Raw genomic sequence first — 42,497 nt, forward strand, 5'->3', positions numbered from 1 at the left:
GCATGTTCCTCATAAAACAGAGCATGTTCCTCATAAAACAGAGCATGTTCCTCATAAAACAGGGCATGTTCCTCATAAAACAGGGCATGTTCTTCATAAAACAGGGCATGATGCGCAAACAGTGCTTACTGAAACCATGTAAGCCGTTGTTTATGCAGTACTTAAAGAAAGCGTAGGAAAGTTACAGGGAGAAGGATATTCACCGTAGAGTTTTCACAGGAATTTTTAGGTAAGATTCTTACAACATAGAGTGATGCTTGAGCTTTTTGTTAAACAAACCTCAATACTATAAAATGCAAGTATTTGTCTGATTTTAGATTATTAATGAAAGGTAGAGTCATTTGCAGGAGATTAGATCCCACAGGAAACCAACCCCTGCACGCTTACACGTGGCAAGCAAGCTTCATGGCGCCCCCGTGAGGAACCTCTCACTTGCCACCAAACCTGGCTGGGGGGTGGCCACCTTCGCCTCGGGCGACCCATATAAGAATTTTGAGTGTGAGAATTTGGAATGTGGAATTAAAGAAATGAATGGATATCACTTTTCCTATTCTCTGTTAAAGCCCCCAAAACTAACCCCGGGGACCCAGTAGATTTTACCCGGAGCTCGGAGGTAAACTAATCGATCCTTTTAATTTTTGCCCCAAGAGCGTTAAGACGTGTATCGATCTGCTGATACCCCCGGTCGATCTGTTCGATGTTGTGGATAAGGCTCTTACCATCAGCTGCCATTGCCGCAATAAGCAGTGCCATGCCAGCCCGGATATCGGGAGAAGAAAACGTGGCACCGTAAAGCTGGGTTTTTCCCACAATCACCGCCCGGTGAGGATCGCAAAGCACAATCGATGCGCCCATGCTGATAAGTTTATCCACAAAAAAGAGCCTGGATTCAAACATCTTTTCATGAATCAGGCACGTCCCTTCAGACTGAATCGCGGTAACCAAAAGAATAGACATAAGATCAGAGGGAAAGCCCGGCCAGGGGCTGTCTTCAATATGCGGTATGGCGCCGCCCAGATCTTTTCTAATCGTAAGGTGTTGGTTTTGTGGCACATGAAGAGACTTTTTTTTCCTGTCCATAATTACATTGACCCCGATTCTTTCGAACTGAAACAGAACCATACGCATCACGGAAGGATCGATATCGGTGATAGTAAGACTCGAACCGGTTGCAGCAGCTAAACCGATAAAGGACCCCGCTTCGATATAATCGGCGCCAGTGCGGTGCTTTGATGAGCAAAAGGAGGTAACTCCATGAACCGTAAGGATATTGGAGCCCACTCCCTCGATTTGTACTCCCATACTTTGCAGAAATTTGCACAGTCCCTGAACGTGGGGCTCTGATGCTGCGTTGGCGATAACGGTTGTTCCCTTCGCCCCCGCCGCTGCGATCAGTGCGTTTTCTGTTGCAGTAACCGAAGCTTCATCGAGGTAGATATCTGCACCTTTAAGCCCCCCTTCCGGTGCTTCCAATATAAAAGTGGTCTCCCGGGTGATGTCCGATGAGAGGGTGTGCTGAACTTCAAGGCGCGCCCCAAGTGCTTTAAATACAAGAAAATGCGTGTCCAGGCGCCGTCTACCGATAAGGTCACCGCCAGGTTCGGTTATAACCGCGCGGCCGGTTCGCACCAAAAGGGAAGAGGCAAAAAGAACTGATGCCCGAATAGCGGTTGAAAGATCCACAGGAAGATTGGAATCCTTTAAAGTAGCGGCTTTTATAGTTACTTTGTTGTTTTCAAGCGTACCAACCTGAGCTCCCAGTACCGAGGCGATCTTGAGCATCTTTCTGACATCACCAATCTCAGGAACGTTTTCAAGCTCCACCTCTTCGCTGCAAAGAAGCGCTGCCGCAATGAGCGGTAATGCCTCGTTTTTATTACCAGTTACACTGATACTTCCCGACAGTTTTGCTTTACCCTCAACCAGAAAAGAACTCATTTAAAAAAAACTCCTCTTGAGTATGAATGTTTCGGCGTTAGTGTTTCAAAAATAGCTTATAATTGGGTCAGGACTCAATTATAAAACTTGGGTGAAAAAAAATAACCATCTCAGGTACTTGAATTGCTTTTCTTAAACAGATAGGTAGTAATCACTGGTAAAGATTTTTCAAGGGAGAACAGAAGCATGAAAAGAATACTTTTATCCTTGATCTTTATACTGGCGGTAAGTCTTTCGATCAAGGCTCAGCAACCAACCTACGAAATCGGTGTAATTCTTGGGCAACCAACGGGTTTGAGCGGTAAATACTGGGCAGGGGAACGAACCGCCTTTGATGCGGGGGCATCCTGGTCGTTCTCGGATGCAAGCTTTGAATTGTATGCAGATATCCTCTACCACTACTCCTTTATCGATATGGATGAAGGGGTTATCCCACTCTATGTGGGTGCAGGGGCGGTAACGTTTTTACGGGATGATTTTGCTATAGGGGCACGTTTCCCGTTTGGACTGTCCTATCTCTTTGATGATATTCCAGTTAGCCTGTTTGCTGAAATTGCGCCCATAGTGGAGATTATCCCTGAAACCGGATTCACCTTAAATGGTGGAGTCGGAGCACGGTTTACCTTCTAAGGCGCTGTAAAAACGGAAAATACCAAGACGGTTATCAGCTATGATGATAACCGTCACAACTGACTTAAATTGTTTTTGAGCTGCTGTGCCGATTTTTCGGAAAACCCTTCAACTTTGGCTATTTCAGCTACTTCCGCTTCCTTTATTCTTTTTACAGAGCCAAAGTGCTTGAGAAGCAGGGTCGCCTTTTTCTTACCTATAGCGGGCAGATTTTCCAGTGATGAAGAGAAGAACTGTTTTCCTCTGATTTTTCTGTGATAGGTGATAGCATAGCGATGCACTTCATCTCGTATGCGCTGCACCAGTTTTCTTGCCGGATGGGTGGGTGGTAATCTGATCTCCCCTTCAATGCACGGCGAAAAAAGTATCTCTTCCTGTTTGGCCAAAGATGCTATAAGTGGTGGATTATCAAAGTCTTTCAGGGCTTGCATAGCAGAATGAAGCTGTCCCTTTCCGCCATCGATTAAAAGCAGGTCAGGAAATGCCTTACCCTCCTCCTTTAATCTCTTAAGGCGTCGGCCTACCACTTCCATCATCATGGCAAAATCATTCTGCCCTTCAACAGTTTTAATTTTGTAGCGCCTGTAGCCCGATTTGTTTGGCATTCCATCCTTAAACTGGACCATTCCGGCGACGGTAAACGACTCGCCAAGGTTCGATATATCAAAGGCTTCTATGGTTTCTGGCAAATAGGGCAGAGCAAGAACCTTTTGAAGATCTTTAATGTCTTCCATAGCACTTGGCGGGGTTTTTTGAGCCAGATACAACTTGGCGTTTCTCTCTGCCATTGCAATGAGCTGTTTTTTTACACCTCGTTGCGGGGCAATGACTTCTGTTTTGGTATCACCCTGCTCATCGAACCAGCGTTGGAGAATAGCGGGGCTGAAACTTTCGTCGGGGGGGATCAGGACCTCTTTGGGGATCTGCTGGCCTTCCATGGTATAAAACTGAAGGATGGTGTAGTCATGGTTGGCTTCAGAGAAATCCCACACTGTTTTTTTAAACAGAAAGTGGCGGTTTGCCATAAGCAGTCCACCCCGAAAATTCAGAACAGCAAGGCACATCACCCTGTCACCATGGGCGATACCGAACACATCGCAGTCTGTATCCGAGAGTTTAAGATCGACCTGCTGAAGCCGTGACGCATCCTTTATGAGCTGAATCTGATCACGGAACCCGGCAGCTTTTTCAAACTCAAGGTGTTCAGATGCTTTAGCCATCTTCTCTTCAAGCTCCCTGATCAGATCGCTGCGGCGTCCTTTAAGGAACCGGATCAAATCATTTATAGCTTCCCTGTACTCTACCCGAGAAATTTTTTCTCCACATGGGCCCGAGCATCGTTTCATTGAATAATTTATACATGGGCGTACTGGTTTTTGCAGAGGCAGGGATTTATTACAGTTTCTGATTCTGAAGATTTTTCTGGCATAATCGGCCGTTCTTCTCATAGCGCGCACATCGGTATAGGGGCCAAAATACACTGAGCCATCCCGTACAACTTTCCTTACGATGAGCAGGCGTGGAAAGGGCTCATAGGTGGTCACTTTCAGGTAGGGGAAGTGTTTATCATCCCTTAGATCCACGTTGTAGCGTGGTTTTACCTTTCGTATCAGGTTAGCTTCAAGGATAAGGGCTTCTGTTTCATTGTTTGTGGCTATCCAGTCTATGTGATGAAGCTTTTGAAGCATCACGGGGATATGGGCCCGCTCTTCATGAGCATCAAAAAAGTAGGATCGCACGCGGCTTTTAAGATTTACCGCCTTTCCTATATAAATAGGAGCATCCGATTCATCCTTCATCAGGTAAACGCCCGGATTTTCAGGAAAACGGCTTATCTGCTCTAACAGTGAGTGTAATCTTTTTTCGTTCATAGTCTTAAATTACGGATAAAGTGTTGAAAAACTTCAACTTAAATCACTTTCTACATGCACCTGTACAAAAAAATCAAAACTGAGAAAAGAAAGAAAAATATATAGAAGTACCCTTTGGTGCCCAAAAAGAGATCAGTTTGGAAGGGGTAAATGGTAATCTGTTGGGGATGTTGTTTTCCGGAGAGATGGGTAGAAATCATAGGTGTGCCGCTTAAAAGGAGTCAGCGGTCTTATGCTTGGGTTACATCAGTGATTAAAAAGAGACTGTTCGGTGGCATTAAAACTCAAACCCCACCCCTGTTTCAATCCACCACTGATCACCCAGGCCTTCATCGCGCAGATTCGTCAGGGCAATTGATTGGTTTAAGTTGGTGAGAAACAGTATATTATCGGTGATTAAGAGCTCAGCTATAGCCCCAAACTGAAAATGATTAAGGGCCGGAGTGCGAGGCTCTGACATATAGCCTAAATCCAGTGATATCAAGCTGTAAGGGGTAATATTGAGACGTACCTCAGCAAAACTTAACGGAATCTCCGCACCGGTTTCTATGTAGCCGCCCTGTTCTTCTATAAAGTCATAGAGCGCGATCAGAAACAAGTTTATGGCGGGAATAGGCTGGTGTGCCATTTCCGCAAACAGTTCGGCTGTAGCAGGACCACCGGGAGAGGGCTGTGTGCTTATTTCTACCCCCAGCACAAATTCAATTGGTCGCAGCTCAAATTCATAGAAGGCGAAAAAGTTGAGTTCATTGTACCGCTCCTGTAATCCTTTGCCCCACCATACTCCTGCACCAAAGTCTCGTATGCTCAACTGAAGTTCAGAGGCCAGAAGAGAAGAGCCGGGCAGGTTGTTAACACCTTCTGAAACATAGCGAGAATGCCAGAGGAGCTGACCGGACACTGCAAAGTTTTGGTTTTTGGATGGATTTAGCCTGAAAACTCTTCGGTAACCGGGTTCTTGCCCCTGAGCGGATAGTATTCCTAAAAAAACGACTCCCAACAAGAGATAGCTGTTTATGGTTTTCATGCTGATTAAAAAACGGTTAAGTGTGTACACTATAAACCTTTATACAGGTATATGCCTTATTTTGAACTACACGATATTCCCGTGCATAGGGCATGCCAGCGCGGCAAAACAGAATGGATTGTGGAAAAAACCATTCTACTTGTCTTTCCTACCTATGGTCATCGCCAGTCCTAATGGCAGGGCTTTTCCGGCCTAACTTAAACTGGCTGTTAGAACCATACTTCCGCAATTTTTTGGGTAAGGATATGGTTCAAATTAGATTGTAAATAGCTGAATTATATGTCACACTTGAACTATTTTGGATGTATTATCAATAAATTTAGTCAAAGGAAACCCACGGCTTTTTCTGATCGAAAAATTGTATCGATAATTGGAAAAGCCCTCTCTGTTCAAGGAAAACTACCGTGTCTAAAGAGAAAACAGTTTTGAAAAGAAAACACAAGACCCCCTTTTTCTGGATAGATCTGTCGATGGTTATTATGCTAATTGCAGGGTTATCCTTTTCTGCTTTGATAGGTATAACAGAGGTTAAGCAGTTACGAGAGGATCTGAAGTACCATTCCCAGGTAATTGCCAGGAGTTTAAATGTAGAGCACGTGTCCGCTCTTACAGGTCAAAGAGCGGATAGTTCGGATGCATACTATCCCAGACTAAAAGCCCAGTTTCAGCGATTAAATAAAATGTATCCCCAAGGCAGCACGGTTTTTTTAGTGGGCCGAAATAAAAAAACGGAGCCCCATTTCTTACTGCACTCCAGTTCAGAGCTTGAGGGGTGGATAACAGAAGATAAGCTTTATCCTGATATCAGCGCTCATTTGAGTGAAGCCATTGATGCCGAAAAGAGATTTATCAGTTACTCCGGTATGATCTATACTTTTTCACCGGTAAAAGAGGGTTATGAAAACAATCCGGTTGCGTATTTAGGAATTGGCATAGAAGTAAATGAGTGCAGATTCATGGCTGCAAAAGCAGTCAAGGTACCGTTAATAACCACAGTTATTTTCCTTTTGGTACTGCTGGCGTTTAAAATCCTTCTTAACAGCAGGTTTATCAAAAAGGTAACTATCCGAAAAGAGACCTTTATTACAGGTGTATGTGCGCTAAGTCTAACACTTATGGTTTCCTGGAAAGTTCATATCATAGAACTAAATACCCTAAAGAGTAATCTTTCGATGCTGGCTGATACAGAGAACGCAAATATTATACGGGCATTGGAGAGTTTACGTGATGAAGAGCTTGGGGGGCTGACAAATTTAATAAGGTCCAATCAACACATTCAAAAAGAAGATTTTTCTCTCTATACAAAACACCTTGTTGGTATTGACCACGTTCATGGCTGGGCCTGGATAGAGGCTGTTAAAAAGGCTGAAGAGAGCGGCTTTGAGCAGTTAACCGGCATAGAAATTTGGAAAGAAAACAATGACCCAATAAAGGACACAGAGTTTTATCACTATTACTATCCTGTCGTTCACAGGGAACCTTCTGAAAAAAACGATATACTGTTAGGGTTTGATCATAGTTCGGAAAAAAACAGAAAAAAGGGAATAAAAACAGCCTATACTACTGACCTTGTCTCTGCGAGTGATCCCGTAGTACTCATAACGGGTGAGGATAGTACAAAGGGCATTATTCTCTACAGAGCAGTAAGGGATATAAACAATCCTTTGAAACTCCGGGGCTTTGCTACAGCTGTAATTGAACCGCAAAAACTGCTCAGAAACACAGTAGGATCAGGATTAAGAGGGGATAGTTCTGTAATCGATGTAAGACTATGGCAGGTAGATTCCACAACGCCAGATCTCCTTGCGTATTCGTCGAAGCGCCTGGTAAGCCAGCCGTTTAGCAGTGGCAGTGACATATTCAGGCGAAACTTTTCGGCGGTGCGGCCAGTGTTACTATTTGGAAAGGTGTTCGCGGTGGAAGTCTTGCCCGGGCTTAGTTTCAGTAAAATGTATCCTGCCAGATCCGGGTGGTTAGTTGGGTTATTAATGTCACTGATATCGCTAAGTGTTATTGCCCTGGTAAATACAACAGCAAACAAACGTGATAAACTAAAACGGCAGGTTGATAGAAGAACCGTTGCTCTTAAAAAAAGTGAAGCAAAACTCAATGCAACCTTACTCTCTATTGGAGAGGGGGTAATTACTACAGATATCTTTGGCAAGATAACAATGATAAATAGTGTGGCCGAAACGCTAAGCGGATGGACATTTAAGGAAGCGTATGAAAAACCCATAGAAACTGTTTTAAGTTATGACGGTCTAAACTCTACTGTCTTAAGCAGCAGTCCAGTAAGCATGGTCTTATCAAACGGCAAAGTATACGAACCGAAAAAATGCTTACTGCTCAAGTCAAAGGATGGAAAGGAACGTCTGACAGAGCTGATTGGGGCTCCAATTAAAGAAGAGGAGGGGGTGACAGGAGTAGTGCTTGTGTTTCGTGATGTTACCGAGAAAGAAAAGCTTATCGAAGCAACCCAGTTAAACCAGCGCCTTCAGTCGTTATCTGTTCTCGCGGGAGGAATAGCACATGATTTTAATAATATGCTTACAGGAATATATGGTTATATTGATCTGGCCAGTGAAAGTGAAAAGGAACAGGCAGGCAGCTATTTAAAAACTGCCCTTGATACCATAACCAAAGCGCGCGGACTTAGTAATCAACTTCTTACATTTGCTAAAGGAGGCGCTCCGGTAAAAACCTCTGCCAGGCTTAGCACAGTAATCAGTGAATGCATAAACTTTGTTCTAAGCGGATCGAAGGTGGTTTGCAAGTACACCTATTCTGAAGATCTCTACGCCTGCTTTATGGATAAATCTCAAATCGCGCAGGTTATTGATAATATTCTTATCAATGCACTGCAGGCTATGCCCGAAGGCGGAGAGATTGAAATAACCGCCAAAAACCATATCTTAAACGAAAAGCAACATCCGTATTTGAAGGGTGGCAGATATGTTTTACTCTCCATAAAGGACCATGGTATCGGAATCGAACCGGAGAAACTGAACAGAATCTATGACCCCTTTTTCAGTGATAAACCCAAAGGTCATGGGTTAGGACTTTCTACCTGTTACTCAATTATCAGCAGACATGAAGGGGCGATGGATGTGGAATCAAAACCCAATGAGGGTACTACTTTTCATATCATACTACCCGCATCAGAAAATCAGGAGCACAAAGAGGCAAAAAAAGATTCTGCCAGGCACAAGGGAAAAGGTCTGATACTGATAATGGATGATGAGGAGATTTTACGAAAAAGTATCAGTGCTATGGTTGAGGCCATAGGGTATCGTACTATCTGTGCAAAGGACGGGAAAGAGGCTGTCGAGCTCTTTATGAAAGCAAAAGTTGAAGAAATCCCGTTCACAGCAGCCATTCTCGATTTAACCATACCAGGAGCAATGGGCGGAAAAGAGGCAATAAAAAAGATCCGTGAAGAAGACAAAGAGGTGCCCGCTTTTGTTTTCAGTGGATATGCAGACGATCCCGTGATGGCAGACCCAAATGCTTATGGTTTTACCGCAAGTATTCCCAAGCCATTTAGGATATCGGAACTTTCTGAGGTGTTTAACAGGTATTTGAGAAAATGTTGGAAAGCAGGCTAATCGACGTTGATAGTTAATGTTGTTTTTCTGCCCCAAGTCCAAGGGATCATGCTGCACTTTCCTTGTAAATCTGATCTTTGGAACTCTTTGTTTTAGTCTCCATCTAACAAGGGAGTTTTAGGTCTATCCTCTTATACCAATTTTTTTCCCCTATAATCGCTGCTATCATCTTGCAGTTTCAGGCTCCAAAATCGACGGCAAACATACATTCACTAACAATTTGCTTGTAAGATTTATCTGCTGCTCAGGGGTATCATTTGGGTAACCTCTCATAGATCTATTCATTAATTCAACACTTTTAAGGAATAATCATCAGTTATGTTTTTTAGGAGCTTAGATTAAAGCTTATATTACACTTGTAAGTAAAATTAATGATGGGAGGATACATGGGGTTCGACTCAAGGGCTAAAGTTACGGATAAATTGCTGTTTGTGATTATGGTTTTGTTTCTTAGCGTACACAGTGCACCTCCGCCAACCCTTGAAGGGTGGGAGCTTGTATTTGAGGATACCTTTGAGGGCAATTCACTTGATCTTAGTAAATGGAATCCTACCTATAACTGGGGCAACATGCATAATCACCGCGCCTACTGCGATGCGGAAAACGTGATAGTCGAAGATGGTACACTCAGGATAAAGGGTGAAGCGCGGAGGCATCCTGATGCCCCCGAAACTCACACTCACGGCGGTGAGACCTTTACAATGAATTACACTTCAGGGGCAATCGATACAAGAAATAAGTTTTCCTTTAAGTACGGGTACCTCGAGGGACGTTTTAAAGCCCCGCCCCAAAGAGGTACATGGCCTGCCTTTTGGACCCTTCAGGATGGATGGCCACCAGAGATCGATATACTTGAGATCCCTCATGACAGAAGGGATCATCACTACTATCTCCATTACACCGACCTTGACTACTTTGAGGAGCATAATCGTCACCACTGGGACCATGAACGCTCTTTTGGAGGAGTTCACCGTGGCCCGGATAAATCCGCGGACTTTTACAACTACGGTGTAGAGTGGGATGAACACAACATGAATTTCTATTTTGATGATCAGATGATAGCGTCATTTCACAGACCCCGGGAGATCTCTCAATTGGAAGAACAGTATATACTTATCAACCTTGCCATCGGTGGCTGGGCCGGCAATGAAATCGAAGTTACTGAAGATAACCCGGCCTGGTTTGAAAGTGAATGGATACGAGTATGGCAGAGAAAAGAGGCACTGCCCACGACAATCAGGCTCTACTCTCTGGCAGAGGGTGGCTGTATGGTTCCCGATGATAACAGACTCGTTGTGGGGGACTGCACCGATTCATCAGCATTCATTGAGATGCAATCCCTCGGGGGGAACTCTTATCGTCTTATTTTCGGAGACCAGGTGCTCGACATACCAGGCGAGTCGACAAGCGCAGGTGCAGAGGCCGGGCTCTGGGGATGGAATGGTGGTGAACATCAGAGGGCACTGCTTGAACCCCAGCCAGACTTCACCGGCACGGTTGTGCGTATCAGGATGCAGCACAGTAATCACTACCTGCGAGTTGATGGTGATGGCAGGGTGATTCAGGACTGGAACAGCTCATGGGAGTGGAATCAGAACTGGAGAGTTGTAACAAGTGATGAAGAACTGAGTACTTCAGTAGCACAGAAACCCCTGCAGTCTAAATCTATTGGAACCACACCCGCTATCATTCAGCGCAACAATATTCTCGAAATTGTCCCCGGTAGTGAGTCTGCTGCGGATGATATCTCAGTAAGCATAAATGATTTAAAGGGAAGACAGGTTATGGAATACAAGGTAAGAGGCAGAACCACTCTTGATCTCAGCAGTTTGCCCCGGGGTAGTTATATTGCTAGTTTAAGAACAGCGAGGGGTGTTGAGAGGAGGAGGTTTGTGCTTGAGAGATAGAGGTGGGATAGAAGGGAAGTGGGGAAAACTTGTTGCGTATGTAACTTTTCCGGATGCTAAACACGTGAAAAGGGTTACTACCACAAGCCCTGGCAAAGTGCGGAGTAGAGCATTTTTAGCATTTTGATCTACCACAAGAAGGTTGGTTCCTGAGCTGCAGAAAAAATCTCCTATCAGATCATTTCCAACCTTTTCAGCTATCATCCCTGTTAAAAACATCAGTATCCCGTTTTTCCAAAAAGGATTGTAAAAACGGGTCGATAAAGAGCGTTTTACCATGCAGAGAGAGACATGCTTTAACTAAAGATATAGGAGTTAATGGTTGGCTGATATTTGCCATACTGTTGTGCAACGTATCGGTTCCCTTTATTCCATCATAAAAAGCAGCGCCGGACTGTTTTGCACTCAGCAATTTCATTAAAAAGGGAATTTTTACTTTTGGTTTAAAAACAATCGTTGCCTTTTTCGTCCGTATAAGCTCCTTTGCGTAATCAATGGCATCGTATAACCCACCTAAGTCATCAACTAAATCCATTTCATCTGCATCTTTTCCAAGAAAAACCTGCCCCTCCCCAAGCTCATCAACTCGTTTTATAGACAGGTTTCTGGCCTTAGCTACACGTTCAATAAATTCTTCATAGAGATGTCCGGTTATGTGATCAATGTTGTTATACTCTGTTTCGCTAAGTGGACGAAGAGCAGAAGCAAAGTCGGCCAAATCACCACTCTTTACACTGTCTGCTGTGATACCATGTTTACGAAGCACTTCAGCAAAATTAAAATAGAGTGAAAGAACCCCAATAGAACCGGTAACTGTTGATGGAAGAGCAAAAAGCCGACGTCCTGTTGTGGATATCCAGTACCCGCCACTTCCCGCAACCGGTCCCATAGAGATAACTACAGGTTTTTTATCATTCAGGGCTATAAGTTCCCTAAGGATGTTTTCACTTGCAATTGCAGAACCACCACCACTATTAATTCTGAACACCACAGCCTTAATTTTGCGATTCTTTCCAAGTGCTCTTATTGAACTGATCATCGATTTATCACCAATAGCTTGTCCAAAGAGCGGATGTCGACGGTTTTCACCATCAATAATCATTCCTTCAAACACAAGAACGGCAATTTTTGCACCTGACCCAAACTGCCCTTTGTATTTTTTTATAGCAACCTTCTTGATTTTTTCCTTTTGCCACTCATTGCTAAGATCGTCAACAGTACGTAGCTGATCAACTAACCCCTGCTTTACGGCTTCTGAAGCAGTGAACACTTTTTCCCCGGATAGCATCTCATCGAGCAAACTTTGGGTGTAAGCGGATTCAGAAGATCCGGTTACCGTATCACGCATTATTTCTACAACGCCATCAGCCAAGGTTTGATACTGTTTTCTTGCGTACTGGTCATACTCGTCACATCGTACTGTATCTGCTGCGCTCTTATACTTACCACGTCGTATTACTTCTACATCAATGGAGTGCTTATCAAGCAGTTTTTTGAAAAAGAGAGAAGTAAATCCTATTCCAAAAAAAGAAACCTGGCCGAGAGGATGGATAATGCGTTGGGTAGCGATTGAGCCAAGAACACAGTCTACCATTTCATATTCCGGTGCGTAGTAGAAAAGTTCCTTACCGGCATCTTTAAGTCGTTTGAGCCCTAAATAAATCTCTTCCACTCCACCAAACGCAGGTACCGCAAACCCTTCTCTTCTATGGATAAGAACCTTCTTTATTGAACGATTCTTAATGGTTAACTCAATTAATTCAAAAAATCTGTCTAAACGAAAACGTTTGGTAGCGGAAAGATCGATTCCCTTAACCTGTGGGCCGATCTCTGAGTATTGTCCCTTTAATTCAATTGTAATTGTTTTCATTTTAGAGTACCCATTGTTTGTGTTTGTCTTTAGCAAAGATTGAATTCGAAAGTTAAGTAATAATAAATAACGAGGACAAGCCCTTGAATCAATATAATATAAGCAGCCTGAAGATAAGATCTTTTTATGTACAGGAATGAGTGTGGACCCAAAGGCAGTTTGCGTGCATTAAACGCCAGGGTACTGGTGAGAGTTATGGAGAATCAGGAAAGTGGCAGGATTGTTTTTAGAGTGAATGTGCTGGTGGTATGGGGGAAGATTTTTTTGTGAAGGGAGGGGTTGCCCCGGAGGTGAAAATGACTATCCCGATTCATTTCAGGGGGAGATAGTCAAGGCAACATTTGCTGAAATATACTGTTTTCTGTAGCCCATGTAATTTTTCTATTGGTCCGGTTTGGTTCTATAGGGGTGGGTGAAGGTGGTAACAGAGTTCCCCGGAGGTGACTTTGGGCTACTTTTTTTAGGTAGTGTTTTTAGTTATTGGGGAAAAGAGGTTTCCAGATAGTTCTCCCCGGAGATGATTTTTGGTACCCACATCTAACAAATTCACCTCCGGGGTCAGGAGAATATGAAACGATTAGTTACCTCCCTGATCTGCTTACAGGGTAATTGATTTGGTATTTTTGGGCACAAATCGATTACGAAGAGAGTTGAGTGGTTTTATAGATGAACTTCAAGCTGAAGTTTTTATAGTCTGTAGAAAGAATGAGGTTTGAGATTAAAAAGTTATAGACTTCCGTTTCTAATCAACTATTGTATTCATTAAACTACAAGCAATCCAACATGGTGCCGGTGATGCTCTGTGTTTATGGAAGAAAATGAAGGTTAGAAATCTTTGCTTTCCCGAGCCCCGGAGATGATTTTTGCTCTAAAATTCATCTCCGGGGCAAATAGAACAAAACCATTTTTCTTTATTACAAGGTTAAAACCTCTACACAACATAGTGAAAGAAGGCGAGGTGTTGAAATCACAAAAACAGGCTCGATATAATAAGATTTGCAACCAGGATCAGCACACTTGATGCAACAACGGCGTTTCGCGTTGCCCGACCGATATTTTGGGCCCCACCCTTCACAGAGAAACCGAAAAAACATCCTATAAGGGCATTTATAGTGGTAAAGGTAATTACTTTTACAAAGCCGGTTGAGATAGTCTGCACAGAGAAACCATTCCTCATACCATTATAAAAAGCAATGGGAGCGAGTCCGTAGAGCACAGTTGAGAGTATCTGTGCTGCAATTACGGCTAAAACTGAGCTAAAAACATAAAAGGTCGGTGCCATAATGAAACATGCAATTATCCTGGGCTGAATAACATACCTATAAGGGTCCAGTGAGAGGCATACCATAGCATCAAGTTGCTCTGATACCTTCATTGAACCAAGCTGAGCTGCGATTCTTGCAGCAACTCTGGCAGAAAGAATCAATCCTACAAGAGCCGGGCCTATTTCAATAAAGATGGTAGTCCCTACCATTCTGCCCATAAGAATAGGGGTGGCATGAAATCTGGCGGTTATTTCAGAATAGGTCAGCGTAGCGATAAAGCCCGAAAACACACTTACCAGTAGTATCAAAGGAAACGAGCAGACCCCCAATTCAAACATTTGGTCTCTTATTTTACCAAAATGTGGTCTTCGGCACAAACTTTTAAGCAAAAAAGTGAAAATGCGACCCAAAAAGAGTATAGATTCCCGGAAATTTTTACCGGTTACTTCAGCAAGCCTGTCTAAATATTTTATCAATTCCTCAATCCTTACTCTATCGGTATAGTACTATTTTAAAGAAAAATATCATTTGGCACCCTTACTATTTTATTCTGAATTTTGAGATACTGCAACGAACTTTGGAAACAATCATCTATGTGCATTGTAATTACAGGTAGTATTTTACAGTCAAACCGAAATAAAGAAAGGTAAACGATGTACGAAATAACTACAGAAAGCCATTTTTCTGCAGCTCACAGGCTAAGAGATTATAGCGGACCGTGCGAAAACATCCATGGTCACAATTGGTTGGTCAGGGCTACATATCGTTGCTCTGAGCTGCAAAAAAACGGTATTGGAATCGATTTTAAGATTCTTAAGGGAAAATTGAAGGATATCTTAGAAGAGTTTGATCACAAAGACCTTAATTTAGTTTTAGGTGGTGAAGACGGACTTAATCCCTCCTCTGAAAACCTTGCCCGGTATATTTTTGAAAAACTGGAAAAGGCACTGGTCGATCACAGTGGCTCTGTGGCCAGAGTTGAGGTTCACGAGACACCAGGAAACCTTGCAGCTTACTTCAAATGATTGAAATATCAGAAATATTTAAAAGCATACAGGGGGAGTCTACCTTTGCTGGCAAATTGTGCTCCTTTGTACGTTTGAAGGGTTGTAATCTTTCCTGCACCTGGTGTGACACATCATATACCCAGACTGAAATGGGTCAGAGAAAAAGCGTAGATTCAATTATTAAGGAACTGGGGAAGCATCAAGTATCGCTGGTAGAAATCACAGGCGGTGAACCTCTATTGCAAAACCAAACCCCCGAACTTTGTGAAAAGCTGCTAAACCAAGGATACACAGTACTTCTTGAGACGAACGGGAGTAGGGATATAGGAGTACTTCCTTCAGGAGTAAGAAGGATTGTGGATATAAAATGTCCCGGAAGTGGGATGGCTTCACGTTTTTTGAAAAGCAACATAGACCTTCTGGTGGACTCTGATGAGTGCAAGTTTGTGATATCAGATCTGAATGATGCCCGCTGGGCTTTTGAATTTATCAGAAAATATGATCTGATATCCCGATGCCCTGTTAACATTTCCCCTGTAGGGGCAAAGGGAAACTTAAGGGAACTTGCAGAATTCATAATTGAGAGAAATGAAGATGTAAGACTAAACATTCAGTTGCATAAAATTATTTGGGGTGACAGGAGGGGTGTTTGAAAAAAAAGGCAGTTCTTTTACTCAGTGGAGGTTTAGATAGTGCTACCTGTGCAATTGTTGCTAAAGATCAACACTATGACCTTTTTGCCTTAAGCTTTGCTTACGGGCAGCGCCATAGTGTCGAGTTAGATGCAGCTAAAAAAATTGCGGATTTTGTAGCTGTTGCTCAGCATCACATTGTTACTATAGATCTGGCTTCATTTGGAGGTAGCGCTCTAACGACAGATAAAGAAGTACCAAAAAATCGTTCCAATGATGAAAACATCCCTGCGACTTACGTACCAGCCCGAAACACCATATTTCTCTCATTTGCTCTTGGTTGGGCAGAGGTGCTTAATTGCCGGGATATCTTTATTGGGGTAAATGCGGTTGATTATTCCGGATATCCGGATTGCAGACCAGAATTCATTGATGCGTATCAAAAAATGGCTAATCTGGCAACAAAAGCTGCTATTGAGGGTCAGAAAGTAACGATCCATACCCCACTAATAGACTTAAAAAAATCAGAAATAATAAAAAGAGGTATAAACCTTGGCATGGATTACTCCCTGACACATAGCTGCTATGATCCTGATGAAAATGGTTTAGCCTGTGGTGAGTGTGATAGTTGCAGAATTCGCAGGGATGGTTTTGAGAAAGCTGGTATTGGCGACCCTACTAAGTATAAAAACAGATAGTGGCCCCCGGAGATGACTTATATACACTTGAAATTATCTTTAAAGTCAAACTAATTACACGAAAATACCTCCTGAAACTAGTTAGTTTAAATTTTTAGAAAAAGAGAGCATTTGGAAAGAAGGTGGGAAAGATTAAAAGAGAGAACGACTTCTTTTTTGCATGATATGAAATGCTCCGCAGTATAACACTAGAGCGACTGCCGCCAACATGGCTAATGTATTTAATTAAACAAACGATTGAAGTTTAGACTTCAAATATAAAATTAAGGATAATTAGACCCTTTGCTTTTAAGTAACCCCCGTTAATGCAGAAAAGATTTTGCTAACCCACATCCTCTTGAAACCATTCTGGATACAGCAGAATCAGTTACCTTAAGATATTCGGCCAAATCAGCCAACGAATAATCAAGGTGTGCAACTCCTATAGAAGCAAACAATGTTCGTAAATACGATTTCATGCTTTTATTTCCACGCTTAAAAAGGTCATTCATATTCATGTTAAGAAAGTGGCTAATTTCCTGGTGAAGTACATTTAAAGGGATTGTAAGAATTTTGTTCAAGTTTTTTATTTCACGCCTATGATTATCTTTTAAAATGATAGATGAGGTAAAACAAGCTTCTCCTATAATACCTATCTCTTTGCTTAAGAAATGCTGCCCGATACGATTGGCTTTCCTGAGGCGATCAATAATGTTATTATAATGGATACAATGAGTAAGATCAGCCTTTATATAATTCTGGTACAAAAATATTTGATTACAGTTACCAAAAAGGTTTAAAATGCCTTTTATATCTTGAAATTTATTTAAACACCTTTTTATAACAGCAGAGTGCCCACTCTCTTCACACCTATCTAACTCGCTTATACTGCAAAATCCGTTACGGACCGGATTAAGATGTACATGGCGAATTACTTCTTTTAAAGCTACTTTGTCATCAATTATTGCAGATGAGATTCTTTTTGCAAAAACGCGACCTTTTCTTTTGAGTTTTTTATTTAAGTATTTGGCGTAAACTGAATTGAGGGTTCGCATAAACCCGGAAATAGGTACATCGCTTGTTTTAATAATTAGATGATAGTGGTCATCAGAAAACGACCAACTAAGGCATTTATAACCACATGCTTTCAGCAAACGGGTTAATTCTTTTTGAAAAAACAACTTAGATTCTTTATCGGGGAACAATCTTACCCCACTAATAACATCGGATCGGACCTGATAATGAACTTGCGAGACTATGATTCTTGGTTTAGTACTCACAAATATTTATCCTTTTTTACAAGAAGGTTAGGGAGTGGAGTTTAAGGATGCATAAAGTTTTAGCAAATAGTGTTCCCTCTGTATCCCCGGAGATGAAATTAAGCTGAATTGGTGCTTTTGTAAAAAAGTGAAAGAAACAATAGAATTCAATGTTCTATCAAAGTCGAATACAGTACAGTGTGTTGTTCAAGATTCCGGAGATGAATTTTGGGGCATAAATTATTGTTAATTCATCTCCGGGGAACTAACGAGATCCAGGCGAAGCTATAGTATTTCAGTAAAAAAAAGAGCCTGTAAGAAGTTCCTAGTAAAGGTGTATTTTATCAAAAAACTTAGTGCTTCAACGGTGCGTTACTGATTAGTTTACCACAATTTAGCATTAAAGAAAACCTCACAAATAATTGGAATAGTCTACAGTGAGAAAATCACCTCCGGGTAACAAAGCCCAACTACTCCATCAATGATCCCCAAAACTACTAAAAAACTTACATCCACTTACGATAGTTTCAAGAAAGCTTTAGTTTAAAAATCATCTCTGGGGCCTGAAATGAATTTTGGGGCATAAAATATTGTTAATTCATCTCCGGGGAACTAGCGAGATCCAGAGCGAGGCTATAGTATTTTGTAAAAATCACCTCCGCCCCCCCCCTAATCCTCAACACCAAACTCCTCACGCAACACACGCTGCGCTACACGAGCCCCACTACCACGTCGACCCGACATCGCTTGAAGCGCAGGAATCGCCCGGGGATCACCAAACTCACCAAGCCGCTCTACCGCCTGTACACGGGTACGGTGGCTGGCTGAATGTGTAAGGTCAAGAATGTAAACCGGTACAAGGTCCACCCGCTCTCCGGCGTTCTGAAGTATTCGTACTGCATTCCACCTCACCCAATAGTGATGATCTTCGGTCCACTGATGCATCCGGGGGTGTTGCGATAGGCGAAGGGAATGTGCTGCAAGTTCTATGAGTACTGAAGAAAGTTGCTCTTTCATCAATTTAGAAAAATCTTCCATTAAAAAAGCATGCTCTTCGATTATGGAACTTATCCCAGCCTCGCTTTGTTCAAGCTCGGAGAACACTGCACTGGCTTCCCCATAGTCACCTGCTATAAGAGCAACCCGACCTTTCAGCACCTGTGCCTTGAGGCCGTTGTTTGAACAGTTTTTTACTATAGATAAAACTTTTCGCGCTTCAGATAATCTTCCTGTTGATAGTAGTGCCCTGCTTGTATCTATCAAACAGGCAGGACTTCGCACTTCATAGCCCTTTTCTTCAGCTGCACTGAGAATAGCCCCTCGTTCTTTTGAACTTTTAGCGATAGTAGAAATCCCAAACACTACAAGTAGAAGAATAATAAGACCAGATAGGCAATAGGAAAAGATGGTAAGCTGGTGCTTGTCTGTATCTTTCCAAGAAAAGCCGCATATTCGGTTAGTGAAATCTTTTAGGATAGGGGTACAGTTACTCTTTGCAGTTTTCAAATAGCCAAACAAGTCGGTTTTTAGTTGTTTAAACGATGTTGACTTAAGATAACATTTCACAGTATCTGTTAAAAACCCGGGGTGTAAAAATTTTTTCAGTTCACCAAGCTTATTGCTCCTGGAATTGTTATTATCCCGGCAATCGTTTTTTGTTTCAAGAAGGTGTTTTATTTCAACTGTACTTAGCCGTTTCTTTTTTGCTGAAAAGAGTGTGCCGGTGACTATGTTGTTTAGAAAAGGGGGCACATCTTCTACAATTTCTGATAGTGGTTTATAATTACAGTTTAATGTCGCGTAAAACGTTGCAGGAATAGACTCTCTTATAAAAGGGTGCTCACCTGTAAGCATCTCGTAAAGAACAATACCAAATGAAAAAATATCCGAATAACAGTCTATAGTGGTTCCATCTATCTGCTCAGGAGACATATAGCCCGGTGATCCCACTGTGGAGCCATCCTGCGTGAGAGTAGAGCTGGGGGATTTAATCATCCCAAAATCGGACAACTTTGCGATCCCCGTCTTATCATCGATTAAAATGTTGGCAGGCTTAATATCTCGATGAATGATGTTATGTTTATGTGCATGGATCATTGCACTGACAATGTCCTTTGCTATCTCTGTACACTGTTGGGTCCTAAGTCGCTTTTGGCGCCTGAGCAACTCTTCAAGGCTTTCTCCTTCAACATATTCAAAAGCGATCCAGGGCAACCCCGATTCCTCTCCGGCATCATAAACAGTTACAATAGAAGGATGATTAAGTATGGCACAGGACTGAGCTTCAATCTTAAAACGCTCAAGATACTCCTTATGCATACTTTGGTGAAGGTCATTATTAATTGCAATTACTTTTATCGCAAGACGGCGTTTGAGAATCGGGTCTTCAGAGAGATACACCCGCCCCATTGCACCTTCCCCAAGGAGTTTAAGGACTTTGTAGCGTCCAAACTGTTTGGGAGGAATATCTTTTGCTCTTTCTGAATTATTCTTTTCCATGATTTAAAAATAGATAAGAGCATAATTTTTTTGCTACATTACCGAGCACAGAATTCGATTTTTATAAAACCGCTGATTAATTCTATCGTTTAAAACAGCTTAATACATTTAATTTAAATACGTTAGTTGAGTTTAGAAATGACCTGAGCAAACGGTAGTAAGCAATGTATATTGTGGGGTAAGGTGGATAATGAATACTCATACGGATATCGGGTGCATATACTTCAGTTCTGATTGTATATTTGCCTTGTTGTGTTAACCATTTATTTAACCGGTGTTATGAACAAAACAATTAAAACTCTCTTTACCCTGATATTTTGCGGGATCTTGATCTCTGTAACGTATGCTCAACAGTGCCAGCTTACTGTTGCACGGCTTAAATACGGGGGTGGGGGCGACTGGTACACCGGTCCCTCAATGATTCCAAATCTGATCAATGCAGCTAAAAGCCGCACTGATATGCCCATATGTGACACCGGGGCGGTTGCGGAGATCAATGACCCGGAGTTTTTCAATTTCCCCTTCATTTTCATGACAGGGCATGGGGAAGTTCGTTTTACCCCGGAAGAGAAAATCAGACTTCGCAAATACCTGCTTGGTGGGGGATTTTTGTGGGCAGATGATAATTATGGTATGGATAAGTCATTCAGACGTGAGATTGCCGCTCTTTTTCCTGAAAACCCGTTGGTCAAAATACCCAATGACCACCCAATATACACAAGCTTTTATGAACTGGATGGGTTACCTAAAATTCATGAACACGATGGAGAACCGGCTCAGGGCTATGGGGTGTTTTTTGAAGGTAGAATGATCCTTTTTTACACATATAGCACTGACATTGGAAATGGTATGGAGGATCTGCATGTGCACAATGTAGGTGAAAAACGCCATGAGCTGGCCTTGAGAATGGGCGTTAATGTCTTATACTGGTATTTTGACCCCCACTAAAGAAAGCCTGACGGAGCGTATCCATAAAGAAGATGAATGAAAATCTTTCCAAGCTTAAACGTTTCTTAAGAGTAAAAAGAGCACAATTTTTATTCGGAAGTCTCTTATGCACCCTGATTATTCATCTTTCAGTACTATTTGGCTTGCACGCCCTTATGGCGCTTCTATTTTCTTTTTTTCCATGGGTGTACACTCCTTTGCTTTGGATTGGTTCTATCGCAGTTACGTTCTTGAGCCTCTTTTTGAGTACTGCAAAAAAAATTGTTCGATGCCCGTCCACACTAAAAATAGCCAAAACACTTGAAAGCAAAAAGGAGATTGAGCACCCCTGTCTTTCATTGGCGGTTGAGCTTGCAGATCAGCGGCAAAACGGTTCAGAGACACTTAAGGGGATTGTTTATGGTAGTGCCGCAGAGCAGATAGACTGCTTCCAAAATGTGTCTGTAAGAGAAAAACTTCGTTTAAAGGGAATTATACTTTTACTACTTGCACTACTTTCTACCACTCTTCAGGCTGTTCTTCCCCAAAACCTCTTTGAGTACTACCGTTTACCCTACAGTATGCTTGTAAGAGATGATGATTATACAATTAACCCTGGGACGGTAACGGTTGCAAAGAACAGTTCAGTAGATTTAAGACTTATTCCCGGCTCAGTTTTTCCATCTGCAAGCCTTCACCTCTCAGATCTGCAGGAAGTTGCGGAGAACCCTGTACTGCTGAGACCCGATTCCACCAACGAGTTTTCCTATGTTTTAGACAGCCTCTCTCAAAGTATTGTTTACAGGTTTTCACTGGGACGAATTCCAATTCAGGCAGATACGATCCATGTTGCTCAACCCCCACGTATACGGAATCTTTCTGTTACAGTCATCCCTCCGGATTATACCGGAGCAGAAAAGCGCACACTACCCGCAGGACAGGGAAACTTCTCGGCCTACATTGGGTCGACGGTTCGGTTTTCTATCCATTCAAATACCCTCAAAAGTGCAGAGATGATCTTCCAATCTGATACTGTCCAACTTGATACCGAAGACTCACTGGCAACTGGTGAAATGGTTGTACAACGTTCCGGCACCTACACATTTGCTTTAACAGACAGCTTCGATCAAAGAAATGATTCTTTACCTAAATTCAATATATCTGTGATTCCGGATGAAGAACCACTGGCATTTATCTTAAAACCCGGCAAAAACAAAGATGTTTCCCCTCAACAAATCGAGACACTCCTGGTTGAAGGAATTGATGACCTGGGGATTAGTGACATGCGTCTTCAGTGGTGCAGGGGTTCTCAATGTGAAAGTCCTGAGAGCTGGAATCTTACCGAAGCCGGACAGCCTCCGGTGATTAGAAAAAAACTTCAGTGGGATCTAGACGAGCTTTCGCTTCATCCCAATGACACTCTTTTTTACTGGTTGAGGGTAAGAGATAACAAACCGTTTGGCAGACCTCAGGTTGCAATCAGTGATACTTTCTGGTTTAGAATCCCCGGTTTTGAAGAGTTCCATCGGGAGATTGCTGAAGAAAGTGAATACTCTCAGGATAGGCTTGGGCAGGTACGGGAGGGGCAGCAAAACCTGAGTTCAACCATAGAAAAACTGCTGCAATCACAAAGTTCGGGTGATCAACCATCCTGGGAGCAGCAAAGATTATTCGATGATATTGAACAGCAGATAAAAGCTCAGTCCGATTCCCTTCAAAAGGCACTTGAATCCCTTAAAAAAAGCACTGAGCAATTAAGAAGTGATGGCACAATCAATGAACAGATCACGGAAAAAATGGATGCTGTGGAAAAAGCTATTGAAGAGCTGATAAAGGACTACGGAGAAAACCTGTTTGGACAGACAGAAGATAAACAGGATCTCTCTTTTTCCGATATGAAACAGGCTATGGACAATGTAAAAGAGCTGTTACCTGAACTTGGTGAGCGTCTTGAGCAGCTTCTTCAATTTCTTGAAAACGTTAGAAAGGAAAAGGAGCTGGCGGCCCTCGCTTCAGTTGCACAGAACCTGAGCTCAGAACAGGCGCAACTGGCTATGGATGAACAGGATTCAAGATCCCCCGAACGACAAAAGAATCTTATGGATAGAATAGAATCGATGCAGGAGCAGCTTTCGGAGCGTTTAGATGGTGATTGGGGCGAACTTGCTACCCACTCCCAAAACATAGAAGAGTTTCTTGAAGAAATGCAGAGCTCTCTTGATGAAGGAGCGATGCCGGGTGAATCACAGATGAACAGTATGAGCAGAGAACTGATGTCTTTAAGCAGTCAGTTGAGTAATATGCTTCAGTCTGACATGGAAGAAAATTTACTCAAAGACTATTATACTCTCATGAGTATGGTGCAGGATGCTCTTTACCTGTCGGACTGGCAAAGAAAACTTTTGGAGAAAGCAGTCGCCCCTGATGATCCTTCGGTGGCTGTTGCGCAACAGGCATTGATTAATGCACTTAACCGATCGATGACCAAAATAGAAGACCTTTCTACATTGCCTCCACAGGTTATGAATGAAATAGGTAGTAACTATAGAGGTGTTCAAAGGGCTTTATCTTCCGTGATTACATCACTGTCAAATACTGATGGGGCCACTGCAATGAGAAGGAGTGTTGCAGTTATCAATAAAACTACCAATGATCTTCTGGATTTGCTTAGCGGCTTTGATGATGGTAGTGAAGGAGGTTCTCAGGGATCGGGAGGAATGATGGCCGGGATGAGAGAGATTTCGGGACAGCAAGCCGGGCTTAACTCGATGATGTCTGATATTTTAAATTCACTCCTACAAGAGGGTGGGGAAGGGAGTTCCGCTGAGCAGCCGGGAGAGGGTGAGTCAGCGAGCGCTGAACAAGCAAGAAAAGAAGCCCAGGAAGCGCAGCGTGCCATTGCAGAAGAACTGAAGCGTTTGGCAGAAGAGTTTGGGAAGAGTGAAGGGGAAGATGTTGAAAAAAGGGTAAAAGAGCTTGAAAGCGAAGCAAGAAGGCTTGCGGCTTTGCTTCAAAATCCCCCCGAAGATATGCTCGATCAACAGGATCGTTTCCTTTCAAGACTACTTCAGTCCTCTTTATCTATCCACAAAAGAGATGAAAAAGATGAACGCAGGGGTAATGTAGCAAAGAATATCTACTCAGATACTGAATTACCATCACCAAAAGACCTGATTCAAAATCCGGATACCTATTACTTACTGCGGCGAAAGGCTCTTGATGATAACTACCCGGAAGACTATAGAGAAGCAATACGCACCTATTTTGATTCGCTTGGCGAAATATTTTTAAACCAGCAATAATTAAAGATTATTGAATCAACAAGTGGCAACCTGGTCGGCTAATAACTTTTTAAAAGAGATAAAGCATAAAACCATGCTACAGATTTAAAGTACCTGCAAAGGTTCGGCTCAAACTTTTCTGCTAATTAAGTCGGGTTGCTTGTTTGTTGCCATTTGTATTTAAACTCCGTTTGTCCAGGGGTAAAATCATCACCACACCCTCCCAAATCGTACATTCCAGCACCGAAAGTTGCGCTTTGCAGCAATCCAAACCGCTCTTCTTGTAACGAAGTTGTGCAGGAAAGTGATTGCACTACCCTGACTATAAGCTATGTCAGAGTGGTGATTGGTGGCTAATCCAGTGATGGGATCTCACCGGGTTCAAGTTCTCTGCTATCTATTCGAAAACCATCCTCAAACACTTCAAACCATCGGATAGTGGTGTCTTCCGAATACCGTATTGCCTTACCTGAACCATTTTCTATCTTGCCAGTAATGTTTCCCTCAGGATCGTAGAAAATCACCGAATCCTGTCTACCGTCTTTAACTTTTGTCCAATTCCTAACTTTTCCATTTAAAAAATAGGTTCTTAGTTCAATTATTTCCCCGTTATCATACACAATACTATCTTTTCGGGTTCCATCCTCACGCCATGTTTCTCTAAGGCCGTGTCTTTGCCAATTTTCGTTGTATCTAATTATTGATTGCAGTTGGTGATTAGGGTGATAGGTTCGTTGCCGAAACATTTCTTCTGTTATGTTATAGTATCTAATCCAAGTTGTATCACCTTCCGAGCTAAGATTGAATGCCGGGACTGTCTCTTCACAAACTTTGTATGGCACAACTGTTTTTATTGAACCATTTTCATAGTACCTGTAACTTGTATCAATGGGGCATCCATACTCGTAACTTATTATTCTTTTTTTTACTCCACTACTATATCTTTCTATCACTCTGCCATGCCTTTTACTGTTTACAAAAGACTCACTTCGAAGAATTACTCCGTTTTCGATTTTTTTACAGTTACTTATAGTATCTCCGGCTACTATAGTTGTATCGCAGACCCTTCCTTCACTTACTGACAAAAGTGTAAACAGAAGTATTATTAAAATTAATTTCATTTTATTTCCCTCCAATGATATTCTTTATTTTTTCTGAATAAGTAGCATATCCTCTCAATTCTTTTCCAAATTCAAGTATTACCTTCTTTCCCTTCTCCATCGCTAACCGCCTGTTACGATCACTGACAGGATGTGTTATAACATACTCATCCTGAACATTTCTCAAAGTCCATTTTAATTGATGCTTGCATTTTATGGACGAAAGAATTTTTTCTATAGTCTCAAAATCACCTTCTTCAGGAATAGCCATTACTGTCTTAAGAACACGCCCAAGCGTTTCGGGTGGGGATAAACGATAAACTGTGCTGCAGAAAAGTGGTTGCACCACCCTGTATAAGCTATGTCAGAGTGGTGATTGGTTGGCTAATCCAGTGATGGGTTCTCACCGGGTTCAAGTTCTCTGCTATCTATTCGAAAACCATCTTCAAACACTTCAAACCATCGGATAGTGGTGTCTTCCGAATACCGTATTGCCTTACCTGAACCATTTTCGATCTTACCGGTAATGTTTCCCTCAGGATCGTAGAAAATCACCGAATCCTGTCTACCGTCTTTAACTCTTGTCCAATTCCTAACTTTTCCATTTAAAAAATAGGTTCTTAGTTCAATTATTTCCCCGTTATCATACACAATACTATCTTTTCGGGTTCCATCCTCACGCCATGTTTCTCTAAGGCCGTGTCGCTGACCTTCATTGTTGTATGTATCAATTCTCCACAGTTTATTATTCTCAAAAAAGAGTTTGTGGACTCCTATTAATTGACCATCTCTGTATTCATTTGCAGCCAATGTATCACCATCAGGTGCTAATCTAATAGAATGACCATGAATTTCACAATTATAATAGGGTGTTACTCGTCTTAGGCTATTATCTTTATAAAAGGAAAACAACGTATCTATAGGACAGTTGTTTTCATAAACAATTCGGCTTATTATATTACCATTTTCATAAAACTCCTCTTGAACACCATGCAATTCCCAATTTTTATATCTATCTACTTTAACTACATTCCCATCTTCATTATACGTTGTATATACCATAAATGTATCTTTGCCAGTTATGGTTGTGTCGATAACTATTTCAGAACTTAGTGTCTTTTGCGCTACCAGAAGAAGTAATAAAAGTAAAAATAATTTCATTCTAATAAACCTTTCTTGTTAGTAAGGAAATGCTTCTTTTATATTTGGCATGGTTTTCTAAATTCATTCCAAATGCCAGTAAGCGTTCAATCCCCTTCTCCAAAGCCAACCGCCTGTTACGATCACTGACCGGATGGGTTATAACATACTCATCCTGAACATTTCTCAAAGTCCATTTTAATTGATGCTTGCATTTTATGGACGAAAGAATTTCTTCTATGGTCTTAAAATCATCCTCCTCCGGTGAAGCCATCACTGTCTTAAGAACACGCCCAAGCGTTTCGGGTGGGGAATGGCTGATCATATCCTGATTAGTGTTGCGCTTAATACACTCTTTAGTTTCTCTTATTCCAAAAACACTATCAACTCTATCAACCAACCAGGAGCCAAAATTTGAAACCCTGTCAACAATTCCCTTTCCAACTCTTCCTACAGTAATCCACTTCGCGAACATCACATTCGCAAAAACCTCAAAAGTAAGGCTGGCAACTGCACCAACTCTGTGCCATTCGACACTTTCGAACAGATGACTAAAAAGATCGATGGCTTTATCCACACTTATCTCTACCGCTATCCCGGCTTTACCACCAATTCCTTTGGTTGCCATTATACCGGTTTCAAAGCTTACTACTTCCCCATCGTATTCAAACACAGCTTTTGCTTCAAAACCAGCGCCCAAAGTTTTACCCAGAGTCTTGCCTGCTTCTGCCAAAGTATCAAATTTAGCATGTACTCCCTTAGACCACTCAAGTGCCAGAGCAAATTTACCCTCAACAGATGCTCCGGCAAACCCGCCAACGCTGCCACCCACTGAACCCTTTTGTTCATCACCCAGCTCTATGCAAGGAAACGTTACTGCAGCTTTAAGCGATCCACCCACAAATCCCTTGCCCTCAGGTTTCACAGAAAACCTGAAACGACAATCATAACCATCTTTTATCGCACTACGTGCGTTTTCACTTAACAGCAAATACTCGTAAATACTAAAGCCTTTTTCCTGGGGCAAACTCCACTGCCCCTTAACGGTTCCTTCAAGCAAACTGAAAGAAACGGCACTTTCCGCACCAACGGAAAGTTTTTTATCTTCCAGATCAAAATCGGCACCGGCCCGTGATCCGGCAACAAACCTGAAAAATTGAGTATCATATGATGCAGATAGGTAGCCAACAGCAGTATCACTCCCAGCATTATTCTTAAATCTCCAGTTCCAGGGCCACTGCGTATCAATTTTTTCAGATTCCCAAAGAGTTGCTTTAAGCTTGGTTTTTACCTTCTCCTTTTCCCGTGGCTGCTCATCAAGCTCCTTCATCCACTTGTCTTTAAGCTCTTTTACCTCCTGTGCGTTATTTTCATACCACACCCCCGCTTTTCCATCTAATTTATGCGGTCGTACATAAACCCTCGATCCAGCTGTACCCCATTTCCAGTTATCTTTTACCTTTAAAAGCTCCTGAACCGCCGATGAAGGATCCTTAGCAATACCATCAAATTTTTCCTCTGTCTTTTTAATCAGCTCCTGAGCATTAGCCGAGGAGGTTTCATCAATCGGCCCCTTTATAGCTGTGTCACGGTATTGGCTGATTTGCGCGGCAAAATCATTGAGTTCCTCGACTTCAACCAGCAACGCATCAACCTGGGATGGCTCAACTATAAGATATTCATCCCTCCCGGGAGCGTAAAAAATCATCTCACCTTCGGCTTTACAGTTCTCTGATTCTCCCCGTGCAAGACAAATCACAGGTTGTTCTTTTTCCCTCACCACTTTTTCATACGTATAAAACCCGTTGGCTAATTCAAGCACCTGCCCGGGCTCAATACGATCAGGATCCTCTAAATCATTGAACTCCGCTAGCGGTTTGTAATATGAGCTGCATCCGTAGTAACGCTTTGCTATTTTGGCAAGTGTATCACCTTGCTGAACAACATATTCATGAAACACCTGTCAGCTCCTTGTAGGCGATGTTTTTAAATGCAAAATATTTTTTCCCCTCTTTTCCGGGAATAATCTCAAGAGTATAGGATAATGAAGGGTCAAGGTCTGTATACTCCAAATCCAGGTAATCATTACCGGGAATTTTGTCATCCTCTACCGTTTTTACAACATCATAACTTCTGTTTGCGTCTGTACTGAATAACCTGTAAGTATCATCCCGAAACTCTTCGCGGTTTGGATCTACAGGAAGTCTGACCCTCACCGATTCGCTAACAACCAGTGGTAGCTCGAGCACAGGGCTATCGATGGTGTTTTCTCCCCTGGAGTGAGAAATTTGTTTGATCTGATACTGCGAAGGTGTACTGTTGTCTTCACGCCAGGCATTATAGTGCCTGAGTCCCATGAACCATAGATGTTCAATGTTAAGAAGCGCCACATCATCATCTTCAATAAACCCTTCAACCGTCTGGGCAAGGTCCTCCTCCTCCCCATCATAAGTCCCAAAAAGTTTGCCCCGTATTTTGGCCCGAATAGTTTTTTTGAGATATTTCACTTTAACGGCAAGAAAACATTGCTCATTGTGCTGAAAACCTTTTGGACCGGGTTTCCACTCTGCGGAAATGATACGAACCTCAGGTTCATGTTCCTCCTCCTCATCTCTGCCGTCACCCTCAACACCGGTAATAAATTTGGGGGGCGCTTCTGTCTCCTCAGAGTGCTTCTTTTGATCTTTTCTTTTAACCGGCGGAGGTGCAACACTCCAGTCGAGATCGGCATGTGTCAGAGCCATAGTATATCCTCTTTAAACAATGTAGGTTTTAAGCGACAGATAGCTTCTGGTATTAGCTAAAGCAGATTAGTTGTAATATATACAATAATATATATAATCTCATACTGTCTGAAAACAGATCGATATCAAAGCGTGTTTTTCCGCATCTTCCAAAAAAATTAAAATAGCTGTAACAGTGTTCCTGATACCCATAACCTGATTATTGTTCAAAGAGAGTATAAGTAATTACAGGATAACCCCTTTGCACGGCAAATCATCGGGGAAATGAGCTTGGTTAAATGCAACTCGTGTTGTTTAACGGGTTCTTAGAATATCGTTTATACTCATGAACCAATAATGGATGCTATTGTTACATCAAATTTTGGGTAAATAGTCATGATTTAAGAACTCTGCCAGCGTTTAATATTGCGACAATAGCCATTCCCATATCAGCAAATACAGCCTCCCACATTGAGGCTACGCCAAATGCTCCCAGAGAAACAAACAGCAGTTTGACTCCAAGTGAGATTATGATATTTTGCCATACTATTACTTTGGTAAACTTAGCAATATTAATGGCTTCAGCAACTTTAAGTGGTGAGTCGCCTGTCACGACAACATCGGCGGTTTCAATGGCAGCATCCGAGCCAAGTGTTCCCATTGCAATTCCAACGTCAGCCCGCGCAAGAACCGGCGCGTCATTTATTCCATCTCCAACAAAAGCCACCTGTACCTGAGGATTTTCTTGCACTATTTTCTCCAGAAACTCAACTTTCTGAACCGGTAATAATGACGATTCAAAACGATCTATTCCAGTTTTTGATGCCACTTCCATAGCTGCAGTTTTGTTATCTCCGGTAAGCATCCATATTTGTTCCACACCAGATTCTCTAAGTTTTGCCATAGCCTCAAAAGTGTGATCTTTTACTTTGTCCCCTAAGCGAATATAACCAATGCATTTACCATTAAGTGATACATAAACAATCGTTCCCTGTTCTTCATTAACTTCTATACCAGTTTCTCTCATAAGTGTATGATTACCACTTAAGATCTCCCTACCCTTGTACCTAACCTTAACCCCCCGACCAGCAATTTCGCTGTGTTGCTCTATATGTTCCTGAGATATATCCACGCCTCGTGCTTTGAGCTCCTTTTTAACTGAAAGAGCTATCGGGTGATTTGAATAATACTCTGAAGCCCCTGCGTACTCAAGCAATTCTAACTCATCTGTTCCTTTAAAGGTAACCACCTGCTGAACAGAAAAAACGCCATGGGTAAGGGTTCCCGTTTTATCAAAAACAACAATCTTTACATTACTTAATCGTTCGAGGAAATGCGAGCCCTTTACAAGAATCCCTTTCTTGGAAGCCCCACCAATCCCTCCAAAAAAACCAAGCGGTATGCTTATAACAAGTGCGCATGGACAGGAAATCACAAGTATTACCAGAGCCCGGTAAATCCATGCAGAAAACATCTCTTCAGGGAAAACTAAAGGAGGAATAAAGGCAATTAAAGCAGCCACTGCAACCACAAACGGAGTATAGTAGCGAGCAATCCTGCTTATAAATTTTTCGGTTTTTGCTTTCCTGGAAGCTGCGTTTTCAACCTCTTCCAGAAGCCTGACAATGGAGGACTGAGAGAACGGTTTTGTAACTTCAACAACAATAAGGTTTGTGAGGTTGATCTCTCCCGCAAGAACGCTTTGCCCCTGCTGTACCTTATTGGGGCGAGGTTCTCCGGTTAACGCGGAGGTGTCTATGTGAGAAACTCCACTGACAACAGTACCATCAAGAGGAATTTTTTCTCCGGGACGGATGTTTACCACTTCACCAACCTTAACTTCTTCAGGAGAGATTCTTACTTCTCTGCCCTCGCGAACCACATGGGCAAGATTAGGCCTGACAGCCAATAGTGATTTTATAGATCTTCTGGAGCGATGCACAGCAAGGTTCTGTAAAAATTCGCCTACTTTAAAAAATATCATCACTCCAACCGCCTCAGTCAGTGCTCCAATTGCAATCGCACCAACAGTAGCCAGGCTCATCAGCACATTTTCATCAAAAAAAATTCCTCTGACAATAGTTCGTACTGCTCCTCTGAGAACGTTCCAACCAGCAAGAAGATATGCCGATATAGCTATTATGTACAGGATAATTAATCCATACCTCACCTGTTGAAGTATACCTTCCAGGAAAAAAATCGAAAGAAAGAGAACGCCTGAAATTATAATAATCAACATCTTTTGTTTTACCCGAAAATCCTCCACATCTTCAGCAAATTCCTGAACCGTTGCGCTGGTAAGTGGAATAAGTTCCACATCCGGATCTACAACCGATACTTCATCTCGAATCTTTTCGGGGTAATCTGTATCGACAGTTAGGGTTAGGGCTGCAAAATTCAACTCAGCACTTTGGAAATTTTTGACTGATTTCAGATGCGTTTCGATATTTAACGCACAATCTGCGCAGTCAAGATGTTTTATGTGATAACGGTAAATCATACTGATTGGCGCTCCTTCTCAATATGCTGTAAACAAATGTAGAGAATTTTTCTGATATGATTGTCAATAATCGAATAGTGAACGGTTTTACCCAAACGAACAGACTTAACTAACCTACCCTGTCTCAGTATTCTCAGTTGATGGGAGATAGCTGAATGGTTCATTTGAAGCTGATCGGAGATTTGCTGAACATATAGCCGGTTATCCATCAGGAGGGTAAGGATTCTAATCCTTGTTGGATCTCCCAGGATCTTAAAAATCTCAGTTACTTTTAAAAGAGATGACTCGTCTTCAAACAGGTTGCTTTTAAGCATATCGGTGCGCCCGGTCCCAAATGAAATAATGAACATATATTCATATATTAAATAGCTCAGAATCGCTTCTCTTTTTAATTCCGAGCACAAAACATACCATTTTTTGCTACATTTGTACCATATTCACCTAATAAAACCCTGAAAGTGGTAATTTTTATCATAGCTAAATATTATTTTCCTCTATCTGTCTATACATTATTTATTGATTTACGGGGGTTTTGGCCAGACTAATGAATCACATCCAACTTATCTGCGATATCGGTGAGCTTAACGAAGTTTTCACAGACACACAAAACATAAACGATTTTCTGCAAAAAATTGTAGAGATGGTTGCTAAGCATATGGACGCAGCGGTGTGCTCTGTATACCTCTTTGATGAAGACCGAAATGAACTGGTTTTAAAAGCCACCAAAGGCCTTAGCCATGAGGCGGTAGATAAGGTAAGAATGAAATTGGGTGAAGGTTTGGTAGGACTTTCATTAAAACAACTTCGTCCCATATACGAACGCAAAAGCAGCGCTCATCCTTCCTATAAGTATTTTCCTGATACACTCGAAGAGAAATATGAAGCGTTTGTAGCAGTTCCTATCGTACGCGGTTTATCCAGAATTGGGGTGCTTGTAATACAGCGCCAAAGAAGAAGGATCTTCAAAGAGCAGGAGATCGTCACCTTACGAGCTGTGGCTTCACAGCTTGCAAATATGCTTGAAAATGCCCGACTCTTCATGAGTCTAAGAGTGCCCCGTTACCATGAAGAAAAAAAGGTCAGACCCTTAAAGCTTGCAAAAGGTAATGTTGCCTCCGAAGGATACGCCCTTGGCCCTGCAAGGATAATAGACCGAGACAGGGTGTTTGAAAGTTTCCTTCATAGAGAATACAAAAAGAAATATACTCTGGAAGATTTTAATAAAGCTTTGTCTGTGACTGAAAAACAGCTTGAGGATCTCCAGGCTATAGTTGAAGAAAAACTCTCAGATGTTGCTTCTCTTATTTTTACCGCACATCTGCTTTTACTCAAAGATACCGAGTTTGTTGGTGCTATGGCTCAAAAAATTGAAGACGGCATGAATGCACCTAATGCTGTTTTGTCTGTGGCCAAAAGATATGTAGATCTTTTTTCTCACGGAGAAAATCATTATATAAGGGAAAAGGTTCAGGATATTGAAGATCTTACCATAAGAGTAATGGGCAATTTGGTAAAAGAGCTAAGTGAACTGTACAGATGTAATGATCATATAGTAATAGCACGAGAACTATACCCTTCAGATATGCTTAAACTCTCTTCGGAAGGAGTCTTAGGGGTTGTTCTGGTTACCGGTGGAGTTACTTCCCACCTCTCTATTCTTGCTCGTTCTCTCAATGTCCCTATGGTAATAATCGATTCTCCCCGCTTACTTTCAATACCAGATGAAACGAAGCTGCTTCTTGATGCAGAGATCGGTAATCTTCATGTAAACCCATCCGCAACAGTTACTGCAAATTTCCATAGCCGAAATGAAGCGCGAAAAAAGATTAGCATCAAAAGAATGACCGTTAAACCCAAAACATATACTAAAGACGGTCAACAGATTCGCCTTATGGCCAGCATAAACCTTTTATCTGATCTTAAAGTTGCTAAAGAGGTGAAATGTGAAGGTATAGGACTGTATCGAACCGAGTTTCCCTTTCTGATACGAAGTAATTTTCCCAGTGAAGAGGAACAGTATGTTGTATACCGACAGCTTGTAGAGGGACTTCCTGGAAAGGAAGTAGCATTCAGAACTCTTGATATTGGTGGAGATAAGGTTCTTTCCTATTATGATATGACTATGGAGCAAAACCCTTTCCTTGGAATGCGTTCTATCCGTTTTTCGCTATCAAACAGAGAAATATTCCTTCAGCAGATCAGAGCAATGCTCCGTGCCGGTTTTGATACAGATATCAGAATTACATTTCCGATGATATCATCACTTGAGGAGTTTCTTGAAGCACGTAACGCGGTAATAGAAAGTATTGGATACTTACGAGAAAAGAAAATACCTCATAACTCAAACCCCCTTATAGGAATAATGGTAGAAGTTCCATCAATTGTTGATATGGCACAGGATCTTGCCAGAGTGGCAGACTTTTTCTCTATAGGAAGCAACGATCTGGTTCAGTATATGCTGGCTGTTGACAGAACAAATGAAAAGGTAGCCTCATTTTACATTCCACATCATCCCTCTATTTTAAGAGCGATAAAAAGGATTACTGATGCAGCGGCATCAGAAAATAAAGAAGTGATGGTGTGTGGGGATATGGCTCATCAGGAAAAATACCTGCCCTTTTTCATTGGAACCGGGATTAAAACATTGAGCCTTGAAGCTGCATATATACCTAAAATTCAGGAAGCTATAGGTAAAGTAGACTCCCTTAAAGCACAAAATTTAGCTGCGGAGGTTCTTTCCACTTCAAAAATTTCGGAAATAACAAAGCTGCTTAAATAATTTTTTATGAGAAGTATAACCAGACTTCTATTTTCTCTTTAGGAACCCGGTTACAGAGTCGCGTAAATTCTGAAGACCAAGAAGTTCATAAAAGATAAATACAGCAGTTATGGATGGTATAGTTACAACTGTTGCTATGAGAAGACTTTCAAAGGTTCGGGATTCAATAAATTGTATTTCCGGAAAAAATCGCAGTATTAAAACAGAGAGGACAACACCACCAAGTGTCGCAAAGCAGATCTTTAATAAAGTCCTGAGAGCAGCTCCAATTTTTGAATAGCCACCAAATCTTTTTAACCAGAAAAAGTAGAGAAATCCAAATTGTAAAAACATCGCAGTTGTTGCTGCGAGTGCCAGCCCTTGTGCTCCTAAGTGGGTACTAAAAGCAATATAAAGCGGTATGCTAATGACAGCAACAGTGGTGCTCACAGCCATAGGTAAAATCGTATTCTGCAAAGCATAGAAGGACCGTGAGATGATAAAAGAGGCTGAGTAACCAAATGCCCCTACCAAATAAATTGATAGTACAGGAGCAACCTGTGAGGTCGATTGGGCGGTAAAATTACCACGCTCAAACAAAATGGTAATAATCTGTGGTGATAGAACGATCATTAATGCGGAAAGGGGAATAAGATAGAGCGCTACATTTTTAAGTACCTTATTCAGTAGATCCGCCATTTTGTTGTATGCCTTCTCTGCTGCCAAACGAGTTAGATAGGGATAGAAGGCAACGCCCGAAGCCTGTCCAAAGAGAGCGACAATAAACATCATTGTACGAAGAGCGAAATTTACGCTGGCTGTAGCACCATCATCGAGAAAAGAGCCAAAAAATCTGAAGAATATCTCGTTTGAAAAAGCCATCCCAAGCCCCAGGACTAAGGGGATAGTCTTTTTAACATAGTTAATGAATTCAGGATCCAGTGGTTTGAATAATGGTCGGTACCTAAGCCCACATTTGATTGCTCCCGGCAGTTGAATCACTACATTTCCAATAAATGCGCCTCCCAGTACCCCCCACGCAAACCCCTCGATACCAAGATGGGGCTGAAGGAAAACACCACCTGCAATAATACCTAAATTGTAACATAAGGGCGAGAGGGCAGGAAGAAAGTAACGGTTATGAGCATACTGGACAGCCATGAAAAATGCTCCCCAGTAAAATAGCAGCTGTGCCGGTAATATAATTCGCGTTAGACGTACCGTAAGTTGGGCGGTTTGGGGATTGCCGTTACTTGCAAGTTGAAATGATAGCAGTTGTGGAGTAAAGATTATAGTAATAGGTATAAGGATAAGAAAAAGAACAGAACCACAGCTAAAGAGGTTGGAAAACGTTTTCCAGGCACCCACATTGTCCTTTTTAACCAGATACTTTTGAAAAATTGGTATAAAGGTAACAGAAAGAAATCCACCTGCTAAAAAGTGATTTAATATCTCTGGTATCAAAAATGATGTAACATAGGCATCCATCTGATACCCGGTTCCACCATATCTTGCCAGTACCATCTCCCGGACAAGCCCCGTTATTCTGCTCAGAAAAACAGATCCCATCATAATTGCAGTTGCAATAGAGAGTGATTTCTTAATAGAGGGTGTTTTCTCTTTTTCTTCTTTGTGTTGGGTGGATTTCATAGGTTTTTGTACTATTTGGAGTTACCAATCAGTTATAAAACTACTCCCTGGGCCCTAAGAATTGCAAAAAAAGGTAAAAAAGTTTTCAATACGGTTATTTTGCAGGCTTTAAATGTAGTCATACAGAGGGGCAGGAAATAAAAAAGGACCCGCAGTAAACTGCGAGTCCCTACTAAGAGATTATATACTAATTATCTTCTTCTCTTTTTGGTGCTCTTCTTTTTAGCTGGAGCTTTTTTTGCGCTCTTCTTTACACTTTTCTTAACGCTTTTTTTGACACTCTTCTTAGCAGGAGTCTTTTTTACAGCCTTTTTCTTGGCAGCTTTTTTCTTAGCGGTGCTTTTCTGAGCATCATTAATAATACGATAGGTCTGTGAAACGGAAAGTTTAAATTTCTTGGCAAGAGCTGTACCCGACATCCCGCTTTCGTAGAGGTCTACTATTTGCTGATTACGAGCTTCATTTTGAACAATCCTGGACTCAATGCCATACTTTTTACGCAACTGATGAATTGCCTGGCGTGTAATCCCGAATTGTTCACCGATTGCCGCATCGGTTTTTAGTTTTTTCTGCAGCCTGATAAGCTGAGTTTTGGTAATCCTTGGCATAAAAACTCCTCTTTTAATGTGAAAACAGTAGTTGCGCTGTTAGTATATTTCTTTTGTGATAACCCTTTAAAGGATCCAATATAAAAGCAGTAGTGCGATGATATGAGGAGCTTTTTATTGCTTTTATCTGTTTAATATACATTGTTGTTGTCATCAGGGCAAATATATTTGTTGTTTTGTTAATAGCTTCTCTCATATCACTTATTGTTAAACTACGTATTTGCATCAAAAATATTATCTGTAGATAGAAATCATGATACCGGTAAAGAATACACTTTCAATAAAATTTCCTTTTGCAACAACAGCCTTAATCATATTTTGCATCATTGTGTTTTTTGCAATAGGAGACAGAACTATTGATTACGCACTGGTACCACTCGATTTTTTTCACGCTCTTTTCCACCCTTCCAAAGAAAAAACTCCCCAAACAGCTCTAACACTTTTGACAGCCTTTTTTATGCATGCTAATCTTTTTCATCTGCTTTCAAACGTATGGTTCCTGAAAATCTTTGGTGGCGCAGTTGAAAGCAAAATCCGCATACTCCCTTTCTTATTCGCCTACTTTTTATGTGGGCTGTTATCTGTTTTCATTCAGGCTTTAAGCTCTCCTTTCTCTACAGTACCTGTGGTAGGAGCAAGTGGTGCGATCGCCGGAGTAATGGGTATGCATCTTATTTTTTTCCCTTTTAGCCGATTAATTGTTTTCTTTCCACCCATCTTTTTATTCAAAATCCCAGCATTTCTTTACCTTATACCCTGGTTCTGGATTCAATACATTAATATAGGTAAATCTTCTCCAGATATCGGTGGTATCGCATGGTATGCTCACGCAAGTGGCTTTATAGCCGGCATACTCTTTTCTGTTTATTATACAACAAAAAAAGAAAAAAGATAACCTTTTTTAAATTACAGTCTACTTTGAATCATCTGATACAGAGTGTATTTTTAAAATTATGCAAGACGAAATTGTTAATTACCTGCTCAGCAAACCTCAGGGTACCACCGCCCAGACTTTATCGGAAATTTTTCTGAAAATTAAAACACCCGATAAATCAATGGCTCAAATTGCAATAAAAAGCATCCTTGATTCAGACAAACGATGCTATTACACAGATGGTCTGTGGTTTGCCAAAAAAACTGACTCAGCAAATGGGGTGAAAATTAAAGACGCTCCCTGGAGAGTGGCTTATCTGCTAACAGATAATAAACACAACTCCGATTCTACTCCTTATCATCTTTCCATTTGGAATCCGCTTCCAGTACCTAATTGCTCTAAATCAATATGGCTAAGAGACCCAAAACAACTTCCTCCCGAAGAGGAACAGGAGCTTGTAAGTGCTTACGATTCAAAGCTTAAGGAAGAAGATAAGGCAGAAACCATATTCCAGATCTGTACAGATATAAACGAAAAACCAACAATTTTTCTCTCCTACAAAAATTACGCCGCTCTGCGTGATCTCTTTCATGTACATCAGCACAACTATGATTGTAATCCAATTTATTTGTCTCAGTTGTTTAAAGTTTTAAATATCACCCTAACAAAACCTGTTGATCTGAACCAATACGCAAGCAAGCTACTTGCGCCTGAAGTTCTCTATCTCCAACCCAATGCTTTTAATCAAGGAAAAGTTTTTACAACACTCATTACTGAGCTTTTCGAAAGACTGCAAAATAAGGGCATAGTCTCTTTAAAGGAGCTTGAAACAGAGATAACTAAATCCAATCGAAAAATCTTTAAAGGAAAAAATTTTTCTGAAAAAGATATCTCTGCGATTCCAGAAAAACCTGGAGTTTATGGATTTAGAAATAGTAAAAACGAATACATATATATAGGTAAGGCAGTGAACCTGAAAAGAAGGATCAGCGGTTACTTCAGAGACAGTGATGAATCACCGGAGAAAATTAAGTCCCTTATCAATGATTCTCATTCCTATACAATTCATCTATGTGGATCTGAATTAGAAGCTCTATTATATGAATATAGATTAATAAAAAAGTACTCTCCTGTGCTAAATAATAAGATTAACATCACTGAATCTAAAGGCGAATTTAAACCTGTTAAAGATTGTATTATCCTTTTACCACACACCGAAAATGGTAAGGGAATGTCGTTTTGGTTTAAGAGCGAACAAAAAATCAAAATTCGCCCCTTTGAAACTGATCTCACTAAAGATAACGCTATACTCAAAGAAATCACAGCGTTTTTCTTTGAGGGTGATTTGCAACCTCATAATCAGGACTTTCCGGAACAGGAGATTGCCAGTCGCTGGATTCGTAAAAACAAAGACTCCCTCATTGCGGTTCCTGTATATAGATTGGCTGATTCCAACGAGGTCCTTTCTGCTATTAAAAGCTACTGGAAGGATCTGGAAGAAAAGATAAACTGAAGTAAGCTATTGTTCGGAGTTACTTTTTGAGAAGTATTTCACCTCTGAAGTAGATACTATTTTGTCCATAGCATTTTTTCCCTCTGATTTTTCCACCATTTTCACAAGCTGCTCTCTATAATGCTCTTTATGTTCTTCCCAAAACACTCCAACAGGTATTGCCTGTTGTTTATCAGTATCAAAAGCGTATGCTTTTGCGGCTACTTTTAGAGCTGATTTGCGGTCCGTATAGGTGTGTTTCCAACTTTGATTTATATCAATAACCCTGGAGGCAATTCCAGGCACTGAGCTCTCTTTATCAAAAGTCTTACATGGACTTAAAATCTCAAGATAGGAAAACCCTTTGTGTTCAAATGCTCTCTTTACCAAAGTTTTAAGATGATGCATATCTCCACAATGGCTGCGGCAAACAAGACTGGCTCCACTCACAATAGACAGTTCTATAGTATTAAGAGGAGAAGAAACCTCGCCCTGTGGAGTTAAAGTACCTTTATAATTCACTTTGGATGTTGGCGAGGACTGACCTTTTGTCATTGCATACACACGATTATTGAGGCAAATTACTGTTAAATCGATATTCCTCCTCGCAGCATGAACAAAATGGGTCGCCCCGATTGAAAACAAATCTCCGTCACCGCCTACTACAATTACAGGTATATTGGGGTTTGAAAGATGGGCACCAGTAGCAACCGGCAAAGCCCGTCCATGAAGCGTATGCATGGCAAACGTGTTGAGAAAAAACGGGAGGCGTGAAGAACAACCGATACCAGAAACGACCGTTACATCACGGGGGGCTAAATCCTTTGTTTCAAAAAGATTAACCAAACTGTTCAATACACAGAAATAACTGCACCCTTTGCACCATGTGGGCTTTAAGGGGCTTCTGTAATTCTTTCCATCTGTTTTTTCCATACCTTCACACGCTTCACTATTTTAAATAATTTTCTAGCACACCTGTTACCTGCTCTGTTGTCCAGGGATCACCTGAATTCTTACATGTAGTAAGTATTTTTTGTCCGGTTTCCATCATAATAAGTTTTGCAAATTGACCAGTTTGATTCTGTTCTACGGACACTATACGATTGCAATATTCTGAAAAATGTTGAAACGCTTCTCTGTTTATAGGGTACAACAAGCGAGGAAATAATCCTGCTATTTGGTAGCCTTCTGATCTTAGTTTTGCTATGGCTTCTTTAGTGGTGAAAGCAGTTAAACCCCAGGATATGACTGAGAGCTGGTAGTCGTTGATTCCATCTTCAAGGTCCCACTCCATAAGTTTTGAACAATTTTGTGTCAGTGGTATTAGTTTAGAAGACCTTCTTTTCATCTGTTGAACCCTTGACTGTTCTTCTGAAGTGGGGAAATTGGATGAATCATGCTCAATGCCAGTAACACGTTGTGTGACCGGTGACTTTCGGGAGGTCATTTCTGCGTTAGATAAATGATTATCGGTGTTTGTAACTGTCTTGGGGTAATTTATAGTTTCCCTGGTATACGCAAGCGAGCTGTCGGAAAGTAAAATCACAGGGCAACGATACTTCTGAGCAAGGGCGAAAGCATCAATTGTGAGATAAAAACACTCTTCAACTTTTTGAGGCGAAATAACTATGCGCTCCCCCTCGCCATGGCCACCTAAAGCAGCTGCAAATAAATCACCCTGACTAGTCTTGGTTGGCATGCCGGTAGAGGGACCAGAGCGTTGAACATCGACGATTACAGCCGGTAGCTCAGTCATAGATGAATAGCCTAAAAATTCCTGCATCAAAGATAAGCCTGGTCCCGATGTTGCCGTCATTGCTCTTGTTCCGTTAAATGATGCTCCCATCACCGCACCCAAAGCACTTATCTCATCCTCTGCCTGGTGGCTTATACCATCAAACTGTGGCAGGTATGTGCTGATATAATCGCCAATAGTTGTTGCTGGCGTAATAGGATAAGAGGAAAAAAACCTACATCCTGCTGATACTGCGCCCATTGCAATCGCTTCATTACCATCAATAATAATTCTCTTTTGGTTCAAATCTTCCACTACCGGCAATAAAAAAGTAGTGGACTGCATTTCTTTGCTGGCGCAGTTATAACCATCAAAAAAAACGTCTCTGTTTAGATAAGTCAGATTTTTGTCTTTATTTCCAACATTGTCCATCAAAACTTTAAGCATAAGCTCAGAAGGCATACCTAATACTTTGCCTACTATTCCAAGCAGATAGCTACCCTTAAGTATAGAAACTTTTCTGAGAATTTGAGGTATCTTTAGCTGAACATAATTTTCATTGTTTTTCCTCTTGTTTATTAGTGTGACCTTTTGACCTTTAAAACTTACTATAAATTCCGGTTCGCTAAAATAAGAGCTCACGGGTTGCGATGAGATTTTAACCAATACACTGCATCTGCCCTCTCTAACATTCGAAGGAAATGATTTGTGTATAGAGCCATGATGGCCTAACATTCCTACTGAATTCAAAAGAGTTTCACCTGAAGTAAGAATACCATCTCCGGCTTCCCCATTTATTTCAATAACAAAAAGAAATTCGGTGTTTTTTAAATCTCTCATAAACGGATACGTTCCTAAAGATCCCACATTTTTTATACATTGCAGATGCTATAGCAGGTTATAATATACGCTTTTTCTGCATACAATTCTGCAGCTTAATTTCGAATGGGAAACAAGGATTGTTTTATTATTGAAGGATATTAAGAACGTATGAAAGTCTCTGCTGTCCAAAATGGGTCTCAATCCGTTAAATACTCCTCTATTTTTATTCGATTATGTGCGTTTTACTCTATTTTTTAAAAAACCATTCTTTGCATTTAATACGCAGTCCGGATCTGTGGCGCGCGCTTTATCCGTGCATAATTTGTGAACACAGTGTGCAAAGTTCAATAAATTAACCCTGGCCGCAAGACTTAGGTTTTGGGTCGCAAGATATGATAATCAATGCGCAAGAACTACCATTCTGAGCGCAAGATTCACCAACTATCAGCGCAAGACTTAGGTTTTTAGTCGCAAGACATGATAATCAATGCGCAAGAACTACCATTCTGAGCGCAAGATTCACCAACTATCAGCGCAAGACTTAGGTTTTTAGTCGCAAGATATGATAATCAATGCGCAAGAACTACCATTCTGAGCGCAAGATTCACTAACTATCAGCGCAAGACTTAGGTTTTGGGTCGCAAGACATGATAATCAATGCGCAAGATCTACCATTCTGAGCGCAAGATTCACCAACTAT

29 protein-coding genes are annotated in these 42,497 nt (G+C 41.4%); 11 read left to right on the forward strand and 18 right to left on the reverse strand.

Annotation, left to right across the window (positions count from 1 at the left end):
• Positions 1 to 618 precede the first annotated feature (618 nt).
• Positions 619 to 1,938, reverse strand: coding sequence for a UDP-N-acetylglucosamine 1-carboxyvinyltransferase (murA, locus tag QA601_15435; GenBank protein MDG5816489.1), 1,320 nt, complete (start codon positions 1,936 to 1,938; stop codon positions 619 to 621).
• Positions 1,939 to 2,124: 186 nt separating this feature from the next.
• Between murA and QA601_15440 the strand changes: the two genes are divergently transcribed.
• A complete protein-coding gene (locus tag QA601_15440; GenBank protein MDG5816490.1) occupies positions 2,125 to 2,568 on the forward strand; it encodes a hypothetical protein in 444 nt (147 codons plus the stop codon).
• A gap of 53 nt (positions 2,569 to 2,621) precedes the next feature.
• On the opposite strand, the gene uvrC is transcribed toward QA601_15440, so the two are convergent.
• Complete coding sequence (gene uvrC / locus QA601_15445) at positions 2,622 to 4,439, reverse strand: excinuclease ABC subunit UvrC (protein ID MDG5816491.1); 1,818 nt, start codon at positions 4,437 to 4,439, stop codon at positions 2,622 to 2,624.
• Between the two features lie 277 nt (positions 4,440 to 4,716).
• Positions 4,717 to 5,496, reverse strand: a complete 780-nt coding sequence (locus QA601_15450; protein ID MDG5816492.1) for a hypothetical protein — start codon at positions 5,494 to 5,496, stop codon at positions 4,717 to 4,719.
• Between the two features lie 374 nt (positions 5,497 to 5,870).
• Between QA601_15450 and QA601_15455 the strand changes: the two genes are divergently transcribed.
• The gene (locus tag QA601_15455; GenBank protein MDG5816493.1) at positions 5,871 to 9,071 is read left to right on the forward strand and encodes an ATP-binding protein; all 3,201 of its coding nucleotides are present in this window, start codon (positions 5,871 to 5,873) and stop codon (positions 9,069 to 9,071) included.
• Positions 9,072 to 9,457: 386 nt separating this feature from the next.
• Positions 9,458 to 10,978, forward strand: a complete 1,521-nt coding sequence (locus QA601_15460) for a family 16 glycosylhydrolase (protein ID MDG5816494.1) — start codon at positions 9,458 to 9,460, stop codon at positions 10,976 to 10,978.
• A gap of 193 nt (positions 10,979 to 11,171) precedes the next feature.
• On the opposite strand, the gene sppA is transcribed toward QA601_15460, so the two are convergent.
• Positions 11,172 to 12,848 (reverse strand): signal peptide peptidase SppA, encoded by a 1,677-nt coding sequence (sppA, locus tag QA601_15465; GenBank protein MDG5816495.1) that lies wholly within the window; start codon positions 12,846 to 12,848, stop codon positions 11,172 to 11,174.
• Between the two features lie 967 nt (positions 12,849 to 13,815).
• Positions 13,816 to 14,589, reverse strand: a complete 774-nt coding sequence (locus QA601_15470; GenBank protein ID MDG5816496.1) for an ABC transporter permease — start codon at positions 14,587 to 14,589, stop codon at positions 13,816 to 13,818.
• A gap of 177 nt (positions 14,590 to 14,766) precedes the next feature.
• Here QA601_15470 and QA601_15475 point away from each other — a divergent pair, with 177 nt between their 5' ends.
• Genes QA601_15475 through queC form a run of 3 tightly spaced genes read left to right on the forward strand, consistent with a single transcriptional unit; the run spans position 14,767 to position 16,450 of the window.
• Complete coding sequence (locus QA601_15475) at positions 14,767 to 15,138, forward strand: 6-carboxytetrahydropterin synthase (GenBank protein ID MDG5816497.1); 372 nt, start codon at positions 14,767 to 14,769, stop codon at positions 15,136 to 15,138.
• The gene (locus tag QA601_15480; GenBank protein ID MDG5816498.1) at positions 15,135 to 15,773 is read left to right on the forward strand and encodes a radical SAM protein; all 639 of its coding nucleotides are present in this window, start codon (positions 15,135 to 15,137) and stop codon (positions 15,771 to 15,773) included. The genes QA601_15475 and QA601_15480 overlap by 4 nt, the downstream gene beginning before the upstream one ends.
• A complete protein-coding gene (gene queC, locus QA601_15485; protein ID MDG5816499.1) occupies positions 15,770 to 16,450 on the forward strand; it encodes a 7-cyano-7-deazaguanine synthase QueC in 681 nt (226 codons plus the stop codon). The genes QA601_15480 and queC overlap by 4 nt, the downstream gene beginning before the upstream one ends.
• A 302-nt stretch (positions 16,451 to 16,752) precedes the next feature.
• Here the strand turns inward: queC and QA601_15490 are convergent, their stop codons facing one another.
• Together QA601_15490 and QA601_15495 are read right to left on the reverse strand one after the other, a co-directional pair.
• The gene (locus QA601_15490) at positions 16,753 to 17,709 is read right to left on the reverse strand and encodes a transposase (GenBank protein ID MDG5816500.1); all 957 of its coding nucleotides are present in this window, start codon (positions 17,707 to 17,709) and stop codon (positions 16,753 to 16,755) included.
• Between the two features lie 648 nt (positions 17,710 to 18,357).
• Entirely contained in the window at positions 18,358 to 20,187 is a 1,830-nt protein-coding gene (locus QA601_15495; protein MDG5816501.1) for a protein kinase, read from the reverse strand.
• A gap of 279 nt (positions 20,188 to 20,466) precedes the next feature.
• Here QA601_15495 and QA601_15500 point away from each other — a divergent pair, with 279 nt between their 5' ends.
• Positions 20,467 to 21,135, forward strand: a complete 669-nt coding sequence (locus QA601_15500; protein MDG5816502.1) for a DUF4159 domain-containing protein — start codon at positions 20,467 to 20,469, stop codon at positions 21,133 to 21,135.
• A 32-nt stretch (positions 21,136 to 21,167) separates the two neighbouring features.
• Positions 21,168 to 24,416, forward strand: coding sequence for a hypothetical protein (locus QA601_15505; GenBank protein MDG5816503.1), 3,249 nt, complete (start codon positions 21,168 to 21,170; stop codon positions 24,414 to 24,416).
• 332 nt (positions 24,417 to 24,748) lie between these two features.
• Here the strand turns inward: QA601_15505 and QA601_15510 are convergent, their stop codons facing one another.
• The 7 genes from QA601_15510 to QA601_15540 all read right to left on the reverse strand — a co-directional run bounded on the left by QA601_15510 (position 24,749) and on the right by QA601_15540 (position 32,172).
• Positions 24,749 to 25,516 (reverse strand): hypothetical protein, encoded by a 768-nt coding sequence (locus QA601_15510; protein MDG5816504.1) that lies wholly within the window; start codon positions 25,514 to 25,516, stop codon positions 24,749 to 24,751.
• 1 nt (position 25,517) lies between these two features.
• Positions 25,518 to 25,841, reverse strand: coding sequence for a hypothetical protein (locus QA601_15515; protein MDG5816505.1), 324 nt, complete (start codon positions 25,839 to 25,841; stop codon positions 25,518 to 25,520).
• A gap of 38 nt (positions 25,842 to 25,879) precedes the next feature.
• Positions 25,880 to 26,656 carry a hypothetical protein gene (locus tag QA601_15520; GenBank protein MDG5816506.1) on the reverse strand — a complete coding sequence of 259 codons (777 nt, stop codon included), beginning with the start codon at positions 26,654 to 26,656 and terminating at the stop codon, positions 25,880 to 25,882.
• A 1-nt stretch (position 26,657) separates the two neighbouring features.
• Positions 26,658 to 28,595 (reverse strand): LysM peptidoglycan-binding domain-containing protein, encoded by a 1,938-nt coding sequence (locus tag QA601_15525; protein MDG5816507.1) that lies wholly within the window; start codon positions 28,593 to 28,595, stop codon positions 26,658 to 26,660.
• Positions 28,585 to 29,379, reverse strand: a complete 795-nt coding sequence (locus tag QA601_15530; GenBank protein ID MDG5816508.1) for a hypothetical protein — start codon at positions 29,377 to 29,379, stop codon at positions 28,585 to 28,587. The genes QA601_15525 and QA601_15530 overlap by 11 nt, the downstream gene beginning before the upstream one ends.
• 373 nt (positions 29,380 to 29,752) lie before the next feature.
• Positions 29,753 to 31,858 (reverse strand): heavy metal translocating P-type ATPase, encoded by a 2,106-nt coding sequence (locus QA601_15535; protein MDG5816509.1) that lies wholly within the window; start codon positions 31,856 to 31,858, stop codon positions 29,753 to 29,755.
• Entirely contained in the window at positions 31,855 to 32,172 is a 318-nt protein-coding gene (locus QA601_15540; protein ID MDG5816510.1) for a metalloregulator ArsR/SmtB family transcription factor, read from the reverse strand. Before QA601_15540 ends, QA601_15535 begins: the two co-directional genes overlap by 4 nt.
• A gap of 230 nt (positions 32,173 to 32,402) precedes the next feature.
• On the opposite strand from QA601_15540, the gene ptsP reads away from it, so the two are divergent.
• On the forward strand, positions 32,403 to 34,637 hold the full coding sequence (ptsP, locus tag QA601_15545; GenBank protein MDG5816511.1) for a phosphoenolpyruvate--protein phosphotransferase: 2,235 nt from the start codon (positions 32,403 to 32,405) through the stop codon (positions 34,635 to 34,637).
• Positions 34,638 to 34,664: 27 nt separating this feature from the next.
• Here ptsP and murJ read toward each other — a convergent pair whose 3' ends face one another.
• Together murJ and QA601_15555 are read right to left on the reverse strand one after the other, a co-directional pair.
• Positions 34,665 to 36,266, reverse strand: a complete 1,602-nt coding sequence (gene murJ, locus QA601_15550) for a murein biosynthesis integral membrane protein MurJ (protein MDG5816512.1) — start codon at positions 36,264 to 36,266, stop codon at positions 34,665 to 34,667.
• 191 nt (positions 36,267 to 36,457) lie between these two features.
• On the reverse strand, positions 36,458 to 36,874 hold the full coding sequence (locus QA601_15555; protein ID MDG5816513.1) for a helix-turn-helix domain-containing protein: 417 nt from the start codon (positions 36,872 to 36,874) through the stop codon (positions 36,458 to 36,460).
• Between the two features lie 253 nt (positions 36,875 to 37,127).
• On the opposite strand from QA601_15555, the gene QA601_15560 reads away from it, so the two are divergent.
• Positions 37,128 to 37,769, forward strand: a complete 642-nt coding sequence (locus QA601_15560) for a rhomboid family intramembrane serine protease (GenBank protein ID MDG5816514.1) — start codon at positions 37,128 to 37,130, stop codon at positions 37,767 to 37,769.
• 58 nt (positions 37,770 to 37,827) lie between these two features.
• Complete coding sequence (locus QA601_15565) at positions 37,828 to 39,261, forward strand: nucleotide excision repair endonuclease (protein ID MDG5816515.1); 1,434 nt, start codon at positions 37,828 to 37,830, stop codon at positions 39,259 to 39,261.
• Between the two features lie 6 nt (positions 39,262 to 39,267).
• Here the strand turns inward: QA601_15565 and QA601_15570 are convergent, their stop codons facing one another.
• Both QA601_15570 and QA601_15575 read right to left on the reverse strand, forming a co-directional pair.
• Positions 39,268 to 40,173: a thiamine pyrophosphate-dependent enzyme gene (locus tag QA601_15570; protein MDG5816516.1), complete on the reverse strand. Its 906-nt coding sequence runs from the start codon at positions 40,171 to 40,173 to the stop codon at positions 39,268 to 39,270.
• A 16-nt stretch (positions 40,174 to 40,189) separates the two neighbouring features.
• A complete protein-coding gene (locus tag QA601_15575) occupies positions 40,190 to 41,815 on the reverse strand; it encodes a hypothetical protein (GenBank protein ID MDG5816517.1) in 1,626 nt (541 codons plus the stop codon).
• Positions 41,816 to 42,497 lie beyond the last annotated feature (682 nt).

It is taken from the genome of Chitinispirillales bacterium ANBcel5 (assembly GCA_029688955.1).
Classification (GTDB): domain Bacteria; phylum Fibrobacterota; class Chitinivibrionia; order Chitinivibrionales; family Chitinispirillaceae; genus Cellulosispirillum; species Cellulosispirillum alkaliphilum.

Bases quoted from the DNA above. Each gene is read 5' to 3' on its own strand.
- QA601_15480 (MDG5816498.1), top strand. From the start codon at position 15,135: ATGATTGAAATATCAGAAATATTTAAAAGCATACAGGGGGAGTCTACC.
- QA601_15460 (MDG5816494.1), top strand. From the start codon at position 9,458: ATGGGGTTCGACTCAAGGGCTAAAGTTACGGATAAATTGCTGTTTGTG.
- QA601_15440 (MDG5816490.1), top strand. From the start codon at position 2,125: ATGAAAAGAATACTTTTATCCTTGATCTTTATACTGGCGGTAAGTCTT.
- murA (MDG5816489.1), bottom strand. From the start codon at position 1,938: ATGAGTTCTTTTCTGGTTGAGGGTAAAGCAAAACTGTCGGGAAGTATC.
- ptsP (MDG5816511.1), top strand. From the start codon at position 32,403: ATGAATCACATCCAACTTATCTGCGATATCGGTGAGCTTAACGAAGTT.
- QA601_15555 (MDG5816513.1), bottom strand. From the start codon at position 36,874: ATGCCAAGGATTACCAAAACTCAGCTTATCAGGCTGCAGAAAAAACTA.
- QA601_15495 (MDG5816501.1), bottom strand. From the start codon at position 20,187: ATGGAAAAGAATAATTCAGAAAGAGCAAAAGATATTCCTCCCAAACAG.
- QA601_15520 (MDG5816506.1), bottom strand. From the start codon at position 26,656: ATGAAATTATTTTTACTTTTATTACTTCTTCTGGTAGCGCAAAAGACA.
- murJ (MDG5816512.1), bottom strand. From the start codon at position 36,266: ATGAAATCCACCCAACACAAAGAAGAAAAAGAGAAAACACCCTCTATT.
- QA601_15535 (MDG5816509.1), bottom strand. From the start codon at position 31,858: ATGATTTACCGTTATCACATAAAACATCTTGACTGCGCAGATTGTGCG.
- QA601_15540 (MDG5816510.1), bottom strand. From the start codon at position 32,172: ATGCTTAAAAGCAACCTGTTTGAAGACGAGTCATCTCTTTTAAAAGTA.
- QA601_15575 (MDG5816517.1), bottom strand. From the start codon at position 41,815: ATGAGAGATTTAAAAAACACCGAATTTCTTTTTGTTATTGAAATAAAT.
- QA601_15505 (MDG5816503.1), top strand. From the start codon at position 21,168: ATGAATGAAAATCTTTCCAAGCTTAAACGTTTCTTAAGAGTAAAAAGA.
- QA601_15475 (MDG5816497.1), top strand. From the start codon at position 14,767: ATGTACGAAATAACTACAGAAAGCCATTTTTCTGCAGCTCACAGGCTA.
- QA601_15560 (MDG5816514.1), top strand. From the start codon at position 37,128: ATGATACCGGTAAAGAATACACTTTCAATAAAATTTCCTTTTGCAACA.
- uvrC (MDG5816491.1), bottom strand. From the start codon at position 4,439: ATGAACGAAAAAAGATTACACTCACTGTTAGAGCAGATAAGCCGTTTT.
- sppA (MDG5816495.1), bottom strand. From the start codon at position 12,848: ATGAAAACAATTACAATTGAATTAAAGGGACAATACTCAGAGATCGGC.
- QA601_15500 (MDG5816502.1), top strand. From the start codon at position 20,467: ATGAACAAAACAATTAAAACTCTCTTTACCCTGATATTTTGCGGGATC.
- QA601_15530 (MDG5816508.1), bottom strand. From the start codon at position 29,379: ATGGCTCTGACACATGCCGATCTCGACTGGAGTGTTGCACCTCCGCCG.
- QA601_15565 (MDG5816515.1), top strand. From the start codon at position 37,828: ATGCAAGACGAAATTGTTAATTACCTGCTCAGCAAACCTCAGGGTACC.
- QA601_15510 (MDG5816504.1), bottom strand. From the start codon at position 25,516: ATGAAATTAATTTTAATAATACTTCTGTTTACACTTTTGTCAGTAAGT.
- QA601_15570 (MDG5816516.1), bottom strand. From the start codon at position 40,173: ATGGAAAAAACAGATGGAAAGAATTACAGAAGCCCCTTAAAGCCCACA.